Origin of the sequence: Cytobacillus firmus NBRC 15306 (assembly GCF_001591465.1) — a bacterium.
Lineage (GTDB): Bacteria > Bacillota > Bacilli > Bacillales > Cytobacillaceae > Cytobacillus > Cytobacillus firmus.
This window is the reverse complement of record NZ_BCUY01000021.1, coordinates 1-54,164: the sequence shown is the minus strand read 5'-3', so window position 1 is coordinate 54,164 and position 54,164 is coordinate 1. Positions and strand designations below refer to the sequence as shown.

At 42.0% G+C, this 54,164-nt stretch carries 47 protein-coding genes, 4 pseudogenes and 1 other annotated feature; of the genes and pseudogenes, 43 read left to right on the top strand and 8 right to left on the bottom strand.

Annotated elements, in window-relative coordinates; translation table 11 throughout:
• Positions 1-52 precede the first annotated feature (52 nt).
• From BFI01S_RS08560 to BFI01S_RS08540, 5 genes are all read left to right on the top strand, one after another.
• Entirely contained in the window at positions 53-640 is a 588-nt protein-coding gene (locus BFI01S_RS08560; RefSeq protein WP_061792244.1) for a TetR/AcrR family transcriptional regulator, read from the top strand.
• Positions 641-794: 154 nt separating this feature from the next.
• A complete protein-coding gene (fdhF, locus tag BFI01S_RS08555; RefSeq protein ID WP_061792243.1) occupies positions 795-3,761 on the top strand; it encodes a formate dehydrogenase subunit alpha in 2,967 nt (988 codons plus the stop codon).
• Positions 3,754-4,320: a helical membrane plugin domain-containing protein gene (locus BFI01S_RS08550; RefSeq protein ID WP_061792242.1), complete on the top strand. Its 567-nt coding sequence runs from the start codon at positions 3,754-3,756 to the stop codon at positions 4,318-4,320. Before fdhF ends, BFI01S_RS08550 begins: the two co-directional genes overlap by 8 nt.
• A 226-nt stretch (positions 4,321-4,546) precedes the next feature.
• Entirely contained in the window at positions 4,547-5,443 is an 897-nt protein-coding gene (locus tag BFI01S_RS08545; protein WP_061792241.1) for an HD domain-containing phosphohydrolase, read from the top strand.
• A gap of 18 nt (positions 5,444-5,461) precedes the next feature.
• Positions 5,462-5,785 carry a hypothetical protein gene (locus BFI01S_RS08540; RefSeq protein ID WP_061792240.1) on the top strand — a complete coding sequence of 108 codons (324 nt, stop codon included), beginning with the start codon at positions 5,462-5,464 and terminating at the stop codon, positions 5,783-5,785.
• A gap of 55 nt (positions 5,786-5,840) precedes the next feature.
• Here the strand turns inward: BFI01S_RS08540 and fdhD are convergent, their stop codons facing one another.
• Entirely contained in the window at positions 5,841-6,638 is a 798-nt protein-coding gene (fdhD, locus tag BFI01S_RS08535; RefSeq protein ID WP_061792239.1) for a formate dehydrogenase accessory sulfurtransferase FdhD, read from the bottom strand.
• Between the two features lie 177 nt (positions 6,639-6,815).
• On the opposite strand from fdhD, the gene BFI01S_RS08530 reads away from it, so the two are divergent.
• From BFI01S_RS08530 to pssA, 20 genes and pseudogenes are all read left to right on the top strand, one after another.
• Positions 6,816-7,175 (top strand): Na-translocating system protein MpsC family protein, encoded by a 360-nt coding sequence (locus BFI01S_RS08530; protein WP_061792238.1) that lies wholly within the window; start codon positions 6,816-6,818, stop codon positions 7,173-7,175.
• Positions 7,176-7,494: 319 nt separating this feature from the next.
• Positions 7,495-8,829, top strand: a complete 1,335-nt coding sequence (locus BFI01S_RS08525) for a C40 family peptidase (RefSeq protein ID WP_061792237.1) — start codon at positions 7,495-7,497, stop codon at positions 8,827-8,829.
• 479 nt (positions 8,830-9,308) lie between these two features.
• Positions 9,309-10,001 carry a FadR/GntR family transcriptional regulator gene (locus BFI01S_RS08520; protein WP_061792236.1) on the top strand — a complete coding sequence of 231 codons (693 nt, stop codon included), beginning with the start codon at positions 9,309-9,311 and terminating at the stop codon, positions 9,999-10,001.
• A gap of 62 nt (positions 10,002-10,063) precedes the next feature.
• Positions 10,064-11,386 carry an FAD-binding oxidoreductase gene (locus BFI01S_RS08515; protein WP_061792235.1) on the top strand — a complete coding sequence of 441 codons (1,323 nt, stop codon included), beginning with the start codon at positions 10,064-10,066 and terminating at the stop codon, positions 11,384-11,386.
• Positions 11,387-12,745, top strand: a complete 1,359-nt coding sequence (locus BFI01S_RS08510) for a (Fe-S)-binding protein (RefSeq protein WP_061792234.1) — start codon at positions 11,387-11,389, stop codon at positions 12,743-12,745.
• The gene (locus tag BFI01S_RS08505) at positions 12,742-14,202 is read left to right on the top strand and encodes an FAD-linked oxidase C-terminal domain-containing protein (RefSeq protein WP_061792233.1); all 1,461 of its coding nucleotides are present in this window, start codon (positions 12,742-12,744) and stop codon (positions 14,200-14,202) included. Before BFI01S_RS08510 ends, BFI01S_RS08505 begins: the two co-directional genes overlap by 4 nt.
• Positions 14,203-14,385: 183 nt before the next feature.
• Entirely contained in the window at positions 14,386-16,563 is a 2,178-nt protein-coding gene (locus BFI01S_RS08500; protein ID WP_061792232.1) for a malate synthase G, read from the top strand.
• 81 nt (positions 16,564-16,644) lie between these two features.
• Complete coding sequence (locus BFI01S_RS08495; RefSeq protein ID WP_061792231.1) at positions 16,645-17,424, top strand: fumarylacetoacetate hydrolase family protein; 780 nt, start codon at positions 16,645-16,647, stop codon at positions 17,422-17,424.
• A gap of 43 nt (positions 17,425-17,467) precedes the next feature.
• Positions 17,468-18,244 carry an IclR family transcriptional regulator gene (locus BFI01S_RS08490; protein WP_061792230.1) on the top strand — a complete coding sequence of 259 codons (777 nt, stop codon included), beginning with the start codon at positions 17,468-17,470 and terminating at the stop codon, positions 18,242-18,244.
• 253 nt (positions 18,245-18,497) lie between these two features.
• The gene (locus BFI01S_RS08485) at positions 18,498-20,288 is read left to right on the top strand and encodes an L-lactate permease (RefSeq protein ID WP_061792229.1); all 1,791 of its coding nucleotides are present in this window, start codon (positions 18,498-18,500) and stop codon (positions 20,286-20,288) included.
• A 158-nt stretch (positions 20,289-20,446) separates the two neighbouring features.
• The gene (locus BFI01S_RS08480) at positions 20,447-20,845 is read left to right on the top strand and encodes a GntR family transcriptional regulator (protein WP_061792228.1); all 399 of its coding nucleotides are present in this window, start codon (positions 20,447-20,449) and stop codon (positions 20,843-20,845) included.
• Positions 20,829-21,725 (top strand): ABC transporter ATP-binding protein, encoded by an 897-nt coding sequence (locus BFI01S_RS08475; protein WP_061792227.1) that lies wholly within the window; start codon positions 20,829-20,831, stop codon positions 21,723-21,725. The genes BFI01S_RS08480 and BFI01S_RS08475 overlap by 17 nt, the downstream gene beginning before the upstream one ends.
• On the top strand, positions 21,679-23,655 hold the full coding sequence (locus BFI01S_RS08470; RefSeq protein ID WP_061792226.1) for a DUF6449 domain-containing protein: 1,977 nt from the start codon (positions 21,679-21,681) through the stop codon (positions 23,653-23,655). Before BFI01S_RS08475 ends, BFI01S_RS08470 begins: the two co-directional genes overlap by 47 nt.
• Before the next feature lie 33 nt (positions 23,656-23,688).
• On the top strand, positions 23,689-24,210 hold the full coding sequence (locus BFI01S_RS08465; RefSeq protein ID WP_235831138.1) for an RNA polymerase sigma factor: 522 nt from the start codon (positions 23,689-23,691) through the stop codon (positions 24,208-24,210).
• 48 nt (positions 24,211-24,258) lie between these two features.
• Positions 24,259-24,468: pseudogene (locus BFI01S_RS22385) on the top strand (SDR family NAD(P)-dependent oxidoreductase); the annotation flags it as partial.
• Between the two features lie 158 nt (positions 24,469-24,626).
• Positions 24,627-25,772: an acyl-CoA dehydrogenase family protein gene (locus BFI01S_RS08460; protein ID WP_061792225.1), complete on the top strand. Its 1,146-nt coding sequence runs from the start codon at positions 24,627-24,629 to the stop codon at positions 25,770-25,772.
• A 13-nt stretch (positions 25,773-25,785) separates the two neighbouring features.
• On the top strand, positions 25,786-26,937 hold the full coding sequence (locus BFI01S_RS08455; protein ID WP_061792224.1) for a thiolase family protein: 1,152 nt from the start codon (positions 25,786-25,788) through the stop codon (positions 26,935-26,937).
• 19 nt (positions 26,938-26,956) lie between these two features.
• Positions 26,957-28,522, top strand: a complete 1,566-nt coding sequence (locus BFI01S_RS08450; protein WP_061792223.1) for a fatty acid--CoA ligase — start codon at positions 26,957-26,959, stop codon at positions 28,520-28,522.
• 20 nt (positions 28,523-28,542) lie between these two features.
• On the top strand, positions 28,543-29,640 hold the full coding sequence (locus BFI01S_RS08445) for a CaiB/BaiF CoA transferase family protein (RefSeq protein WP_061792222.1): 1,098 nt from the start codon (positions 28,543-28,545) through the stop codon (positions 29,638-29,640).
• Between the two features lie 189 nt (positions 29,641-29,829).
• Positions 29,830-30,525, top strand: coding sequence for a CDP-diacylglycerol--serine O-phosphatidyltransferase (gene pssA / locus BFI01S_RS08440; protein WP_061792221.1), 696 nt, complete (start codon positions 29,830-29,832; stop codon positions 30,523-30,525).
• Between the two features lie 27 nt (positions 30,526-30,552).
• Here the strand turns inward: pssA and BFI01S_RS08435 are convergent, their stop codons facing one another.
• Both BFI01S_RS08435 and BFI01S_RS08430 read right to left on the bottom strand, forming a co-directional pair.
• Entirely contained in the window at positions 30,553-30,927 is a 375-nt protein-coding gene (locus BFI01S_RS08435) for a nucleotide excision repair endonuclease (protein WP_061792220.1), read from the bottom strand.
• 96 nt (positions 30,928-31,023) lie between these two features.
• Positions 31,024-31,488, bottom strand: a complete 465-nt coding sequence (locus BFI01S_RS08430) for a hypothetical protein (RefSeq protein WP_061792219.1) — start codon at positions 31,486-31,488, stop codon at positions 31,024-31,026.
• Positions 31,489-32,021: 533 nt separating this feature from the next.
• Between BFI01S_RS08430 and BFI01S_RS08425 the strand changes: the two genes are divergently transcribed.
• The 7 genes from BFI01S_RS08425 (at position 32,022) to BFI01S_RS08395 (ending at position 40,390) form a co-directional block, all read left to right on the top strand.
• Positions 32,022-32,792: an ABC transporter ATP-binding protein gene (locus BFI01S_RS08425; RefSeq protein ID WP_061792218.1), complete on the top strand. Its 771-nt coding sequence runs from the start codon at positions 32,022-32,024 to the stop codon at positions 32,790-32,792.
• A gap of 55 nt (positions 32,793-32,847) precedes the next feature.
• The gene (locus BFI01S_RS08420; RefSeq protein WP_061792217.1) at positions 32,848-34,755 is read left to right on the top strand and encodes an AMP-binding protein; all 1,908 of its coding nucleotides are present in this window, start codon (positions 32,848-32,850) and stop codon (positions 34,753-34,755) included.
• Positions 34,755-35,639 carry a branched-chain amino acid ABC transporter permease gene (locus BFI01S_RS08415; RefSeq protein WP_061792216.1) on the top strand — a complete coding sequence of 295 codons (885 nt, stop codon included), beginning with the start codon at positions 34,755-34,757 and terminating at the stop codon, positions 35,637-35,639. The genes BFI01S_RS08420 and BFI01S_RS08415 overlap by 1 nt, the downstream gene beginning before the upstream one ends.
• A 3-nt stretch (positions 35,640-35,642) precedes the next feature.
• A complete protein-coding gene (locus tag BFI01S_RS08410; RefSeq protein ID WP_061792215.1) occupies positions 35,643-36,704 on the top strand; it encodes a branched-chain amino acid ABC transporter permease in 1,062 nt (353 codons plus the stop codon).
• A gap of 308 nt (positions 36,705-37,012) precedes the next feature.
• Entirely contained in the window at positions 37,013-38,191 is a 1,179-nt protein-coding gene (locus tag BFI01S_RS08405) for an ABC transporter substrate-binding protein (protein WP_061792214.1), read from the top strand.
• A gap of 238 nt (positions 38,192-38,429) precedes the next feature.
• On the top strand, positions 38,430-39,218 hold the full coding sequence (locus BFI01S_RS08400; protein ID WP_061792213.1) for an ABC transporter ATP-binding protein: 789 nt from the start codon (positions 38,430-38,432) through the stop codon (positions 39,216-39,218).
• Positions 39,218-40,390: a phenylacetate--CoA ligase family protein gene (locus BFI01S_RS08395; protein ID WP_061792212.1), complete on the top strand. Its 1,173-nt coding sequence runs from the start codon at positions 39,218-39,220 to the stop codon at positions 40,388-40,390. The genes BFI01S_RS08400 and BFI01S_RS08395 overlap by 1 nt, the downstream gene beginning before the upstream one ends.
• A gap of 71 nt (positions 40,391-40,461) precedes the next feature.
• On the opposite strand, the gene BFI01S_RS24340 is transcribed toward BFI01S_RS08395, so the two are convergent.
• Together BFI01S_RS24340 and BFI01S_RS08390 are read right to left on the bottom strand one after the other, a co-directional pair.
• The gene (locus BFI01S_RS24340) at positions 40,462-40,584 is read right to left on the bottom strand and encodes a hypothetical protein (RefSeq protein ID WP_268875319.1); all 123 of its coding nucleotides are present in this window, start codon (positions 40,582-40,584) and stop codon (positions 40,462-40,464) included.
• Positions 40,585-40,679: 95 nt separating this feature from the next.
• The gene (locus BFI01S_RS08390; RefSeq protein ID WP_061792211.1) at positions 40,680-41,474 is read right to left on the bottom strand and encodes a DUF169 domain-containing protein; all 795 of its coding nucleotides are present in this window, start codon (positions 41,472-41,474) and stop codon (positions 40,680-40,682) included.
• A gap of 92 nt (positions 41,475-41,566) precedes the next feature.
• Between BFI01S_RS08390 and BFI01S_RS08385 the strand changes: the two are divergent.
• The 5 genes and pseudogenes from BFI01S_RS08385 to BFI01S_RS08365 all read left to right on the top strand — a co-directional run.
• A pseudogene (locus BFI01S_RS08385) lies at positions 41,567-41,776 on the top strand (SRPBCC family protein); the annotation flags it as partial.
• Positions 41,776-42,098 (top strand): annotated as a pseudogene (locus BFI01S_RS08380) (ArsR/SmtB family transcription factor). The pseudogenes BFI01S_RS08385 and BFI01S_RS08380, both read left to right, overlap by 1 nt.
• A 118-nt stretch (positions 42,099-42,216) precedes the next feature.
• Positions 42,217-43,587, top strand: a complete 1,371-nt coding sequence (locus tag BFI01S_RS08375) for an MATE family efflux transporter (protein ID WP_061792210.1) — start codon at positions 42,217-42,219, stop codon at positions 43,585-43,587.
• Between the two features lie 108 nt (positions 43,588-43,695).
• Complete coding sequence (locus tag BFI01S_RS23940) at positions 43,696-44,121, top strand: ATP-binding protein (RefSeq protein WP_061792209.1); 426 nt, start codon at positions 43,696-43,698, stop codon at positions 44,119-44,121.
• 248 nt (positions 44,122-44,369) lie between these two features.
• On the top strand, positions 44,370-45,401 hold the full coding sequence (locus tag BFI01S_RS08365) for an STAS domain-containing protein (protein WP_061792208.1): 1,032 nt from the start codon (positions 44,370-44,372) through the stop codon (positions 45,399-45,401).
• A gap of 56 nt (positions 45,402-45,457) precedes the next feature.
• On the opposite strand, the pseudogene BFI01S_RS08360 reads toward BFI01S_RS08365, so the two are convergent.
• Positions 45,458-45,694, bottom strand: a pseudogene (locus BFI01S_RS08360) (flavodoxin family protein); the annotation flags it as partial.
• A 127-nt stretch (positions 45,695-45,821) separates the two neighbouring features.
• On the opposite strand from BFI01S_RS08360, the gene BFI01S_RS08355 reads away from it, so the two are divergent.
• From BFI01S_RS08355 to BFI01S_RS08335, 4 genes are all read left to right on the top strand, one after another.
• Complete coding sequence (locus BFI01S_RS08355) at positions 45,822-46,223, top strand: VOC family protein (RefSeq protein ID WP_061792207.1); 402 nt, start codon at positions 45,822-45,824, stop codon at positions 46,221-46,223.
• A gap of 69 nt (positions 46,224-46,292) precedes the next feature.
• A complete protein-coding gene (locus BFI01S_RS08350) occupies positions 46,293-46,745 on the top strand; it encodes a GNAT family N-acetyltransferase (RefSeq protein ID WP_061792206.1) in 453 nt (150 codons plus the stop codon).
• Between the two features lie 122 nt (positions 46,746-46,867).
• Positions 46,868-47,545, top strand: coding sequence for an NAD(P)H-dependent oxidoreductase (locus tag BFI01S_RS08345; RefSeq protein WP_061792205.1), 678 nt, complete (start codon positions 46,868-46,870; stop codon positions 47,543-47,545).
• A 249-nt stretch (positions 47,546-47,794) separates the two neighbouring features.
• Complete coding sequence (locus tag BFI01S_RS08335; RefSeq protein ID WP_061792245.1) at positions 47,795-48,607, top strand: GNAT family N-acetyltransferase; 813 nt, start codon at positions 47,795-47,797, stop codon at positions 48,605-48,607.
• Positions 48,608-48,772: 165 nt separating this feature from the next.
• On the opposite strand, the gene brnQ is transcribed toward BFI01S_RS08335, so the two are convergent.
• A complete protein-coding gene (brnQ, locus tag BFI01S_RS08330) occupies positions 48,773-50,113 on the bottom strand; it encodes a branched-chain amino acid transport system II carrier protein (protein ID WP_061792203.1) in 1,341 nt (446 codons plus the stop codon).
• A 46-nt stretch (positions 50,114-50,159) separates the two neighbouring features.
• Positions 50,160-50,402 (bottom strand) — a binding site (T-box leader).
• Positions 50,403-50,655: 253 nt separating this feature from the next.
• Here brnQ and corA point away from each other — a divergent pair.
• Complete coding sequence (corA, locus tag BFI01S_RS08325) at positions 50,656-51,612, top strand: magnesium/cobalt transporter CorA (RefSeq protein ID WP_061792202.1); 957 nt, start codon at positions 50,656-50,658, stop codon at positions 51,610-51,612.
• A 106-nt stretch (positions 51,613-51,718) separates the two neighbouring features.
• On the opposite strand, the gene BFI01S_RS08320 is transcribed toward corA, so the two are convergent.
• Positions 51,719-52,918: an iron-containing alcohol dehydrogenase gene (locus BFI01S_RS08320; protein ID WP_061792201.1), complete on the bottom strand. Its 1,200-nt coding sequence runs from the start codon at positions 52,916-52,918 to the stop codon at positions 51,719-51,721.
• A 312-nt stretch (positions 52,919-53,230) separates the two neighbouring features.
• On the opposite strand from BFI01S_RS08320, the gene BFI01S_RS08315 reads away from it, so the two are divergent.
• Positions 53,231-54,164, top strand: a 934-nt coding sequence (locus tag BFI01S_RS08315) for a ring-cleaving dioxygenase (protein WP_061792200.1), incomplete at its 3' end; no start/stop codon positions are given.

Here is a 54,164-nt window from a genome sequence, read left to right as displayed (position 1 = left end):
CATTAATATAACACAAGTGTATTAAAAAAACAATTGGTGCTATAATATATGTATGCCAAAAAAAGTTGACCATGAAAAACAAAAAAAAGTATTAGCAAAAGCAGCATGGCGGGTGATTAAAAAGGAGGGCATTGAAGGGGCTTCTGTCCGGAAGATAGCAAAAGAAGCTGGTTTATCAGCAGGCTCACTGCGCCACTACTTTTCAAATCAAAGTGAGTTATTGGCTTATTCCATGAATTTAGTTTCAGAAAGGGTGAAAACAAGAATTCAGAATGCAGCATTTACAGAGGATCATTTTGAAAATATGATACTGGTGCTTGGCGAGCTGCTTCCTTTAGATGAAGAACGGAGATTGGAAATGGAAGTCTGGATAGCATTTAATATTAAAGCTCTTGTTGACCCGAATCTTGCTGAACTTAGCAGCCGCGTATATGATGAAATGAAGGAAGGTATCCGTAAAGTCATTGAGGGGCTGAAGTTAAATGGGATATCCAGGTCAGATTTGAATGCAGGAGAAGAGGTGGAACGTCTCTATGCCCTGGTTGACGGTCTCGCCCTCCATGCAGTGATGAATCCCGATCATTTTACTGAAAGTAAAATGAAAGGGATTCTTAGAACTCACTTGTTATCATTATGCTAATAATGAATCCGATAAAACGGCTGAATTTTTCAGCTATTTTTTTTATTTTTGCCTTTTATCGAATGCCGGGACTAATCATCCAATATCATTAACTAAACGTTTAACTTTTTCCTGCAAGGGTACTGAAAACCAAAGAAACTGATTCATTGAAAGGATGATAGATTTGCCGCCATCACTCAATATAAAGATAAATGGTATAGAAATGAAGGCAGAGCAAGGTCAAACCGTTTTGCAGTTATTAAATGACAGCTCGATCGAAATTCCACAGGTCTGCTTCCATCCCAGCCTGGGAGCAATAGAAACCTGCGATACCTGCATTGTTTCCGTTAATGGAGAACTTGTACGGTCATGCTCCACAAAAATTAAAGATGGAGACGTAATTGATACCGTGGAACCTGATGTAAAACAGGCGCAGACCATTGCCATGGATAAGATTCTCTTTAATCATGAGCTGTATTGTACGGTTTGTGATTATAACAACGGGGGATGTGAAGTACATAATACGGTTAAGGCGATGAAAATCAATCATCAAAGCATCCCTTTTGATCACAAGCCATATGAAAAGGATGAATCTCATCCATTTTACAGATATGACCCGGATCAGTGCATTCTTTGCGGCAGATGTGTGGAAGCCTGTCAGGATGTTCAGGTTACTGAAACCCTTACAATTGATTGGGAGAGGGAGAGACCAAGAGTTATCTGGGATAATGATGTGCCCATTAACGAGTCCTCCTGCGTATCCTGTGGACACTGTTCCACTGTTTGTCCGTGTAATGCCATGATGGAAAAGGGAATGGAGGGGGAAGCCGGTTTTCTGACTGGCATTGCCAAAAACACCCTTCGTCCAATGATTGAAATCACTAAAAATGTTGAAACAGGATATGGATCCATCCTTACTATATCCGATATGGAAGCTGCTATGCGGGAAGAGAAAATTAAAAAAACCAAAACGGTCTGCACATATTGTGGTGTCGGCTGCAGCTTTGATGTATGGACAAAAGGCCGGGAAATATTGAAGGTGGAGCCTCAGGCGGAAGCGCCTGCTAATGGTATTTCTACATGTGTCAAAGGGAAATTTGGTTGGGATTTTGTGAATAGTGAGGAACGTTTAACCAAACCGCTAATCAGGGAAGGCGATTCATTCCGTGAAGCGGAATGGGACGAAGCTCTTGATTTGATTTCAAGAAAATTTTCGGAAATTAAAGAACAGCATGGTCCAGATGCATTGAGCTTTATTTCATCATCTAAATGCACCAATGAAGAATCGTATTTAATGCAAAAGCTTGGCAGGGCAGTTATAGGAACGAACAATATTGATAATTGTTCAAGGTATTGCCAGACTCCTGCAACTGTAGGCTTATTCCGAACTGTGGGATATGGAGGGGATGCAGGTTCAATCGAAGATATTAAAAACTCCGAATTAGTGCTTATTATCGGTTCCAATACATCTGAATCCCACCCGGTTCTTTCCACCAGGGTGAAACGATCCCAGAAACTTAACGGCCAGAAAGTAATCGTAGCTGACTTGAGGGAACACGAAATGGCAGAGCGTTCTGATCTGTTTGTGCGCCCTAGAGCCGGTACTGATATGGTATGGCTTTCTGCCATTACGAAATACATTATAGATCAGGGATGGGCGGATGAGAAGTTTCTGCAGGAAAAAGTGAATGGGCTGGAAGTATTTGTATCAAATCTGGAGAAATATACGCTGGAATTTGCAGAAGAAACAACCGGTATATCCAGAGACAATCTAATCAAAATGGCAGAAATGATTCATGAAGCCAATAGTGTTTCTGCATTATGGGCAATGGGTGTCACACAGCATCTTGGAGGCAGTGATACAAGTACAGCCATTTCGAATCTGCTGCTTGTAACCGGCAATTACGCCAAGCCTGGTGCAGGTGCATATCCTTTAAGGGGCCATAACAATGTGCAGGGGGCAGGAGATTTCGGAAGCAGTCCTGATAATTTGCCTGGTTATCAAAAGGTGTCAGATCCTGATGTGAGAAAGAAGTTCGAAAATGCCTGGGGTGTAAAGCTTCCTGAAAAAGCCGGAATGAATAATCACGAGATGGTAGAAGGAGTTCATGAGGGGCAGCTGAAAGCGATGTATCTGAAAGGCGAAGATATGGGCCTTGTGGATTCAAACATTAATTATGTGCAGGCAGCATTTGAGAAGCTTGATTTCTTTGTCGTGCAGGATATCTTCCTATCCCGTACAGCTGAGTTTGCAGATGTTGTTCTTCCTGCAAGCCCAAGCCTGGAAAAGGAAGGAACATTCACGAACACAGAGAGGAGAATTCAGCGTCTTTACCAGGCCTTCGAGCCGCTTGGGGATTCGAAGCCGGATTGGGAGATTATCATTGAAGTTGCCAACCGTTTGGGAGCGGGCTGGACATATACACACCCAAGCGAAATAATGGCCGAAGCAGCTAGACTTATGCCGTTATACGCAGGTGTTACTTATGATAGATTGGAAGGATACAATAGTCTGCAATGGCCAGTCGCTGAGGACGGAACTGACACTCCGCTCCTCTATACGGAAGGCTTCCCGTTCCCGGATGGCAAGGCAAGGCTTTTTCCGGTAGATTGGACTCCTGCTCTTGAATACCCAATGGAATATGATATCCATGTCAATAATGGGCGTCTTCTGGAACACTTCCATGAAGGCAATATGACCTACAAGTCAAAAGGAATCACCTCGAAAACACCGGAGGTTTTCCTGGAGGTATCACCTGAATTAGCCGAAGAAACAGGGTTGAAGGACGGCACGCTTGTCCGCCTGACTTCACCGTACGGCAATGTTAAAGTTAAATGCCATATAACGGATAGGGTTAAAGGAAAGGAAGTTTATCTTCCAATGAATGATAGAGGCGAGGCTGCCATAAATTTATTAACAAGCAGTTATGCCGACAAGGATACTGATACTCCCGCATACAAGGAGATAAAGGTTAAGCTTGAAATTTTGAGTGAAGAAGGGATCAATCCGCTTCCAAGGATCAATCACCGCTATGGCAATCCAAAGCCGCAGATTGGTGTAAACGTGCAAAAGAAATGGGCAAGAAAAGATTATATTTTCCCGGGAGAAATGGTGAAAAAGGAGCGGAAGCAGCATGGCTAAAGCGATTAATAACATCAAGCGTTTTGAATTAACCCCAGAGGATAAACGCAAAAAGGACCTGGAGGAAGTGGAGAATGCCCTGATAGATAATAAGGATTCCATTCTTGAGCTTCTGACAGCAGTAGGCCATATGCATGATCGGGGAGTTCTCTCATTATTGAATGGACTATTTGGACAGGGAGATAAAGTATTGAATGTACTTGTTAAAGCTTTGGATAAACCGGAAGCTACAAACACAATTAAAAACCTGCTGCTGATGGTTGGAACCCTCGGTACCATTAATGTCCGGCAGCTTGAGCCCTTGCTGTTAAAGTTAAATTCCGGTATTGCAAGAGTTGCGGAATATAAAGAAACGGATGAAAAAACAAGCTATTTTGACCTTGTTAAGGCATTGAAAGATCCAGAAGTCAATCGGGCAGTTACGCTTCTGATTACCTTCTTAAAAGGAATGGGCGAAGATACAAGCGAAATGGAAAGGAACACCCAGCTTCCCGAAGATCAGAAAATGCACAAAATGGAAAAAAACGAAAGAGATGTTCCTCCCAATAAAAGAGAATGATAGCAAGCCGGTGACCGATATTCGGGTCACTGGCTTTTATTATGCTATAAAATGCATATAGGTACATAGACTCGATTTTTGCCAATATTATCTTATAAAACAAATAAATAGCAGAATTTTGTGGAAAAATGGAAAATCATGTACTAGAATTGGAATATAAGATAAATAAATAGGTGAAACCCAATACATACATCATTTGAGAAGGTATTAGAAAGAGGGTAATAAAGTGGGCATCATAAATGAAAATAGTTTCATTGAAACAGTCCACATGAAAGGGTTGCAAATCTCCCTGATTGCTTCGGGGGATGGGACAGAGGTTATTTATCATAGGCTTGAACCAGGTATAATGTGGGGGATTGAGCCACAAAAAGGCTGGGAAGCACTAGAGTATTTATGTGTACTTTCAGGAGAATTAATTCTTAGAAGTGGACATGAAACCAAGACCATAAAGACAGGGGATTCATTTTATAGGGCACCAGTAGTGGAACATCATGTATTTGAAGCTGCAGATACCACTGAATTTCTTTATGTCACTTCAAGACCAGTGTTTTTTCATTATAGTAAGGTAACAAAGGAAATGATGGAGTTATCAATCTCGATTGAAGAAAAAGATGGATACACGAGAGATCACTGTCAAAGAATTAATAAACTATCTATGCTAGTTGGAAAAACATTGGAGTTAGATTCTAAGCAACTTGTAAACTTAAATCTAGCTTCCTTTCTCCATGATGTCGGTAAGTTGCGCATACCACTGGAAATATTGCAAAAGCCCAGTAAACTCACTCCAGAGGAATGGGAGATAATGAAGAAACATTCCACTTTCGGAAGGCAAATACTAGAGGAAACCGGTCTCCAGATCTTGATCGATGCAGGCAAAGTAGTCGAGCAGCACCATGAAAGATTTGATGGAAAAGGATATCCTCTTGGGTTGAAAGGCAGCGAGATTTCCATTGAAGCCTCAATAATTTCAATAATTGATTCTTATGATGCTATTACGTCTGATAGAGTATACAAAAAGGGCAGGAGCAAGGAAGAAGCTAAAAAAGAATTATTGAATTACCGAGGAACCATGTATCATCCTGAAATACTTGATGTTTTCCTTGAGCTGATAGATCAAATTTAAAATTAATGGAGGAAAAAAATGAAAAAGTTAGGGTTTATATTAATGGCAATATTTTTGAGTGCCGTTTTAGGGGTTAAAACCTCAGAGGCTGCATATTTACCGGAGTATGATAAATATGTCGAAGTTTCCTATGAAGATGCAAGAAAGATTGCTGATATGCTGGGATTGAAAGATATCCCATTAGGAGAGGAAACAGCAAGGTTATCATTTGAAATGCAAGAAAATTTAATTGCAAAAATTGAAGTGATACTTAAAACTGAAATAGATCATTATTATATATGGTTAACAGTTGATGGGAAGCCTGTTTTAGGAATTGACCCTCCAGTTCCATTGTATAATTAACTAATCTGAAGTGAATAATTTAGAGGGTGTCCATGCTATTGGGACACCCTCTTTTTTAATCTTCCGCCCCTGAAACGATTCTTTCCGAATGAGAATAAACATTAAAAGCCTGGCCGCGAATAAAGCCAACTGCTGTAATATTTAGGTCTTCAGCCAGCTTGATGGCTAAATCAGTCGGTGCTGATTTTGATAGAATGATGCCAACTCCAATCTTGGCGGCTTTTAGCAGGACTTCCGAAGAGATTCTGCCGCTGAATGCAATGACTTTATCCCTTACAGGAATCCTGTTTTCAATGCAATACCCAAGGATTTTATCCAGAGCATTATGACGGCCAATGTCTGTTCTGCTGACAATCATTTCATCAGCAGAAAATAAGGCGGCATTATGTACTCCTCCGGTTTCTTGAAAAGTCTGACTGCCATCCTGAAGCTGTTTCATATAAGAGATGCACTGGCAGGGAGACAAGGTCAGCTTTGATGTAGAAGTTCTGGCTGTCCTGGCATCATTGTGAAAATAAAATTGCCTGCTCTTCCCGCAGCATGAACCAATAAACCGCTTGGAGTGGAACTCATGGCTTGCAGTAGATGTTTGGGTATGCAGCTCCACATATGCAAATCCTTTGCTTTCATCTATTTGAATTTCCTTGATTTCTTCAAATCTCCGGACAAAGCCTTCAGAAGCCAAAAAGCCGATTGTTAATTCCCGAATATTCTCCGGGCTGCAGACCATTGTTGCGAACTCTTCTCCATTTAGATGAATCGTGAGAGGGTGTTCGGAAACAATTGAATCTTCTGCTTCCTGCAGGACTCCATTCTGAAATCTGACAATTTTTCTGCTGCTTTGAATATTCATAATTTTTCCCCCTAAAACCTTTAGACTAACAAAATATTAGCATATAATTTCAGTTAAACAAGATATTTAGATTGTTTAGTTTGACAATAATTGTATTAATTGATTTACTTATTAAAGTGTATACGGACTTGTATAAGTGATATTATACATGAAATAAGGGTATATGAGGGCTGGAATATGAACAAATATGAAGCTGAATTCAGTAACTTAGTGCGTTCCTTCCGAAAAAAACATATGGGCAAAGGACCAAGCAAGGTTAGGACTACTTTCTGCAAAAATTGGGCTATATGTGAAATGGAAGGTAATTTATCTCCTGTGGAAAAGTTTATAGCGAGTGCAGACGAAGGGAAGCAAATGCTTCGCGCTGCCAGAACAGAGATGGTCAAGGAAATGTACAAAAAAAACCGGCCGGCAGAGATGGAAGATTTTTTGCAGGCGCGGCTAATAGACCTTTTTGTGGATATTGACATAGAACGGGATTTTGGAATGTTAGTATTTGTATTCGATCAGGATATTCAAAGCAAGTTTATGGAATAAAAAGACTGAAATCTGGAAGATATATTCTGGATTCCAGTCTTTTTTATTTTTCTGGTATCCTGCACACAACTCACGTTGGATATCTTCACTGTGCAAAATAGGGAATTATGTCATATAAGACTGACGAAAAAAGGGGTTTAATGTCACGTTTGAAATATTTTTGTAATATTACTCTAACAAGTCTGTCAAATAAGGATGGTATAATCCTCCATGGAAAGACACATTTACTAGAGACTTAACCTGAAAAAAAAATATACATAGATAAAAAGTTTTATATACGGTATTTTAATAGACCGAGTACATATTAGAAAGCAGGGTAATGACTTTGAAAAAAAGGCTCCTCGTTTTAAATACGACAATTATTCTTGGGCTTGGAAGTGCTTTTTCAATCCCGGGTGTAAATGCTGAATCAATTAAAAAGCTCGAAAATCAAAAAAGCCAAATCCAGCAGCAGCGTTCCAACTTGCAGGCTACACTGGCCGAAGCTGATAAGGAACTGGTAACTGTACTAAAAGAAATTGCTGAGTTAAATACTAAAATTGCTAAAGTTGAAAAAGCAATTGAAGATAATAATAAATTAATAGCAGAAACGGAAACTAATATTGCCAGCACCAAATCCGAAGTAGATCAATTGAAGGCGGAAATGGCAGTCATCGAGGAAAGAATTGAGAAGAGAAGTGCTATCCTGAAACAGCGTGCACAATCTTTTCAGGAAAGCGGCGGAACAGTTGCTTACCTGGATGTTCTTCTTGGCGCTTCCAGTTTCAGTGATTTCGTTGACCGTGTCGGGGCAGTAACTACATTTGTTCAGGCTGACAAACAATTATTGGAAGAACAGGAACAGGATAAAAAAGCTTTTGAAGAAAAGAAGGCTGCAGTGGAAGAAGAGCTAGCAGGATTAACAAGCATGATGACTGAATTAAAAGGCATGCAGGCTGCTATGGAAGAGCAAAAACAGCAAAATAGCTCATTAATCCAGCAGTTAAAAGAAAAGGAAAATTCTATTGCTGATAAAAAGGCAAAGCTGCAGAGTGAAGATGTTAAATATGCATCATTGATTGCTGATATCGAACAAAGCATTGCTGCGCAAACAGCACCAGTACAGGATGTTGCATATACTTCAGCATCATCAGGCTCTTCATCAGCAGTAGCGGGTTCATCTTCAAAAACAAAAGGCTCAGCTGCTGTCAGCAAGAGTAAACCTGCTGCCCAGAAATCAAAAGGGTCCAGTGCTTCTGCTCCAAAGCCAAGCGTCAATGGCGGAAGCGCAATTAGCATAGTTACAACTGCAGGCAATAAATATATCGGCAATTCAGTTTACGTGTTCGGCGGCGGAAGAAATGCTTATGATATCGCTAATGGAAGGTTCGATTGCTCAGGTTTTGTACATTGGGCATTCTCCCAGGCTGGAATTAGTGTAGGAGCAAGCACAGATTCTCTTAAATTTGCCGGACGCCAGGTGTCAGCAAGCGAGATGAGAGCGGGAGATCTTGTTTTCTTTGATACCTACAAAAGGGACGGCCATGTAGGCATTTACCTCGGCGGCGGTAAATTTATCGGTTCCCAAAGCTCTACCGGTGTCGCTATTGCTAATATGTCAAGCGGCTATTGGAAAACTAAATTTAACGGCCGTGTTGTAAGAATAATAGAATAGTGAAATGAACCTGACTGACATGTGAAAACGTGTCAGTCAGGTTTTTTTGTTATGATCCTATTTGTGTTCGAAGCAGGTCTCTGGTTCGGACTCAAAATATGAGATTTGCTCATTTTGTGTCATAAGTAGATTCAAGTTCGGACACAAGATGCATGATTTGTTCAATTTGTGTCAGAAGTAGGCTCAGGTTCGGACACAAGATGCATGCTTGGCTCAATTTATGTCAGAAGCAGGCTTAGGTTCGGACACAAAATACGGGATTTGCTCCTTCTGTGTCTGAAGTAGACCCCTGGCCCGAAACCAATCTCCAAGATTCCTGCTCCTCACAATTTCTCCATCTCACCCTCCCCCCTCAAAAACAACATAATTTTTAATAAATTCAAAATATTTTATTGATTATTACAATTAAGCATGCTTAAATAGTAAATAACAAATAACTTATCAGATATGTGATGTCTGCAAAGGAAGGGGGAGTGAGTATGAATGTTAAAAAGATCTCAACGCGCAAAATTTCTGAGATTGCTGCTGAGCAAATTGAAGAAATGATTGCCAAAGGATCCTTTAAACCTGGGGATAAGCTCCCTTCAGTAAGAGAGTTGTGTGAATTATTTGGTGTCGGACGGTCAGCTGTCAGAGACGCCCTAACCTCTTTGCAGGGCAAAGGGATTGTGCAAGTTAAGCAGGGGGAAGGCACTTATATAACCCGGTTTGATTCTTCCAAGCTGTTTCACAATCCCCATTTGCATCCCGACATTAAAGACATCCAGGAGTTGTTTCAGGCAAGAAAGATGGTGGAAACAGGGCTTGCTGAAATGGCTGCTGACAATCGTTCGGAAGAGGATTTGGAAATGATGAAGAGGCTTATATCCGATGAAACGATCCATGGCTGGGAGGAGGATTATAAGTTTCATATGGCAATTGCCCGTGCAGCAGGCAATAATATCCTCATTCAATTTGTCCAATTCATTTCTGAAACATTAAAAAAGTCCATGATAGACTTTCACCATTATCTTGAAACAAGGTCTGACATGGCGAGAAAGATTGAGGAGCAGCATCAGGAAATCTATTTGTCTATTAAAAATAAAGAGCCGGATCAGGCACATAAAAACATGTCTGACCATTTGGAATTGGTTGAGAAGCTATTGCAGTTGAGTATCCTTCAGGAGCAATGATGTTTTATTGAATATAATTAGAAACCTTGTTTGTTATTACGAAACAAAAGGCGGTGGATAGGTTGATTGCAGCAGAGTCGATAAGTACTTTAAAAACTTTTTTTAGAGAAAACCAGATAGTTCATAACGAAGCTTCAAGCCTATTTGGCAATTCAGGAGATGTGGTTGTTTCTCCGGAAACTGAAGAAGAAATTGCAGCTTTGCTAAAGCATGCAGATTCGAATGGTTTAACTATCAATATTATGGGCGGCGGCACAAAACGGGGGTTCGGTGGTTTAATTGAAAAAACGGATATTCTTCTGTCGCTTGAAAAATATACAGGGATTGTCGAACACACGCCTGGTGATATGACTTTAACAGTAAAAGCCGGAACTCGCTTTAAAGACCTTCAGGATTACCTGGCACAGCATAATCAAAAAATATCTCTCGATCCCTATTGGCCAGAAAATGCCACAATAGGCGGGATCATTGCAGCAAATGAAAGCGGACCCAAAAGGTTGGGGTATGGTTCAGCCCGTGATGCAGTTATTGGTTTAAGGACTGTATACCCGGATGGAAAAATAATAAGATCCGGTGGAAGAGTCGTAAAAAATGTGGCCGGCTATGATATGAATAAACTATTTATTGGGGCGATGGGCACACTGGGTGTCATTTCTGAAATTACCTTAAAGCTTCGACCTATACCTAAATGCGAGAGCCTGGTTCTTATTTCCTTTCCAAAAGGAAATCTGGCGGGAATTAAAGCTTTTGCAGTGAAGGTTTTGGATTCTATGATTGAACCTGTATCACTTGAACTGCTGAATCCGGCACTTTCTGATAAGCTTGCCGGAATAAATGCTTACACTTTAGCGATGAGTTTTGAAGATGTGGAAAGCTCTGTCCGATATCAGGAAGAATTCGTGAGTAATATGCTGCCTGATGATGCGGAATTGCTTATAAGTCCAAAGGAAAAAGCGGATTTGTTTTGGCACCGGTTTTACAGGCACATCCCAAATGGGTTAGATGGGGAATTGCCAATTCAAACAGAAGCCTCCCTTAAAATCGGAACTGTAAATCTTGAAGCTTTGAGCGTGTTAAATGAAACGGAACTGCTCCAGGATCAATTCAATGTAGAAATTGAATCACATGGAGGTCTTGGCCACGGATTGAGTCAAGTAACCATAAGAGGTGCAGAGTCTGATGTCGCCAATGCCGCTGCACAGGTACGGCAAATTGCTGAAAAAGCCGGCGGCTATGCAATTGTCAAACATCTGCCTTTCGAGCTGCGGAAAAAAGTGGAGGTATGGGGGAATAAACCTTCTTATTTCTTTTTGCTACAAGGCATTAAAACAAAGGTGGATCCAAATAAAACATTAAATCCAAACAGATTTATAGGAGGGATTTAAATGAGTGTGCGGGAACTCGATTTAAAGCAAGAACCGCCATGTACATCAGGATTGGGAAATTATTTATGGAGCGATCCGCCCGATGAAAAGAAATGGGCTGACTGTGTCCATTGCGGCATGTGTCTGGAATCTTGCCCGACATATGAACAGACTGGCCAGGAACAGCATTCCCCAAGGGGGCGTGTTCACTTAATCAAATCTGTGGCTGAAGGGAAGCTCCAAGTAAATGAGCAATTCATGGACCCGGTGTTTCAATGTCTGGATTGCCGCGCCTGCACAACTGCATGCCCGGCTGATGTCGATGTTGGCGGTTTGATTGAAGAAGCACGGGGCCAGATTCGTCAGGCGATGCCATTGACAGGTGTAAAAGGAGCCATCAGCAAGTTTTTTCTTCATGATCTTTTCCCGCACCAGAATCGCTTAAATACGCTCGGAAGCCTTCTGAGATTCTATCAAAAAAGCGGAATGCAAAAAGCCATCCGGAAAACGAAATTAATCAATGTCATGCCGCAGCACCTCGTAGATATGGAATCAATCATGCCTGAAGTGAAAGAGCCTGTTAAAAAGAAATATAAAGACGTAAAAGTAATAAAAGCAACAGGGGAGACAAAGCAGGAAGTTGCCATGCTGACCGGCTGTGTAATGGATGTCATGTTCAGTGATATTAATGAATCCACCATCAATGTACTGACCAGGAATGGAAATGATGTTATCATTCCGCAAAACCAGACTTGCTGCGGAGCCCTGCATGTTCACGCGGGAGACCGTGATATGGGCAGGAAGCTGGCAAAGCAGAATATGGAAGCATTCAAAGACTTTGATAAAGTGATTGTTAATGCTGCCGGCTGCGGGTGCATGATGAAGGAATACGCAGAATTATTTAAGGAAGACCCGGAAATGCATGCAAAAGCGGAAGAGTTTTCTGAAAAGGTAGAGGATATTTCAAAATTTCTTCATGAAACAGGCTATGAAAAGCCAAAGGTTGAGATGAACACTAGAATTACGTACCATGATGCCTGCCATTTAGCGCATGGACAGGGGATCCGCCAGCAGCCGCGCGATATTCTCCTTGATATTCCCGGTGTTGACATGGTTCATATGCCTAATTCAGACCGCTGCTGCGGAAGTGCAGGAATCTATAATATTACAAATCCGGAAATGGCCAATGCGGTCCTTGAAAGCAAAATGGAGAATGTTCCCGATGATGTGGAAATGATCTCGATGGGTAATCCCGGCTGTATGCTGCAGATGGCAATGGGAGTACAAAAATACGGCAGAAACCAGAAAATCGTCCATACAGTCCAGCTACTGGACTGGGCTTATCAAAAGGAAGACCTTATTCGGGAGGGAGAAGAGTGAAAGCAAAAGACCGGGTTAAATCAAAGGACAAACACATCTTAAATTTGGCTGATATTGTTGGCGGTGCCCGTTCCATCCTTTACCTGAAAGAAGATCTTGTTGCCTATGACTGTGATGGCTTTACAATCCATAAGCATTTGCCGAAGGCCGTCGTTTTTCCAAAAAACACCCAAGAAGTGGCGGAGATTATTAAATACTGCTCTGAAAACAATCTTCCCTTCCTGGCAAGGGGAGCAGGAACAGGGCTGAGCGGCGGAGCCATACCGCTTAATGGAGAAATAATCATCAGTATGGTCAGGATGAAAAAGCTTATTAGCGTAGATCTGGAAAATCGCCGTGCCGTTGTAGAGCCTGGATTTGTCAATCTGAAACTCACCAATTCCATATCTGACAAAGGTTATTATTACGCACCAGATCCATCCAGCCAATATTGCTGTACAATTGGGGGCAATGTCGCAGAAAATGCAGGCGGTGCTCATTGTCTGAAATACGGAGTTACGACAAACCATATTCTTGGACTTGAAGTGGTCATGCCTAATGGCGACATAGTGGAAATTGGCAAAGACGGTATTCCGGATGCTCCCGGATATGATTTGCTTGGTCTTATTACAGGCTCTGAAGGGACCCTTGGCATTGTGACAAAAATAACAGTCAGGGTTCTGAAAAACCCTGAAGGAAAACAGACTGTTCTTGCCTACTTTGATCGGGTTGAAGATGGAAGCCAGGCTGTATCGGACATAATATCTGCTGGTATTGTGCCGGCAGCACTTGAAATGATGGATAAAACTGCAATTGAAGGGGTGGAAGCTGCTGCTTTTCCGGTAGGCCACCCAAAAGATATCGAAGCAGTTCTCCTGATTGAAGTGGATGGAATTGCTGCGGGAATTCAGGAACAGATTGACCAGATCCTCGAGGTATGCCGAAAGAGGAATGTCCGTGAAGTGCGGGCGGCCGGAAGTGAAGAGGAAAGAGCCAGATGGTGGGCGAACCGGAAGACAGGCTTTGGTGCTATGGGAGCCATTTCTCCTGATTATCTGGTTCAGGATGGGGTTATCCCCCGAAGCCGGCTGCCGGAGGTTTTAAGCAGAATCAATCAGATTAGCAGTGAATCGGGCTTGAGGATTGCGAATATTTTCCATGCAGGAGACGGTAATCTTCATCCCCTTGTTCTTTTTGATGCACGGAAACCGGGAGAATCAGAGAAAGCGCTTGAAGCTGGAAGCCAATGCCTGAAAGTATGTGCGGATGTTGGAGGGACTATTACTGGTGAACATGGCGTAGGTATTGAGAAACGGGAAGAAATGCGATTTGTGTTCACAGAAGAGGAAATCGCTGCCCAGACAGACATCCGGGAAGTCTTTAATCCTCATAATTTGCTGAATGCAGGAAAGCTGTTCCCATCGCCGGGCAGGTGTGCCGAAGTTAAAAAAGAGATGAAGGCCCAGGCAATTTCATAAGAAGTTCCCAGCCTTTCCAGGTGAAAGGCTGGCATTGAAATTAAAGAAGAAAAAAATTGTGTGAAAATTATTGAAAATCCTTTTGAATACATGCTATTATTTTTTTAAGAGAAAGTCAGAAACGCCGTTTTGTAATAAGAAACAACGGGAATAAAAAGCAGCAATCCAAGGAGGAAATGAATAATGGAGAATTATGTGAAAACAGGAAGCCTGCAGGTTGCAAAGGAGCTCTATGAATTTATCAATTCTGAGGCTCTGCCGGGAAGCTTCGTTGATCAGGAGCAATTCTGGTCAGGTTTGGAAGCGCTTATAAATGATCTGACGCCTAAAAATAAAGCATTGCTTGCGAAGCGTGACGAAATTCAGCATAAGCTGAACACTTGGCACAGGGAAAACCAGAATTTTGATTTTAATAGCTATAAGTCATTTTTAGAAGAGATCGGCTATCTAGAGCCAAAAGCCGAGGATTTTAAAATTACTACAGAAAACGTGGATGAAGAAGTAGCTGTGAAGGCCGGGCCGCAATTGGTCGTTCCAGTTAATAACGGGAGATATGCGATCAATGCTGCAAATGCCCGGTGGGGAAGCTTGTATGATGCACTTTACGGCACAGATGCAATCAGTGAAGAAAACGGTGCAAATAGGGACGGCGGATATAATCCTGTAAGGGGAGAAAAGGTTATTGCGTTTGCCAGGGATTTCCTTGACCAAACCGTTCCTCTTTCAAGCGGTTCTCATAAAGACGCTGTACAGTACAAAGTTGATGAGGGGAAGCTGGCAGTTGTTCTGAGCAATGGCGAAACAGCAAATCTAAAAGAAGAAGCAAAGTTTGCCGGATACCAGGGAGAGCTGGATCAGCCTTCTGCGGTACTCTTAAAGAATAATGGCCTTTATTTTGAAATTCAAATTGACAGAAGCCACCCAATTGGAAAAATGGATGATGCCGGAGTGAAGGATGTTTTACTTGAAGCTGCAGTTACCACAATTATGGACTGTGAGGATTCAGTAACAGCAGTTGATGCTGAAGACAAGGTCCTTGTATACCGCAACTGGCTCGGTTTAATGAAGGGTGATCTTTCCGCAGCCTTCACAAAGGGCTCTAAATCAATGACACGTACATTAAATCCCGACCGTTCATATGTGTCTGCTGAAGGGAAGGAGTTTTCATTACCTGGACGCTCGTTGATGTTTGTAAGGAATGTCGGACATTTAATGTCCATTAACGCTATTTTGGATGCAGACGGAAATGAAGTGCAGGAAGGGATCCTCGATACGGTAATTACCTCCCTGATTGGCAAGCATACATTGCTTGGAAACGGCCCATACCAAAACTCATCAGAAGGATCCATTTATATCGTTAAGCCAAAAATGCACGGTTCCAAGGAGGTTGCTTTTGCAAACGAGCTGTTTGACCGGACGGAAGATCTGCTTGGGCTGGAGCGGAACACACTGAAAATTGGTGTAATGGATGAGGAGCGCCGTACATCCTTGAATCTTGCAGCCTGCATCCGTGAAGTAAAGGAGCGCATTGTTTTCATAAACACTGGATTCCTTGACCGTACCGGGGATGAGATGCACACTTCCATGGAAGCTGGCCCGATGATCCGCAAGAATGATATGAAGGCAACAGCCTGGCTAAAAGGCTATGAAAAATCAAATGTCAATACAGGCCTTGAAACAGGCTTTCAGGGCCGTGCCCAAATTGGAAAAGGCATGTGGGCTATGCCTGATATGATGGCAGATATGATGGAGCAGAAGATCGGCCATCTTAACGCTGGAGCCAATACTGCCTGGGTACCGTCCCCAACTGCTGCTGCCCTTCATGCATTGCATTACCATCAGGTAGAAGTTCAAAAGGTGCAAAACAAGCTGCTGGAGGAAGTTTCAGACCTTCGTGATGAAATTCTGCAGATACCAGTTGCAGAAAATCCGCAATGGACTCAAGAGGAGATTCAAGAAGAACTGGAAAACAACGCACAGGGAATTCTCGGATATGTGGTCCGCTGGGTTGAACAGGGCATCGGCTGTTCCAAAGTTCCTGATATCAATAATATTGGTTTAATGGAGGACCGTGCGACATTAAGGATTTCCAGCCAGCATGTTGCAAATTGGCTTCACCATGGCATCTGCACGAAGGAGCAAGTGCTTGAGACACTTAAGAAAATGGCTAAGGTTGTAGATGAACAAAACAGTGGGGATACGGCATACCGCCCAATGGCAGCTGATTTCGATCAATCGGTTGCATTCCAGGCAGCATGTGACCTTGTTTTCGAAGGCTATGATCAGCCAAACGGCTATACAGAACCAATTTTGCACCGCCGCCGTCTTGAAGCGAAGTCCAAATATGCTGTTAAACAGTAATAATTTTAGAACAGGGCATGCAGGTGCCCTGTTTTTCTAAAGAGCTTCAGACTAATCATACGTGAGGGGAGAGGAATAAAAATGAAATTTACAAGATTTGAAGTTAATGGAGCAGTACATGCAGGAGTATTAGAAGGTGGTATTTATAAAGAAATTAAAGGTGATATTTTCGGAGATTGGGAGTATACCGGCCAGAGCTTTTCCCAGAATGAAGCAAAACAGCTTGCACCGCTGGTTCCAAATCAGATCATTGGAATTGGAGCCAACTATGTGTCCGAAAAAGCGAATTTGCCTGAGACACTCCCTGAAATTCCTGTATTCTTCTTCAAGCCTGTATCTTCTGTTATTGGACCAGATGAGGATATTATCATTCCTGAAGGCATTGAAGAGGTGAAATTCGAATCAGAATTGGCTGTCGTCATTGGCAGAGAAGCAAAAAATGTAGCAGAGTCAGATGTGCTCGATTATGTTTTCGGCTACACAGTAGGGAATGATGTTACTGCTCCGCAATTTTTCCATAATGATGGACATTGGACAATTGGCAAATCCTTTGACAGTTTTACTCCGCTGGGGCCTGTAATCGAGACTGAACTGGATCCGTTTCAGGTAAAAGTTGAAGCAAAATTAAACGGCTCAGAAAAGCAAAACAGCAGCACAGATCTCATGATTATCCCAATCCGAAAAATGATTTCATACCTGTCTAATGTCATGACCCTGAAGCCGGGTGACGTAATCCTTACAGGAAGTCCGGTTGGAGCTGAGATGGTCAAATCAGGGGATATTATCGAGTGTGAAATCAAAGAGATTGGAACACTGCGAAATACATTTGCAGTGGCACGTGAAAGCGCAAAAACGGTATAATTCCAGTAGATTGAATTATGTTTTTGCACCTGAGGTGAGTATTGTGGAAAGAGAAAATATGGTCAAGTCCGTCAGCAGGGCGCTGGATATAATTACATTGATCAGCCTGAAAAAAACCGGCCTTGGCGTAACGGAAATTGCCAATCAGATAGACATCAACAAAAGCTCTGTTTACCGTATTCTATCTACTCTGGTTCAGTACGGATATATAGAGCAGGACACCGAAACCGGCAAGTACAAATTAGGGTATAAATTCCTCGAGATCAGTTCAAAGCTGCTTGAATCAATCGACTTGCGTGCAGAAGCAAGGCCTTTTCTGCAGGAGCTTGAAAATGAAACAAATGAAGTCATTCATTTAGTCGTTTATGATCAGGGAGAGGTTGTGTACATCGAGAAGCTTGAGGGCAATGAAACATTAAGAATGCATTCGAAAGTCGGGAAACGCGCTCCCATGCATTGCACATCTGTCGGCAAGGCCATTCTGGCACACCTGCCTTCAAACATTGTGTCCGATATTCTTGAAAGAAAAGGGATGCCGGTCCATACAGATAAAACCATAACAGATAAAGAAGAATTCATGAAAGAATTGGGGCAGGTAAGGCAAAAAGGATATGCTCTTGATCTGGAAGAAAATGAATACGGAATTACTTGTGTTGCCGTTCCTATTTTTGACCACCTTGGCAAGGTTATTGCTGCAGTCAGTATTTCAGGACCGACCATGAGGATGACAGATGATCGGCTTGATGCATTAAAATCCATAATGGTAAAGACAGGACAAGGAATTTCCGCACGTCTTGGTCATGTTAGCCGAATCAATTAGTAATTAGCTCGATATATCTCGATAAAAAGATATATTGAGCTAATTTTTTTGTATATACATACAAATATTTTTGTGTAAATATATAGATTAAGTTTTCCAAATATTATTGAAATTATGAAAAATGTTTGTATAATGTAAATAAGCCTAGTGCCTTGTTGTATAACAAAAGCATTATAGTTATATAACATGTTTTGCTATCCGCAACAAAGTGCAATCATTGTTCGCTATTACAAAACAAAGGGGGAAACGTAATTTGAGTACTGGAATGTTAGCTTTACTATCTTTAATGCCAATTATTGCAGTTGCAGTATTTCTTGTCGGATTGAGATGGCCGGCAAGTAAGGCGATGCCAATCTCATACCTTGTAGCAGTAGTTCTTGCTCTATTTGTATGGAAAGTTTCAGGGGCAAAAGTTGCCGCTGCATCCATCAATGGCCTGGTTGTTGCCGGAACACTTCTTTATATTATTTTCGGCGCTATTCTGCTTCTAAATACCCTTCAGGAAAGCGGCGGTTTAAAAACCATTCGTCAGGGATTCACAGATATATCGCCTGACCGCCGAATACAAGTAATTATCATAGCCTGGCTGTTTGGTTCTTTCATTGAAGGAGCGTCCGGGTTTGGTACTCCAGCCGCTGTAGCAGTCCCGCTATTAGTGGGCCTTGGCTTTCCGGCTATGGCCGCAGTTATTGCCGGGATGGTCATTCAAAGTACACCGGTGTCATTCGGTGCTGTAGGGACACCGATGCTTGTCGGCGTTCAGACCGGTTTATCGGGCAATGCGAGCCTTACCGATAACCTGCTTGGATTGGTAACTCAAATCGCAGGACAAGTAGCTATTCTCCACATGATTGCGGGCACATTGATTCCTTTATTTGTAGTAGCTTTAATGACAAGATTTTTCGGCAAGAATAAGTCATTTACGGAAGGGATAAAAATCTGGAAGTTTGCACTATTTGCTGCTTTTGCCATGACGATCCCTTATGTAATTGTAGCGAATGTCCTTGGACCTGAATTCCCATCAATGATCGGGGGATTAGCTGGTTTAGCAATTGTTGTTTTTGCAGCTAAAAAAGGCTTTCTTATGCCGCCAAAGGATCAGGTTTGGGATTTTGAAGAGAAATCCAAGTGGGATCCTGAATGGACTGGCAAGCTGGAAATCAAAGCTGTTGCCCATAAGAGCGGAAGCATGAGCATGTTGCGTGCCTGGACTCCCTATGTTTTAGTTGGCCTATTCTTAGTTTTGTCAAGGTTGAAATCGCTTCCATTTTTAGAGTTGCTTCAGGCGTGGACGGTCAAATTTGAAAACATTTTTGATTCCGGCATCACTTCAAGCTTCCAGCCGCTGTATTTGCCGGGAACGATTTTTATTCTTGTATCTGTTATCACTTATTTTATCCATGGAATGAATTCCAGTTCATACAAAAAAGCCTGGGCAGATTCGGGAAAGACAACTGTAGCTGCTTCAACAGCTTTAATTTTCACAGTTCCGATGGTACAGGTATTTATCAACACCGGCGGGGGAGAAGCGGGCTATAATCAGATGCCGATCGAGCTGGCAAACGGTGCTGCAGCTCTTGCTGGAGAATTCTGGCCGTTCTTTGCCACCTTCATCGGGGGTCTAGGAGCCTTTATTGCAGGAAGTAATACCGTCAGTAATATGATGTTTGCATTATTCCAATATGACGTCGGCTCACAGATCGGGGTGGATGCAACCTGGATTGTAGCCCTTCAGGCAGTCGGAGGAGCAGCTGGGAACATGATTTGTGTGCATAACGTCGTTGCTGCATCAGCTGTTGTGGGTCTTGTTGGAAAAGAAGGCGCTGTCATCCGCAAAACGTTATTCCCATTCTTCTACTATGCCCTGCTGGCAGGATCTGTAGGTTACTCGATTGTCTGGTATTCGCAAAAAGGGATTTTCAATATCGGTTCCTTCATTGCAGTTGCCATCGCAGTCGCAGCTGTTTATATAATTGCAACAAATAACAGGCGTTCCAACATGATTTTGCCTCCGCCTCCGGTGAATGTGAAATCTGCTAAATAAGGATTCTTTTAACTGGTTTGGCCCTTTGGCTAAACCAGTTTTTCTTTTTATAAAAATTTTAATTTTCCCCTTCTCTTTTCCAATTACTTGTAATATAATTTAACTGTGTTAACTGTACTAGGAATCATAGTACACTGCATACAGGCGGGAGGGTAAGCATGTTTGAATTGGATGTAAGGAGCCGAAAACCTATATATGAACAGCTGGTTGAGCGGCTTAAAGAGCTGATCATCACAGAGGTCTTAACAGCAGATGAACAGCTGCCTTCCGTTCGAACGCTGGCCCATCAGCTGACGATCAATCCTAATACCATTCAGAAGGCATATAGAGAACTTGAATCCCAAGGCTATATTTATTCCATAAAGGGGAAGGGCAGTTTTGTCAGTGCAGCGACACCCAATCTGAACAGCGAAAAAATAGAAAAAGTGAAGAATGAGCTTTCAAAGCTTTTATCAGAGGCTTTATACCTTGGAATCACAAAAAATGAATTATACAAGCTCATACAGGAAATAGAAGCAGCTATAGGGGGAGGGATAGAAGATGATCAAAATCCGTAATGTGCGAAAATCTTTCGAGGAGATGGATGCTGTCGAAAATGTCTGCATTGAAGTGAATAAAGGGTCCATATACGGCTTGCTTGGTTCCAATGGAGCCGGAAAAACAACACTTTTAAAGCTGTTGGCAGGCATCTATGCAGAGGATGAAGGAAGCATTGCCATTGACGGCCAGCCGGTGTTCGAGAACCCGCAAATGAAAGATAAGATCTTTTTTATTCAGGATCATCCCTATTTTCTGCCTCAATATACAGTTAAGCAGATGGCGCAATTTTATAAAAATATTTACAGCATGTGGGATGAAGGACGATTTGAAGAACTGGCTGCTATTTTTGAAATGGATTTACATAAAAAGATTCATAGATTTTCCAAAGGTATTCAGAGGCAGGCTGCTTTTATCCTTGCTTTGTCTGCCAGGCCGGAAGTGTTAATTTTGGATGAGCCTATGGACGGGCTTGATCCCGTAATGAGGAAGAAAGTGAAAAGCCTGCTGATCGATGAGGTTGCTGAAAGAGAAATGACCATTCTTATTTCCTCTCATAATCTGCGCGAAGTTGAGGATTTATGTGATTTTATAGGCATTATGCATAATGGGCGTATGATTCTTGAAAAAGATCTTGATGACCTTAAAACAGATACACATAAAATTCAGGTTGCCTTTAAAGGATCTGTACCAGCCATTTTCGATTCGCTGAAGATCCTTCATAAAGAAAAAAGAGGCAGCATTGTGATCTGCATTGTAAAGGGAGATGCAAAGGAAATATCGTCATATGTAGAACAATTTAAACCAGTGATTTTCGATATGCTTCCCCTGACATTAGAGGAGATTTTCATTTATGAAATGGGGGACATTGGATATGCAGTCCAAAACATCCTTGATTAAAAGCGAAATTTTAAAAACGATTTTCAGAAGTGTCGGCTGGGTTTCCATTGTGTATTTTCTCGGCCTGTTCTTTGCCATTCCTCTTGATATCATAATGAATTCTTCAGGGGAACAGCGGAAATTCCTGGACATTGACAATCTGTTTCAATACAACTTCCAGCTCCAATTTATTTTTAGTATATCAGTACCGGTGGCCTTGTCTGTGTTCTTATTCAGGTTTACACAGGTAAAGCAATATAGCGATTTAATGCACAGCCTCCCGGTTAAAAGGGAATCCATTTTCCATCAATATGCTTTAACAGGAATCATGCTATTAATTTTGCCGGTTTTACTCATTGCTTTGATTATCCTGGTTCTTTACCAGCCCATGAATTTGCAGGATTTTTATTCAATGGGGGAAATCCTCAATTGGGTGGGCATCACGCTTTTATTTAATATTGTAATTTACCTGACAGGTGTTTCTGTAGGAATGCTGTCGGGATTATCGGCGGTACAGGGTGTGTTAACGTATATTTTTCTCCTGCTCCCTGTAGGTCTGATCATTTTAGTTTCTATTAATTTGCCTTTCTATTTATTCGGTTTTCCAGGCCAATACTATATGACAAGCAAATTCGAAAAGTTCTCTCCCTTGATTGCATTTACTCAGATGAATATGCGCACACCGTCAAATGTGGAGACTGCTGTTTATCTCATACTTATTGTGTCCCTGTATTTTCTTGGCTTGCAGATCTATAAAAGGAGAAGAATGGAGGCAGTCTCCCACGCGCTTGTTTTTCCGATAACAAAGCCCATTTTTAAATTTGGTGTGACGTTTTGCACGATGCTTCTTGGAGGCGGTTATTTCGGTGAGATGCAGGGCGGCACGAGCTGGATTATCGCGGGATATGTTTTTGGAGCACTGATTGGATATGCTGCGGCCGAAATGGTTCTCCAGAAATCATGGCGAGTGACTATTCATGTAAAAGGATTGATGGTCTATACAGCCATAATGGCGGCTTTATTCCTCTTATTCCAATTTGACTTGACTCAGTATGAAAAAAGCATACCGCAGAGCAATGAAATTGAGCGGGTCCATTTCAGCGAGAGTTTTCACCTTTATAATGATATTGATCATGAGGAACCGCTATATTTAAAAGAATACGAGAATATTGACTTGGTCAGAAGGTTTCATGAAAAGATTGTAAAGGATGAAAACAGACAGGCTCAGGATTCAGGCCGAGGGTCCGTTTTTATTGTGTATGAACTGAAGAATGGCGAAAAGCTGGTCCGCGATTACAGCATTAACAAAAGGGAATATAAGCCATATCTTAAGCTGATTTATGAATCGGATGAATATAAAATGGCAACAAATGAAATCTATCAGGTACCGGAAGATGAAACTACGAAAATCACGATTACCCCATCAGGGCCAGTTACAAAGCGGGCGGTCATTACAGACAAAGAAGAACTTAAAGAAGTTGTTCAGATATTGACTGAGGAAGTGGATACTGCTTCCTATGAGGAGCTTCAGGGAATTGATGAGCCATATGCTCATATAGAGATTTATTATAATGACAGCAAAAAAGCCTATATGACCTGGAATCCTTCTTATACGAGGTTTGAGGAATGGCTGAAAGAAAAGTCATTGCTGAATGATGCAAAAGTGAATAGCAATGATATTTCTTATGCACTGGCTGCAAAAGCGGAGGATATCGATATTAACTTTGCTGCAGGGTACTCTTATGAGGAAGTTTTTGAAAAGATGACTGAAAGCAAATCTTCCATCAAAATTACAGATAAAGAACAAATAGAAAGCAGTTTGGGTAATTCAAATGGGTATATTGAAGGAGATTATATAATTGCATTCTATTTTGATGAACAAAGGACAATGGATATTAAGAGCTTTACTGAAAAAACAGTGCCTGAATTTATAAAGGAACGGCTTCAATAATACCGGAGAAATTTACAGGAGAGGGGGATTACAGTGATAAAACCTTCAATGGATATGAGAGAAATCTGCAGACTATACAATAAGCGGCTCTATCATATTGCTTACAGCATTACCCGGGATCATTATCTTGCGCAGGATGTTGTTCAGGAAACACTGATCAAGGCGTATAAAAAAATGGACAGCATAGATGATCAGGATAAGCTGGGAGCATGGTTATCATCAATTGCGACCAGAACTGCAATTGATTTTGTGCGAAAAGAAAGAAGGACTAATGAGAGGATACAGGATTCCGTTGATTTTGAAAACTGCATGGAAAGCAGGTACAGCGATACCGGGCAGGAAGCAGAGATTAATATGCTTCAGGAGCAGATATACGCATATGTGGATTCCCTCTCCTATGAACAGAAAAGGGTGTTCCTGCTTAAAACAAAGCATGGACTGAAGGAAAGAGAAATAGCGGACATTCTTCATCTCAACCCAAACACTGTCAAAACAAAATTATATCGGGTCAGACAGCAACTGAGAGAAATCCTTGCTGACCGGAATTTGGCATAGAAAAACAGCTTCTGAAAAGGAGCTGTTTTTTTGTGCAATTACAAGTAATTGATAATTGCCCCTGGGCTGTTTAACACTCCAATGTTTGAATCACTTCCTCAGGAGGCAAGGGATTCTTTGGGGAAAATGGTGCCTTTTCCTTCAAGACTGGGATATCCTGAGGAGTATGCCAGGCTGGCTGAAAGTATATTAGTAAATCCGATGCTGAATGGAGAAACGATCAGGCTGGATGGCGGCATCCGCATGCAGCCGAAATAACTAATTGGACCTTAAAAGAAAGGTTTTTTAAGAAAATGAATTTTAAATGTTCTAAAAATATAGATAATTATTGTACAATATAATTGTAAGCCTTTACATAGGCGGTGGTTATCACTTTGTGTTATGCCAAAAAAATTTTAGTTTCGGAGGTTCATAATATGGCAGCGTCATATCTGCAGGAAGAGCATGAAATTTTTAGAGAATCTCTGCGTAAGTTCTTAGAGAAGGAAGCCTATCCGAACTATGAAAAATGGGAAGAGGACAGAATCATTCCCCGTGAATTTTGGCGCAAGATGGGGGAGCAGGGTTTTTTATGCCCTGATATAGACGAAAAGTATGGCGGAAGCAATGTCGATTGGGGCTTCTCAGTCATAATTAATGAAGAACTTGAACGGGTTGGGTCCGGAATGGTGGGAATTGGGCTCCACAATGATATCGTCGTCCCATACATTACTGCTTATGGAACCGATGAACAAAAGGAAAAGTGGCTGCCAAAGTGTGCAGCGGGTGAAATCATTACGGCAATAGCCATGACTGAACCTGGAGCCGGCTCTGACTTAGCAGGCATCAGAACGACAGCAAGGCTTGATGGGGACCATTACATAGTGAATGGCGAAAAGACCTTTATTACCAACGGAATTCATTCAGATTTAATCATCATAGCCTGTAAAACAGATCCCCATGCCGTCCCACGGCATAAAGGCGTAAGCCTGCTTGCGGTCGAGAGGGGAACAGAGGGGTTTTCAAGAGGGAGGAAATTAAACAAGGTCGGTCTTCATTGTCAGGATACGGCAGAGTTAATTTTTGAAGATTGCAGAGTTCCGAAAGAAAACCTGATCGGCGAAGAAGGAAAAGGTTTTCTATATTTAATGGAAAAGCTGCAGCAGGAAAGGCTTGTCGTGGCAATTGCTGCCCAGGTGGCTGCAGAGGAAATGCTTAAATTAACAATAAATTATGTAAAGAATCGCGAGGCATTCGGGAAACCGATCAGCCAGTTTCAGAACACTCAATTTAAAATAGCAGAAATGGCAACAGATATTGAGATGGGAAGGGTGTTCCTTGATCAATTGATCACAGAGCATATGGCAGGAAAAGATGTAGTTACAAAGGTCTCCATGGCGAAATGGAAGCTGACAGAAAATGCCAGTAAAATTGCAGCTGAATGCATGCAGCTTCATGGCGGCTATGGCTATATGGAAGAATACGAGATTGCAAGGAGGTTCAGAGATATACCAGTCGCCAGCATATATGCAGGCACAAATGAAATCATGAAAACGATTATTGCTAAAAACATGGGTTTATAGGGGAGGAGTATATATGCGTGAAGCTGTTATTGTCGAAGGGGTCAGAACACCAGTAGGAAGAAAAAACGGTTTACTAAAGGACATCAGGGCGGATGATTTGGCTGCAGAAGCGTTAAAGGCACTTGTGAAACGTGCAGGTCTGAAGCCGGAAATGATTGATGATGTCATTCTTGGCTGTGTCTCGCAAATAGGCGAGCAAACAGGGGATATTGCAAGGGTAGCTGCATTGATCGCAGGGTTTCCAATCGAAGTGCCGGGTACAACCATTGACCGCCAATGCGGATCCAGCCAGCAGGCTGTTCACTTTGCAGCTCAGGCTATTTTAGCAGGGGATATGGATATTGTGATCGCAGGAGGGGTCGAAAGCATGTCCCGTGTTCCTATCGGCTCCAGCTATCAGGGGGTCGGTTTCAGTGAAAAACTGACAGACAGACATGAAATCATCCACCAGGGCTTATCTGCTGAACGAATTGCTGAAAAATATGGATTTACAAGAGAAGAGCTTGACCGCTATTCATTTGAGAGTCATCAGAAGGCTTTAAATGCCCAGGCTGAAGGCCGGTTTGAGAGAGAGATTGAACCATTGGATGTGACAATGTCTGATGGACAGCTTTTAACGGTAACAGAAGACGCTGGACCGAGAAAGGAAACCTCTCTGGAAGCACTGGCAAGCTTAAAAACTGTTTTTAAAGAGAATGGAGTGATTCATGCAGGAAATTCCAGCCAAATCAGCGATGGAGCAGCAGCACTATTAATTATGTCACGTGAAAAGGCAGAGGAGCTTGGAATGAAACCGAAATTCAGAATACTTGCGCGTACAGCAGTGGGCTCGGATCCTGCTTTAATGCTGACTGGACCAATACCGGCAACAGAGAACGTGTTAAAGAAAGCTGGACTGGCTATAGAGGACATTGATGTGTTCGAAGTGAACGAAGCATTCGCTCCTGTACCGCTTGCCTGGCTGAAAGAAACAGGAGCGGATCCGGCAAAGCTTAACCCAAATGGGGGTGCCATTGCACTCGGCCATCCTTTAGGCGGAAGCGGTGCAAGGCTGATGGTCACCATGATGCATGAACTCGAAAGAACAGGGGGGCGCTATGGCCTGCAGACCATGTGTGAAGGTCTTGGTATGGCGAATGCGACTATTATTGAACGATTAGATTGAAAAATGGGGAGGAATGAAAATGACTACTATTGGAAGAATTTTTGATCTCACGGCCGGAAAGTTTCCGGATAAGGAAGCTCTGTATGATGTCAGAAAAAATCTGCGTTTTACCTATAAAGAATGGAGTTTTGAAATCAATAAACTGGCCAATGCCTTAATAAGTGCAGGCGTCAGGAAGGGTGACAGGGTTTCAACCTGCCTTTTTAACACCGAGGAACTTGCTACAGCATTCTTTGCCTGTGCAAAAATCGGCGCCGTATTTAATCCGATCAACTTTAGGCTCATGTCAGAAGAAATTGCTTATATTCTCCAGGATGCAGAGCCAAAAGTAGTGTTATTTGAACAAATGCTGGAATCCGGCATTACCCCCATCGCTAAGCGTTTTCCGCATACAGAGTTCTGGTACATTGATGACAATGCTCCTCCATACGCTTCATCCTATCGCGAAAAGGTGGATGCAGCATCGAATGATGAAATTGAAATTGAGATAAATGAAAATGATTTGTACGCAATAATGTACACAAGCGGCACCACGGGAAGGCCAAAGGGTGTAGTCCACAGACACAGGGATATGGCTGAACAAAGTCTGATTGTTATAGGAGCGACAAAGCTTGAAAGCAATGACAACGGACTCGTGACTGCACCTATGTTCCACTGCGCAGAGCTTCACTGTGCCTTTTTGCCAAGGGTGCATGTGGGTGCTGCCAATACCATCCTGCATCACTTTGATGCAAAGGAAGTATTGCGGTTAATATCTGAAGAGAAAATTACAAAGTTTTTTGCAGCTCCGACCATGTGGAATATGCTTCTTCAGGAAAACTTAAGCCATTATAGTCTGGAAAGCCTTAAGCTGGGATTGTATGGAGCGGCACCGATGGCTCCTGCTCTTGTTTATGCGTGCCGTGAAAAATTAGGCATCTCCCTGGTACAGGCATATGGAATGACCGAGATGGGTCCTGCGATTACGTTTTTATCGGAAGATGACCAAATCAGGAAGGCTGGGTCTGCAGGACAGGCCTGTTTAAACCATGAAATCAGGATTGTAAGCCCGAATGAGAATGGTCCATCAGATCCTGATGATGTGATGCCCCCGGGCGAAACGGGTGAAATCATCGTAAAAGGTCCGTGCATGATGAGTGGTTATTTTAATCGGGACGCGGCAACCGATCATGCCATGCATGGAGGCTGGTACCACTCTGGTGACATCGGATATCTGGATGACGAAGGCTATTTGTACGTCAAAGACAGAGTCGATGATATGATCATTAGCGGCGGTGAAAATATTTATCCGCGTGAAGTGGAGGATCTTTTATATACTCATAACGGTGTCCTGGATGTGGCAGTAATCGGGCAGCCTGATGACCGCTGGGGTGAAACCGTCACAGCATTTGTTGTCAAAAAAGAACCCGCACTGACTGAAGAAGAACTCGATGAATTGTGCAGGAATAGTGATGAACTCGCCAATTATAAGCGGCCGAGAAAATATGTATTCTGTGAAGCTCTGCCAAGAAATGCGAGCGGCAAGATTCAAAAGTTCATGCTCAGAAAGCAGCTGGAGGATCTGTTCGCTGAAGGGAAAATCTAGCCGGAAGAAGGGAATGCAAGATGTTAAAAGGCATAAGAGTAATTGATTTTTCCAACTATCTCCCTGGTCCGTTTGCTTCCCAGAGGCTTGCAGAGCTAGGTGCAGAAGTGATAAAAGTGGAACCGGAATCCGGTGACCCCGGAAGGCATCTCGATATCAAAATAGAGGGTACAGGTGCAGTGTTTGCCGCCAACAACCGCGGCAAAAAAAGCATTACACTTAACCTGAAGAGCGAAGAAGGAAGAAATGCGGCCCTTATGCTGATTTCAGAAAGTGATGCGGTGCTTGAAAGTTTTCGGCCGGGTGTGATGAAAAAGCTGGGCTTGGATTATGAGGCTGTGAAAAAACATAAACAAAATATCGTTTATTGCTCTCTTACAGGCTACGGTGAGAATGAAGACTATCAATATTTAGGAAGCCATGATTTAAATTATATGGCCGTAAGCGGAGTCCTTGCCCAGCTGAAGGACCGCAGCGGGCGACCTGTTCACCCGTCCAATACAATAGCGGACTTTATGGGAGGAATGGCAGCCAGTGAAAGAATACTGGCTGCCCTGCTTTCCAGCAGAATGTCCGGCAAAGGCGGGCATCACTGCATCTCCATTGCGGAGGTGATGGCTTCCACTATGGGGAACCATTTGCTGATTGAGAATAAGACAGGATACCCTAAAGGACTTTCGGTATTAAACGGGGAAATCGTTGCTTATTCTATTTATGAAACAAAAGATGCCCGGTTTGCTGCACTTGCAGCTCTGGAGCCAAAGTTCTGGATAAATTTCTGTAAGAGTGCAGGTAGGGAGGATTGGACTGATTATCATCTTTCAAGTGCCTCTGCTGATAATCCTGTCTTTTTGGAGATAACCGAATTTTTTAAAAGCAGGACATTAAAAGAGTGGACTGAATTTGGTCAAAGAGCAGATTGCTGTCTGACTCCTGTATTGGAGGCAGGCGAATTGGCAGACTTTCCGCTATTTAAAAGTATCTTAGATACTAACCAAAATCACCCTTTGGTTAAAATGCATGGCGGAATTGAATCAGCAATGGATGGGCCTCCAAAATTGGGAGAACATAATGAGGAAGTTCTAAGCAATATTGCAAAGAGAAATATAAAAATATGACCGATACGAATAAAGAGTCCCTAATCATAAGGATGATCAGGGACTCTTCTATTATGCCTTAAATTGTGACATTGGGATTTTTGCCTTCGATTCATCGAAAGGGAGGGATGCAGCTGAGATTAAATGGTATAATGAAAGGGAATATATATTAAAATAATCTTTTCAATTTTTGGAGTGTGATGGTCACTAGTGCGTTTTATTAAAACAATCCCCAATATGGTCACTTTAGGTAATTTATATTGCGGCTTTCTTTCAATCGGCATGGCTGCCAATGGAGAATTTAAAAATGCAGCCATATTAATTTTAATTGGCATGATGCTTGATAGCATGGACGGCAGGCTGGCCAGAATGCTGAAGGCGGATAGTACACTTGGAAAAGAACTTGATTCTCTGGCAGATATTGTTACGTTTGGGGTAGCACCTTCATTTTTGGTCTTTTATACATACTTTTTTCAATTTGGAATCCTTGGATTAGCTGTTTCAGGTCTTTTTCCTTTATTTGGGGCATATCGGCTTGCCAGATTCAATATCAGTCCGCCAAAATCCTCTTTAAACTATTTTATTGGAGTACCAATAACAGCAGCAGGCGGGATCATGGCCATACTGACCCTTTTTGGTGACCATATTCCTAATATCATTACCACAGTTGTGTTTACCGCACTCTGCTTTCTTATGGTAAGCAGAATCCGGATTCCCAGCTTTAAAGAAGTTCCTCTTCCTAAATACGGAACGATTGTTACCGTTTTTCTGGGAAGTGTCCTATACGTCATTTATAAGGGCTCATACGGGCCATTTCCCGATTTGATTTATATTGCGATACCGCTTTACATTGCGTATTTGACATACCGATTCATAAAAGGCAAAAACAAAAAAGAAATTGACTAAACAAAAAAAGGCCGGGATGGCCTTTTTTTATTTGTAAAATACTTTGTCGATATTATATTTTGCCTGAAGGGCATTGATGATATAAGTCTCATAAATTTCGCGCTCCATGCTGTCTTCCACGTAAATGACCGCAATTTTATAGACATCATCTCGATGATTTTTTATAGGAGAAACATTGTCTTCAAAGTGCTTTTTAACTCGCTGCCTTAATTTTCGGGCCTTTCCTACAAATAGCAGATCTTCTTTCGCATCAAAAAACAGAATCATGCCGCCCTTGTCTCTTGGTATCTTATGGTAATCTGTGAAACCATAGACACTGCTGAGGTCACTTTCTCCCGCCTGTCCCGTTTGCCTGCTTCTTGTAATGACGAGATTAGGCTCTGGTATTTCAATTTTTATCAATATCATCACTTCCTATTCTAAGATTAAAGAGTACCATAAATTTCATATGTAATCCACATTAAAAGTATCATTGGATCCTGCCTGGCCATCTGCTCCTTATATGAAGTGTAATTGTTTTTGTCTTTCTTTTGTCATATTCAGCAGTACTTCATTGTTGAGCGAGTGTGCCATTTTAAGGGTGAGATCCAAAATTTTTTTGATTCCTTCCTCCTGGGCGTAATCAATAGCTATCCGATCACATTGAACTTCAGTATCTGTACAGATTATATTCTTTCCAGCCGGAAAGGTAATATGTCCAATTTCATGCCAAATTATGGCTTCTTTTATTTCTATGTCTGAACAGAACTTTTCATAGTCATAGACGATAATAAACCAGTCGTATTTCGCATCCAGGGATTGATAAAGCATAGTCAGGAGTCTGCAGTCAATATTCCAAAAGCTCAGCCAATTTCCATCGTTTAGACCAAAGTTTTTTAAAACTGTAGGTTTATCTTCTAAAATGGCAATTTTTCCGTCTAGGCCGCACCGGGATAAGGAAAGCTCTTCACACAAGCAGATCAAGTCAGATTCTCCTTTTATTTAATTTTGTTTTACTAGCATTATTATGTAAGTGGCATTTTTTTAATCACCATCCAATAAGAAAATAAAGATATTAATGGTTTTGATTGCAAACCTGCCATGTGGCAGTCCAAATGCAAAAACGTGGGAGCAGATACATTTAAGGAGAAAGCTGAGCTGGAAAGGGATTTAGGTGTGGATTTAACTAGTAATCCAAAAGCGGGGCTTCAGCAGCCTTCTTGCAGGGTGAAGTTGGACCGGGACCAAACAAGCTGGGCACATATGTGTTCAGCTTTTTTTCTTTCTATTTACATAAAGAGTTTGCGTTATATTTATCACTTAGCTTATAGTGAAAAATACTTACACATAAGGAATTTGTCATAGCAATATTCCCAATCACATAAAAATAAAAAATAGCTCAGGACACAAAAATATTTTAAATATTAAAAGGAGAAAACAAACAAGTAAAGAATATTTAAACTATTCATAATTTTGTAAAAAATATTTTGCTAATCGAAATAAAGGGGGTTGGAAGATTGGGGATTTTAGAGATAAAAGATGCTACTTTAAGGTTTGGGGGTGTAGTAGCTCTCGACCATGTCTCATATGAAGTGCAGGAAGGAGAGATTTTTTCGCTTATTGGGCCAAATGGCGCAGGGAAGACAAGTATGCTGAATTGCATTAGCGGACTATACAAGCCTTCATCTGGATCCATCCATTTCAAAGGGGAAGATATTACCCGGTATAAACCTCACAAAAGAGCCAGTATGGGTATTGCCCGGGCATTCCAGAACATCGAACTTTTTCCGCATTTATCTGTTTTGGACAATCTGATGCTTGGCAGGCATGTCAGAATGAAAACCGGACTTCTTGCAGGAGGATTTTATTGGGGAAAGGCGCAAAGAGAGGAAATTGAACATCGGAAAAAAGTTGAGCAGGTAATCGATTTTCTTGAAATTGAGGATATCCGCAATACTCCCGTAGGAACTCTTTCGTATGGATTGCAGAAAAGGGTCGAAACCGGCAGGGCTCTAGCACTGGAACCTGACATCCTTCTTCTGGATGAGCCGATGGCAGGCATGAATAGTGAGGAAAAAGAGGACATGGCCAGATACATTATTGATATTCACGAAGAAATGAACACAACCATTATATTAATTGAACACGATATGGGGGTTGTAATGGACTTATCCGATCACATTGCAGTTCTTGATTTCGGGAAGCTGATTGGCCATGGGACGCCCGAAGAGATTCAGAATAATCCTAGAGTCATAGAAGCTTATCTGGGAGAAGAGAATGCCGTATAAAAGATAATTCGGCTATAAAGTTAGTTTTATTTTTTTAGGAGGGGGGAGCGATTCTATGAGCATGACATTTCCGCAGTTGCTGATTGAAAGGGCTTACAGGAATGGGTCACAAGTTGCTTTAAGAGAAAAGGAATTTGGAATTTGGAATGAAATCACTTATGAAGCGTTCTTGGACAATGTAAAGAACTTCAGCTTGGGTTTGGCATCGCTGGGTCTGAAAAGAGAAGATAAGCTTGCTATTATTGGCGATAACAGGCCCGAATGGGTAATCAGTGAGCTTGCTGCGCAAAGCTTGGGCGGCATTTCAGTAGGAATTTATCAGGAATCCCTGTCTGCTGAACTAAGTTATATTATCGATAATTGTGACGCAACCATAATTGTTGCGGAGGACCAGGAGCAAGTCGATAAACTGCTGGAAATTAAAGAATCCATTCCGAAAGTCAGAACAATTATTTATTATGATTCACGCGGCATGAGGGGTTACCGGGAGGACTTTCTGCTGGAATTTAACGAAGTTCTGGAAATGGGACGAAGTTTTCACTCAGGGCAGCCTGGCTTATTCTCAGAGGAAGTTGATAAGGGGTCTGCAGATGACGTGGCGATTTTATCCTATACTTCAGGAACGACAGGCAATCCGAAAGGAACGATGCTTACTTACCGAAATCTGATTGATATGGCTAAAAATCTGTCAGACATTGATCCGCTGACAGATAAGGATGAATATGTTTCATTCCTTCCGCTTGCCTGGATTGGGGAACAGATGATGACCCTTGCCATGGGCTTATATAATGGAATGACGATAAATTTCCCTGAAGAGCCGGCAACCGTTTTGGAAGACCTGCGTGAAATTGGACCACAGGTTATGTTTTCGCCGCCAAGAATCTATGAAGATATGGTATCGCGTTTTCAGGTCAGAATTCAGGACAGCGGCTGGCTGAAACGAAAGATTTATAACTGGTGCAAGCCAATCGGCGAGAAGGTAGCAAAGGCCCATTTTGAAAATAAACCAGTCAGTACGGGTACGAAGGTTCTTTATAAAATGGCCGATTACCTGATGTTCAGTGCCATCCGCGATCACTTTGGGCTCTTGAAGATTAAGCGTGCCTATACGGGCGGTGCCCCTTTAGGCCCAGATGTATTTGAGTTTTTCCACAGCATAGGAGTCAATGTGAAAAGCATTTATGGGCAGACAGAAGTTTCCGGCATATCTATTGTGCACAGGGATGGCGACATTAAGCTCGATAGTGTTGGAATTCCAATTCCTGGAACAGAAGTGAAAATTTCTGATGAAGGAGAAATTCTGATCAAAAGCTCAAGCGTCTGCAAGGGGTATTACAAAAACGAGAAAAGTACAATCGAAACCATTCAGGATGGCTGGCTCCATACAGGGGATGCAGGGAGACTGGATGAAGATGGGCATTTGTATATAATTGACCGGATTAAAGATGTCATCCGTCTTGATACAGGTGAGATGTTCTCTCCGCAATTTATCGAAAACAAGCTCAAATTCAGTTCGTTCATACAGGAAGCGGTAGCAATCGGGAAGGATCGCCCATATGTGGTTGCCATGATCAATATTGATATGAAAAATGTAGGGCGCTGGGCTGAGAAAAATCAAATCAGCTATACCACTTATACCGATTTATCTTCCAAGCCGCAAGTGCTGGAGTTGATCGAAAAACAGGTGCAGGAAATCAATCAGACTTTGCCTGAAAAAGCCCGGGTGAAAAAATTCGTTCTTCTTTATAAAGAACTGGATGCAGATGATGAAGAGCTTACAAGAACAAAGAAAGTCCGCAGGCAGTTTGTTGCTAAAAAATATCAGGCCTTAATCGATGGACTTTATACAGAAGACAAAAAAATACGTGTCAATGGCACGATCAAGTATCGTGATGGCATGGAACAAACCATCCAGACAACGCTTCAGGTGATTTTTATGGATGAAGGAGAGGGGGCAGCTTAATGACATTTTTCTTGCAAATGCTCGTAACAGGCATCGTGGTAGGAAGCGTATATGCTCTTGTCGCACTGGGATTTGTGCTCATTTATAAATCCAGTGATGCTATCAACTTTGCACAGGGTGAGTTCCTTCTAATTGGAACATATGTCTGTTTAACGCTTATCACAGCCTACAACATTCCGTTTATAGCAGCCCTGTTAATTGCACTGATGTTCAGTGCTGTTTTAGGATTTGTCATTGAACGGATCGTTCTAAGACCGTTTATTGGAGAGCCCGTCATATCCATGATTATGGCGACGATCGGATTATCGAGCGTTCTTGCCGGGATTGTCCATATTATTTGGGGCCATGAAACACGTGTATTTCCAAAGATTTTCTCTGAACAGCCTGTTAACCTTGGTGAAATCGTCATTGCACCGGTCTATTTATGGTCACTGTTAATCGTTGTAATGATGCTTGTCATTTTCACCCTCTTTTTCAAATATTCCAAGCTCGGAATTGCGATGAGAGCAACCGCAGATGATCAGCAGGCGGCAATGTCAATGGGAATCAGCGTAAAAATGATTTTCGCAGTTGCCTGGGCGATTGCAGCCATTGTTTCAGCGGTTGGGGGAATCCTTCTCGGAAACATCAACGGTGTGAATGCATCCCTTTCAGCGATCGGCTTAAAGGTGCTTCCGGTTGCCATTCTTGGAGGACTCGACAGTATTCCCGGTGCCATCATCGGCGGGCTGATCATCGGTATTCTTGAGAGCCTGACCGGCGGGTATCTGGATCCTTTGGTTGGCGGGGGTCTGAAAGAGGTTATGCCGTTTGTCATCCTCGTATTTATCCTAATGTTCAAGCCATATGGCTTGTTCGGAAAAAAAGAAATCGAGAGGGTGTAACCGATGAGAAATCCTTTTGTAATGGATTGTGGAGAGTTCCATGTGAATTATAAACAAGATATGGCGATCTGGAAGATCACCAGAGTAAGGATGCGGGTGTTCATTCTTCTGGCTGTATTTGCAGTCTTCCCAATGTTTGCATCCGATTATATCATTGGACTGGCTACACTTTGCGGAATTGCCGCTATTGGTGCGATCGGTCTGAACATCCTGACTGGCTTTACTGGACAGATTTCCATAGGGGTAGGCGCGTTTCTCGGGGTAGGCGGATATACATCGGCTATTCTGACCGCAAAGCTTGGATTGAGCTTCTGGATTGCCATGCCGACAGCCGGTATAGTAACGGCGATAGTCGGCGGACTATTCGGACTGCCATCCTTAAGGCTAAAAGGATTATATTTGGCGATTGCCACCCTTGCAGCACAGGTAATCATTTTATTTGTTATTTCCCGCTGGGATGCGCTGACTGGCGGAACAGCCGGAATGGTCCTATCCAGGCCTGAACTTGGCAGTTTTGTCTTTTACAGTGAACGGAGCTATTACTACCTTATGTTTGTTGTGCTGGTTATTACGGCCCTCTTCACCCTGAACCTTTTCAGGTCGCGGGTCGGCAGGGCATTCATAGCAGTCCGTGACCGTGATGTGGCAGCAGAGGTTATGGGGATCGATTTGTTTAAATATAAAGTATTGGCATTTATTGTAAGTTCCTTCTTTGTTGGCATTGCCGGTGCTTTACTGGGCCATTATACAATGGTTGTCAGTCCTGAGCTTTACAGCATTACAGTGTCGATCGAATACTTAGCAATCATACTGGTCGGTGGTCTGGGAAGCGTATTCGGGTCTATTTATGGAGCTGTATTTATTACGTTGCTTCCAGTTGTACTAAGATCAGGGGTTGAAATGATGAGCGGGGTATTCCCTGACTTATCAGCTGTCTTAATCGGGATGAAAGAGGTAGTATTCGGCCTTGTGATTATCTTATTCCTGATCTATGAACCGCAGGGTCTAGCGAAAATATGGAAAAACATCAAAGACTATTTTAAGCTCTGGCCATTTTCCTATTAATTCCCGGGTAATAATATCTGAAAATTTTGAAAGTAAATCTTTCAAATTTTTATAGAAAGGCTGTTTTCGCAAAGTTTGTTGCTATTTGTATTATGTTTACTGAGTTGATTGTAGCGGAAGGTGCGAGACTCCTACGGGAGTAGCGGGACAGGTGAGACCCCGCAGACGCATAGCGTCGAGGAGGCTCACCGCCCGCCCCGTGGAAAGCGAGCATCCTGGAGCGGAAATCAACGGACAACATTGATAAGCGAAAAACAAATTAATACGAAAAGAGCCAATAAAAAAGAGGAAAAATGAGGGGGAACATTATGAAGAAGGTTTGGAAGGGTTTATTGGCAGCAACATTAATGGCTGGAATGCTGGCAGGCTGTTCTGGAGGCAGCGAGGAAGCATCAGGTGACAAGAAAGGCACTGTCAAAATCGGCGGTATCTTTGACCTTACGGGCGGTACCGGTGATGTTGGAACACCATATGCAGAAGGTGAAAAAGCATTTTTTGAATCCATTGCAGGAGAGGAGATCAACGGCTATAAGCTCGAATTAATCGGTGATGACTATGCTTATAAAATCCCGGAAGCCCAAAAGCTTTATCAGAAATTAAAATCAAAAGATAAAGTATCGGCCATTTTGGGATGGGGAACAGGGGACACTGAAGCTCTTCGCCAGCAGGTGGCAGCCGACAAGCTTCCATTCATCTCGGCTTCATACTCAGAGAACCTGAAAAATATTGACGAAAGCCCATATAACTTCCTGGCTGCGGCTTCTTACTCCGACCAGGCAAGATCCGTACTGAAATGGATAAAAGACAATCACACTGGCGGCACACCGACAGTAGCATTAATTTACAATGATACGGCCTTTGGAAAATCGCCAATTGAAGATGCCAAAAAATTTGCCAAGGAAAATGGCATTGAAATTGTTGATGAGCAAATAGTTGACCTGAAAACACTTGATGCAACCTCACAATTGCTGAACATGGAAAAGAAAAATCCCGATTATGCGATTATTAACCAAACTTGGGGGGCAACCGCAACGATTCTAAAAGATGCTAAAAAACTTGGCCTTGATACACAATTCATCGGTTTAAACTGGGCTGCAGGCGAAGGCTTGCTTCCAATTGCGGGCGATGCGGCTGAAGGATTTATCGGGGTTGTCACACATGCATTCCCTTATGAAGATCTTCCTGGAATGGAAGAAATCAAGAAGTTCGTAGAAAGCAAGGGTGAAAAGCTGGAAGACAAGAACCAGAAATTTATCCAGGGATGGGTTTCCGCCAAAATTATGGTTGAAGGCCTAAAACTTGCTGAAGACCCGACTTCAGGCGAAGGGATCCGATCTGGCCTTGAGAAAATCTCAAATCTTGATCTTGGCGGTCTAGCTGCCCCAGTTACATTTTCACCTGACAATCATGCTGGTACAAACCAAATTCGATTGGCAGAAGTCAAAAACGGCCAGTTTGAAGTGTTCACTGATTATATCGGCTACTAACATGATGGGGGCGAGGTTTTATACCCGCCTCCTGTTTACTTTTAAGGTCTGGACCTTGTGAACTTTGCAAATAAACTCGGAAATTTGGCAAACAAACTTGAAACTTTGCAAACAAACCTTCGGAATCAGCAAACAAATCTTTGATTATGCAAATAAACGAAGAAAACCAGCAAATAACAAATAATTCAGAACTTGACCTGGGAACGAAAAATAGAGAAATAGCCGGGAGGACAGATGCATGCTGACAATAAACAATGTCGAAGTGATGTACGATAAGGTCATCCTTGTATTAAAAGGGATGTCGATGGTGGTGCCAAAAGGAAAAATTGTTGCTTTGCTCGGCAGCAATGGCGCCGGGAAAACAACCACTCTTAAGGCGATTTCCGGCCTGTTGAAAAGCGAAAACGGTGAAGTGACGGATGGATTTATTGAGCTTTATGGCGAGCGCATTGATGTAAACGATGCTGAAACCATCGTAAAGAAAGGCATTTTTCAGTGCATGGAAGGAAGACGCGTGTTCAAGCACCTTTCCGTAGAAGATAACCTAATCGCAGGTGCACATACCAGGAAAGACAGGAAGAATATTAAAAGTGATATCCAAAAAGTCTATCATTACTTTCCAAAGCTTGAAATGCTGAAGCACAGGCAGGCCGGATATCTGTCAGGCGGAGAACAGCAGATGCTTGCCATTGGAAGAGGAATCATGGCAAAGCCAAAGGTGCTGCTTCTCGATGAACCTTCATTAGGACTGGCTCCTCTTTTAGTCAAAGAAATCTTCGGGATTATTAAAAAAATCAATGAAGAAGAGGGAACCACTATACTGGTAGTAGAGCAAAATGCCAATGTAGCCTTATCGATTGCCGATTATGGATACATCATGGAAAACGGCCGAATTGTGATGGATGGAACGGTGGACCGGCTTCTTTCCAATCAGGATGTGCGTGAATTTTATCTTGGAATGGGAGATAAGGGCCGGAAAAGCTATAAAGATATTAAATCTTATAAAAGAAGAAAGAGGTGGCTATAGTGGAAAAGCTGAAGGAAGTAATTTACCATGCATATAAAAATGCCAGCGGATTTAAAAATCGCCTTGAGGATGCCGGTATTTCTCCAGGTGACATACAAACTTTAAAAGACCTGGAGAAAATCCCAGTGCTTAAAAAAGATCGATTGCCGGAATTGCAATCTGCAGATCAGCCTTTTGGAGGCTTTGCAGCTGTAAAGCCTAATGAGATGGAACGAATTTTTATGTCGCCAGGCCCGATTTACGATCCGCAAGCGACAGGCAAAGATTTCTGGCGATTCTCAGAAGCTCTCAAAAAGGCAGGCTTTGGTGAAGGGGATATCGTACAAAATACATTTTCCTATCATCTCTCACCGGCAGGCTTTATGTTTGACTCCGCACTTCGTGAATTAGGAGCAACTGTCATCCCTGCCGGAACCGGGAATCGGGAGCTGCAGATTCAGATTATGAAGGATGTCAAGGTAAACGGGTACGTGGGAACCCCGAGCTTCTTTAACCTATTGCTTGATTCCCTTGAAGAAAAGGGATGGAAGGTGGGAAAAGACGTTGTCATCAATAAAGCTTTCTTTACTGCTGAAATGCTGACGGACCAAATGCGGAAAAAGTGTGAAGACAATGGGATTTCCGTATATGAAGGATATGGGACTGCAGATTGCGGATGTCTTGCTTATGAGGACAAATCAGGGCCTGGACTGAGAATCACAGATTCTGCCATTGTTCAAATCTGTGACCCGCAGACTGGATCGGAAGTTACAGATGGAGAAGGAGAAGTGGTTGTCACTTTATTTGATAAAAGCTACCCGCTTATCCGCTTTGGCACAGGCGACCTTTCCCGCTGGGTTAAAGGGTATGAGGGGAAAAGGATTGCAGGAGTGCTGGCTCGTGTCAGTGATGGGGTAAAGGTTAAAGGAATGTTTGTAAGAGAAAAACAGCTGGCGCAGGTATTGAATGAAGCAGGGCATCAGGTATTCCAGGCTATGGTAACAAATGAGCAGGGGCAGGACCAGTTGAAGATTTTTATAGAATCAGAAGAAGAATTAAACCCTGAGCTTGCTTCAAAAATCCAGAATGTGATCAGGGTTAAGCCGATTCTTGAATTAACAGCGTCAGGCTCTATTAAAAAGGATGATAAGAAGCTGTTGGATAAGCGGAATTACGAATTAAAGAGGGTGTAGTCAAGGGAGGCTGATTGAATCGGCCTTCTTTTTTTGTGGATTTGAAATGGATTTTACTTCCTAAATCGGAGTCAATCAGCGACAGCCCAAAATCCCAGGCAAACATCCTCAATTAAATCACTGATTTTCTGGAAGTTTCTTTTCTCAAGAGGCTGCATGGCTATATCATAGAGGGATGGGAATAAGCTGCTCAATTATTTCACTCATTTCTTAATAGCTGTCTTTTCTATTCCGCTCTTTTCCCAAAATGAAACAAGCCGGCACCTCTATCGGAGGCGCCGGCTTTCAATCAAGGCATGCTGTCGAACATCTCGTTCAGCTTTTCATAAGTGTCCGGATATTTTGCCTCATATTGAAGGTAAGATGGGACCGGGTAGCGTACACCGCCTTTGTGGGTCTGCTTTAATCCATCTGCAAATTCATCCGCCATGGAAAAAGGAATGGTGAAAGCCATTTCGTGATCATGCGTCTGACCGAAAACCCGGTCCCCATAGCATGGCAGGATTACCTGTGGCTTACCGGTTTTTATTGTCTTAATAACAATATCGGCGCAATCTGCCCGGGCTGTAAATGTGGAAGTAATTTCGCCGCCCGTATGATAGAGTGCGCCAGCCACCATTCTCATGACTTGGGCTGAATTTCCATAAACTGTGATAACATCCGGTGCAAATGCTGCTCTCCCCAGAGGAGCCATTAAAATAGTTCCTGCTTCCTCTTTTGAAAATTTAGGAACTGCCGCTTCGGTTAAGGCACCAAGATCACAGGTTTTTGTATACATGCCATCTGTTAAGCTTCCTTTTGAGTAATAGTCCAGTTCCTCTTCAAATCCAAAAGCGATTTTGGCAATTGGACATGATAAGTCTTCTTTGCCCATGGCAATGGACCAGCCATATCTTCTTGACATCGTTACCCCCTGGCAGATACTGAATGTTTTGCCGAAGTCTTTTGCCGGACGTTTGACCCTGTCAGGCAATGCCTCCTCCTTTTTCATAACTCTAATGGCAAGCGGAAAGGTGTCGGGACGCACATATGTATGAATAGCAGTTTCCAGATCAGATAGCTTTTGTGCATGTATGGCCTGCATTAAAATCCCTCCTTTAGATATAATAAGTATTCTGTAGATTATATGGATTAACCTGCATAGTTAGGCTCTATTTTTGCGGCAGTTGACATGATTCTTATGAATGGGATACGGATGGTTGGTTTGTATCTTTCATTTTAAAAGATTTGGAAGGCAAAACTGAATTCACTCTTATACATGGCGGATGGAAACAGCCTGATGAATTGGTTGAGAAAGCTGGACAGGAGAGTGCAGTAATCCGTGAAAGAATGTCTCAGGGATGGACTGGTATTCTCGCGAAGCTTGGCAAGGCTGTTGAGGAATAATGGGTGCTTCTGCCAGGAAACATGATGTGTTTCAGGCAATCGCCGACCCTACGAGAAGAGAGGTTTTAAGGCTGCTGGCTGAAAAAGAACGCCCGATCTCAGAGATTAGCGCGCATTTCCCCATAAGCCGTACCGCCATATCAAAACATCTTCATATTCTCTCAGAAGCCCAATTAGTAAAAGGGGAAAAGGCGGGGAGAGAAAGAATTTACTATCTCCAGCCTCAGCCGCTGACTGAATTGAAGCAATGGCTGTCCTTTATGAGCAATTCTGGAACAATAAGCTGCAAAAACTTAAATATCTAGTTGAAGAAGATGAATGATTTTCTGAAAAAGGAGCTTCCCCAGCTCTTTTTTCTTTTGAACGAAAATGAGGTCTTTCTTATAAAAGATATAATATAATTATATTTGTGTTTACTGTTATGTGAAGGAGTTTCAAGGATGTATCAGACGTTTACTCTACAGGAGAAGATCAGGCAAATCACAATCATGTTAATTCCTATATTAATCACGCAGTTTGGCATGTTTGCGATGGTCTTTTTTAATACAATTATGTCAGGGAGATATAATGCTTCCGATCTTGCTGGCGTAGCGATTGGCTCCTCCATTTGGAATCCTGTTTTTACCGGGCTTAGCGGAATATTAATGGCTGTATCCCCAATTGCGGCTCAAGCGATTGGAGAAAAAAAGAACAAAGAAGTTTCATCTATTGTAAAGAATGGAATCTTATTGGGTTTTATCATTGCCTTGGCAGTCATTCTATTGGGTTCAGTTTTGCTTGAACCTCTGCTTAATAGCATGAATCTGCCTGATGATGTGGAAGCAACAGCCCGTGGCTATCTTGTAGGCCTCAGCTTTGGAATCATCCCTTTGTTCATATTTAATGTTTTAAGATCTTTCATATATGCACTCGGCAAAACAAGAGTTGTGATGGTGATTTTATTTTGTTCGCTTCCCATCAATTTCTTCCTGAATTATGTACTTATTTTTGGCTATTTGGGATTTCCTGAATTGGGAGGTGCAGGAGGAGGGTATGCAACTTCTTTTACTTATTGGTTCATCCTTGTCATGACTGCACTTATAATCAAAACGAAGGATCCTTTTTCAAGCTATGCCATTTTCAGCGGTCTTAAGGGATTTTCATGGGATAAATGCAAAGAAATCTTAAAGATAGGCGTACCCATGGGACTATCCATCTTTTTTGAAACGAGTATGTTTGCCGCGGTGACCATCTTAATCAGTAAGTTTAATGTAACAACTATTGCTGCCTATCAGTCTGCATTAAACATTGTTTCCTTCCTGTATATGATCCCAATCAGCATTTCCATGGCGCAGACCGTGTTAGTCGGATTTGAAGTGGGCGCAGGCAGGTATAAGGATGCAAAATCATACAGCTGGCTGGGCATCTATCTGTCTATTTTAATTGCGCTGTTCACAGGCCTCCTGGTTGTATTTTTCCGCTATGAGGTTGCAAGCTTTTACTCTACTGATCAAGCGGTAATTGCCCTGACTGCCCATTTCCTGATTTATGCGCTGTTTTTCCAGATTTCCGATGCCATCCAGGCTACTGCACAAGCGGCTTTAAGAGGATATAAAGATGTGAATATATCTTTTGTTATCACACTGGTTTCTTATTGGCTGATCTGTCTGCCTGCTGGTTATATTCTTGCACACTATACAGACCTGGGAGCAACTGGTTACTGGCTTGGCCTTACGTTTGGGCTTCTTGCTGCAGGTGTTTGTCTTTCGATGAGGCTCATCTTTATCCAGAAGAGAAAATTTACCAATGAAGAAATCAGGGTAGCAGGCTAAAAACCGTCTGTCCGCTTATTGCGGAATTGGCGGTTTTTTTATTATTGAGTTTTTTTGACATCTTCCTGACATATAGCACCGATATAGTAAAGTCGAGGTTAAGAATGCTTGGCCTTTAAAATGATCAGGATCATTCAGCAAATCGCCCAAGAGGTTAGGAAGAAAAAAGTGGCAGATCTCGCTAAGGACTTGGGTATTCCCGCCAATAATAAATCAACAGCAGACCTTATCAAGGAAATAGAAAAGAAGGACAGTGCTAAATTACAGGACGTTCTTGGAGAAACGTTTATGGGCATCAAAGGATTTGGCAAAAAGGGAATGAGAGGCAGTCATGGGCATGGAAAAGATGGAAGCATGAAGAAGCGGGCATCTAAAGAAAATCTAACTGATACAAGTACAGATTCAGTAAAAGGGCTCGGCTTGGGGCTTCCATTCAGCAAACTGCTGGCTGATGCTCTGAACGCAAATTTATTTTTAAAAGAAAGTTCGACAAAAGGCACTGCATTTACGATTAAGTGGGATAAAGAAGGGTAGGTATAAGCGGGGAGGACTTGCATGCCTATTCTTTTTTTTGGGGTGAATAAAAACTCTGCATGCGAAAAATTAGTTAGGTTTTGACTATTTCCGGCAATTCTCAGCAGTTATATTATATGGATATTTTTCATTTCTAATTAGGTTTTACCAGCAGCATAATCATTTTCGACTCCGAAATAACCTTGAGGTTAGAATAATAATGTTCTTTAAATAGATGAATTGACAACAAAAGAGAGGGAGGACATTCGATGGAGACTAACTCTTCCAAGTATGAAATAAATGTGAATGGATCTCTGTTTGATTGGGATCTGGCTGATGCAACGTTTAGATTTGAGAATGACGATGTGGTGGTATTTTGGGTAAACACAGCTTTCAAAACACTGCTGGACTCCATTGAAGAAATTTCTGGTGAAAAGTCGGCCAAGCTTGTCCTGGAAACAGCCGGGTACCGTACCGGGAAAATTGTCAGCAAATTTTATTTGGAATCGAATAAAGAAAAAGAAGACATCATCAATCATCTGCCCAATATTTATCTAACTGCCGGATGGGGAAAAACAGACATTGTTTCCTTCTGTCTTGAAGAAAAGAAAGCCATTGTACGTGTTAACAGCGGCTGGGAATATAAGATTAATATTGCTCAAAAGAAAAAAACAGAAGGCAGTTTTTTGCCTGGACATTGGGCAGGTGTGCTCAGCGGCCTGTTTGAAACAAATATATGGTATAAAGTAAGGCAAAGTCAGGTCCAGGGGGATCAGTATTCCGAATACGAATTTTTTGAATCCGAAATTACACCTTCCCAGAATATTAACGCAATGATAAAAGAGCGGACACAAAGCGCCCAGAAAGAGCTGGAAAAGGAAATAGCCGAGCAGACCAGAGTATTATCTGAAATCATTAAAGAGATTTCTTCTCCTATTATACCCGTAATCGACTCCATTTTGGTCATCCCTTTGGTTGGAAGATATGAAGAACTGCGGGCAGAGGAATTGCTGAACAGAACATTAATGAATCTTCCCCGATATAAAGCTGAATATTTAATACTGGACTTAACCGCATTAAAAGGTGTAAATCAATATACTCTGGATTTCCTGAAGAAATTTGTCAGAGCCGCTTCCTTATTAGGCAGCAACTGCATATTTGTCGGGATTTCACCTGATCTTAGTCTCCAAATAATAGAAAGCGGTAATAAAGAAACACAAATTCCATGTTTTTCTATTCTGCAGAAGGGAATCACCCACGCACTAGATCAATTGGGATTGGATATTTCTCCTAAAAAATAAAGAGTAAAAACCAGCATTAAGGGACAATGCTGGTTTTTTACTGCATATTAATGTAACTAGCCTTTGATAATATTACCTTCTGCAGGTATCGGATGATTTTTTAACATTCTGGCAAAATGGATTAAATTATATGCATTTATTTTGGCATGCTGTCTTGTAAAGTCATTCTCATAGCCATTTGCTTCAATGAAGGACGGTCCGGGGCCAGCCTCACCAACCCAATAGGTGTCAACATTTGGCGGTATGGTGAATCCCATATGGGAGAGTGAATATAGCACGGAACGGGAAATGTTTGTTCAACTTCCTTTCTATTATCCAATACTCTTAATTCCCTTTACTTTCGTTCAAAAACAATAAAATAAAGGAAATATGATGATTTTAGCGAATTACATAATTTGGTATGAGGTTGGAGGGGCTGATATGATCTATGAAATGACAGTTCAATTCCGGGTGCTGGATATGAAAAAGGGACTGTGGTGGTATGAAACATTGCTTAATAAAAAACCTGATTTTATTCCGCATGAAGGATTTGCAGAGTGGGAACTCATCACAGGTTGCAGGCTTCAGTTAGCTAAGGGATCCCCCAGTATAGGAAGCGGTCCAATTAGGCTTGGGGTGCCTGATCTTGAGCAGGAACGTGAAAGACTATTCACAGAATTAAAAATAACACCATTTGAAATCCATACGAGAGAAGAAGTCCCTGTTAAGTGGGCAACATTTGCTGATCCATGGGGAAATAGAATTGGTTATTTTGAATATATCGATAAGCATGAGAAAGAAATCCAAATAAAAAAAGTAAACAAAGAAGACTGGGGGAGATGACTGCTATGGATCATCGTTATACAGAAAGAGAAGGTTATTTTGGGAGCTTGACATAAAAAGGAGGATATAATGAAGATACGAAAAATTGACCATTCAGAGCCCCCTCCAATGAATCTGCTATTATTGGCTGATCCTTCAATTGAATTTATTGAGGATTATCTAAATCGAGGGGAAACCTATATTGCTGAAATTAACGGAGCAGCAGTCGGTGTTTATATCCTTCTTGCCACAAGGCCAGGAACCTGTGAGATTGTTAATATCGCCGTTAGTGAAAAATATCAGGGAGAGCGCATTGGCAGAAAGCTTCTTCAGCATGCAATAGAGCTTGCGTTTCAAGGTGGAAATAAGACCCTTGAAATTGGTACGGGGAATTCCAGTATTGGACAGCTGGCTCTTTATCAAAAATGCGGTTTTAGAATCACTGGGGTCGATAAAGATTTTTTTGCGAGGCATTACAAAGAAGATATCCTTGAAAATGGAATCCATTGCCGGGATATGATCAGGCTGTCTATGGATTTATAATGAAATTGCCCCAAATGAGTAGGAACAGCAGTGAAAAGGGCAGACTAAAAGCTGATTTCATGAATGTTATGCAGTAATATGTTACGTTAAAGTTAGAACAGCCAGAAAAGGAGTGTTTGGGTTTGCGTGAAAAGGAAGTTTTAAAGGACGAAATACTGAATGCCTATCAATTCAGGCATGCGACAAAGGAGTTTGATCCAAATAAAGAAATCCCCGAGGAAGATTTCCGGTTTATATTGGAGACAGGCCGTCTGTCACCAAGTTCATTTGGTTTTGAACCATGGCGTTTTGTGATTGTTCAGAACCAGGAGCTCCGTGAGAAAATTAAGAATGCCTCCTGGGGGGCATACGGGAAACTGCCTGAAGCAAGCCACTTTGTTTTAATCCTGGCAAGAACGAAAAAAGATACAAAGTACGATTCCCGCTATCTGCAGGATCATTTTAGAAATACCCTGGGAATGCCGGAAGAAATGATGGAAAAATATCTGCAGCGGATTGAGGAATTCCAGAAGTCCGATTTTGATCTGCTGGATGGAGATCGCCCTCTTTTTGATTGGGCCTGCAAGCAAAGCTACATTGCACTTGGGAATATGATGACCGCCGCTGCACAAATTGGTATAGATTCCTGTCCCATTGAGGGGTTTGACATTGAAAAAATGAATAAGCTCCTGAATGAGGAAGGCTTGCTTGAAGAAGGAAGCTTCGGACTTTCGGTAATGTGTGCCTTTGGATACAGAGTGAAAGACCCAAGACCGAAAGCACGCAGACCATTCGATGATATTGTAAAGTGGATTGATTAGGAAAAGAGCTTTGACTCTTTTCCTTTTTTATTGTTTTTGGCAGTTTGGCAAGGTTTGTTGCTTTTTGTATCTTATTTACTGAGTTGATTGTAGCGGAAAGCGAGCATCCTGGAGCGGAAATCAACGGATCATTGATAGGCGAAAACAAAAATTTATACGAAAAGTGCCTTGTTTTTAAAGGAGAATTCATTTCAAAGGGAGAACAATACATTATATTTGAATGAGGCTTGCTTAAATGAGGTGGAAATTATGAATCTAGTGATGAAAAGTGACTTAGCTGAGAGGCTGGACCAGGCAGAGACAGATGTGCTGTACTCCAGATTGACAGCTATTCAACATCGGTATGGAAACCCAATGGGTGTGGAGATTAAAAGAATTGGCCAGACAACCGCTTTTTTTGCCAGGAATATTCCGGGTCCATCCTTCAATCTCGTAAAGGGGTTTAAGGAAGCCGATGCCGAAGTACTGGATCAAATAGTTGAATTCTACCAGGGAAAAGGAATCCCAATTCGATTGGAGATCACACCGTCAAACGGATCATCAGATTTACTGAAGATGCTTCATCAAAAAGGATTTTATCAATGTAATTTCCATACCACTTTGTTTGCAGAGCCTTCAGATCTTAAGGATCTTCCCATTCATGCTGGTATTGATATACGCAGGATGCAAAGAAAGGAATTTGATCTTTTCGGCGAGGTGTATACAAAGGGATTTGGCATGCCAGGGTTTCTTAGCCAGGGGATAGCCGAAAATAATGAGGTGCTTTATGACAATAATGAAAAATGGGTCTTTTACCTCGCATTTGTAAACACCGAACCAGCTGGAATAGGTGTCATTTTCATGGAAAAAGGGGTGGCAAATCTTGCGGCTGCGGCTGTTGTGCCTTCTTTCAGAAACAGGGGAGTCCACAGCGCGCTTATTCAAGCCCGAATCTCCCAGGCGATTACAAATAATGCCGAGCTGGTGACAGGCCAGGCAAGGTTTGGTTCCGCAAGCCAGAATAATATGGAAAAAGCAGGTTTGAAAATTGGATATACAAAAGCAATTTGGATAAGGGAATAAAACCGCTTGAAGGCAGGAAGATGCAAAATGGAGCATAAAATACATATCCGGAAAACGGTTATTGCGGATATTCCCAGGCTTGCCCGTTTAATGGGAGACTTGGGTTAGTATGGATGATGAGGTGAAGACATAGGAAAACCAGGCTGTTTAAGCAGCCTGGTTTTTTTATAAAGAAGCTTTTACATCCATCTGTTTTGCTGAATCCTGCTGCTGCCTGTCAGTTTTGCTTAGAAGGATGCCCAGTGCAGTACCTGCTGCAGCTGGTACAACCCATTCCATTCCAACAGATGCGAAAGGCAATACTTCCCTAAGGGTTTGAAGGGCTCCGAGATCAAAGCCAAAGGTGCTTAAACCTCCCAGCGCTGCAAATACTCCTGTGAATAATAGCGCACTCCCGTAAACTTTTCGCGGGTTTCGGAAAAAGCCATTAAAGAAGCTCAGGGTAATCAGCACAATGGTTAAAGGATAAGCTGTTACCAGGAAAGGAACAGATACTTTGAGAATTTGATTTAACCCAAGATTTGATAAAGTGAAACCAACTAGGGTTACGGCAGTAATGACTAAATTATAGCTTACCTTTGGCAGCAGCTTTGAGAAATATTGTCCGCAGGCGGAAGTTAAGCCAACTACAGTCGTAAAACAGGCAAGGGTGAAAATTGCACCGATGAATGCCGTTCCAGCTTTTCCGAATAACAGGGTGGAGGCAGATGATAAAATCGCTGTCCCGTTTTCAAAAGTGCCATTAGCAGCTATTTTAACTCCCAATAAACCAAGGGAAATATAAACGGCTGCCAGAAGCCCGCCAGCGATTATGGCGGCTCTTAGTGTATAGCGGGATAATTGCTTTTCGTCATGTACACCTTTTTTCTGGATGGCAGTAAGAATTACGATTCCAAAGGCAAGAGCGGCAAGGGCGTCCATTGTGTTATAGCCTTCCAGGAAACCCTTAAAGAATGCACCGCTGTCATAACCGCCAGATGGAGCCAGCTGCTTTGTGTCGAAATTCATGATTGCAGCTGTACAAAGGATAACAACCGACAGCAGCAGAACGGGAGTAATCCAGCGTCCCATAAATCTTTCCATTTTGGCCGGATTTAAACTGACAACATATACAAGCAAGAAAAAGACTGCGGAATACGTAAACAAAACTAGTGATAGGTTCCATGAATCATTAATAAATGGCATGACACCCATCTCGAAAGCAACACCTGCATTTCTGGGAATAGCCAGGAAAGGACCAATGGATAGGTAGATGATAACCATAAATAAGGTGCCGAAAAGTGGATGAACCCTGCTGGCAATCGCATCAATTCCACCCTTTGCCAATGAGATGGCAAGCAGTACAATAAATGGCAAGCCTACAGCAGTCAGAATAAAACCTGCAATCGCAAGCCAAAAGGAGGTACCTGATAAAGCACCAAGGTAGGGAGGGAATATTAAATTACCTGCTCCAAAAAACATTGAGAATAACATGAGACCGATAAAAAAGCTGTCAAATTTCTTCATAAGCTGCTCAAACTCCTTTTTTTAAAAATAAAAAGACCCGTCCCCAGAAAGGGACGAGTCTATACTCGCGATACCACCCTAATTCCGCAGTTCAAAAAACTGCAGCACTCAGCTGCGTACAATCATACGCGTTCCATTGTAACGGCGGAAAACCCGTCAAAGCTTACTGTATTTCAGCTTTGCATCTCAGAGATGATCTTCGGATCAGGTACTGGACACCGGCTTTCACCATATGCCGGCTCTCTTTGGAACAGCATTCCTGTCTTACTCTTCTCGTCAGCGACTTATTATTTGAAAATAATTTATCAGATAAGTTTAGATAAGTCAATATTTTTTGTTAATTAAAATTACTTTTTGCGGTAAAAGCGTTAAAGCAACCGGAATTTTAGTGTATATTTTCTTTTATTACCAAGAAAAGTATATTCTTGTTTAACAGAGCAAGGAAAAGAGGTAAATAATAAATATACCAATGGAAGAGGTAGGATATCATTATCAAAAATGGAAAAAATACGTTTACAGATTGGAAAGACTAGGAGACAATCATGATTAGAATACAAGCTGTTAATAAGAAAAATGAACTGAAGAAGGATATTACTTTAGAGAGGCTGAAAGCTGAGTGGGAAAGTTATAAGTGGTTTTGGGTTGATTTTGATCAGCCAACCGAAGGGGAGACAGCTGAACTTGATAAAACTTTTCACTTTCATCCCCTGGCCATTGAGGATTGTGTTGTCAAACTCCAGCGCCCTAAAATGGACTATTATGAAGACTATAGCTTTTTTGTTACCCATAGCTTAAATCATATTAACGAAGATAAACAGGAAATTAACTTTTTTATTGGTCCCAATTACATAGTATCCTACCACCATGAGCTCTCCAGGGAAATGGATGATGTTTGGGAAAGGCTGAGCTTAAGTAAGAAGATTAGTAAATGGGACCCTTATCTGGTCATGTACCATATCATAGATAAAATAGTGGATAATTACTTTCCTATCGTTTATCAGCTGGAAGATCGTCTGAGTCTCATTGAAGATAACCCAAATGATGAAACGATGGAAGAATTATTGGAGAAATTATTTGATATACGCCATCATTTATTGCAGATTCGGTATACTGTGATTCCAATGAGGGATTTAATATACCGTGTCATTAATTCCCATAGGCTTAAAGGTGTAAAGGAAAGGTACGAATACTTTGCTGATATTCATGACCACTTATTGAAATTGACTGAAATGATTGACGGAAACAGGGAATTGACGACCGATATCCGTGACAGTTATTTATCGATCAATTCCCATCAGACAAACAGGGTGATGAGAGTCCTTACCGTGATAACCACCATTTTTATGCCCTTAACCTTCATAGCGGGCATTTATGGAATGAATTTTGAAAACATGCCGGAATTATCATGGAAATATGGATATTTTGAAACGCTGTTATTAATGTTTATTATTGCCTTAGGCATGTTTTGGTGGTTTAAGAAGAAGGGCTGGTTCAGATAAAACGGCTTTAAGGCAGAATGCATTTTATTGTGCATCTGCCTTTTTGTGTGAGCAGCTCGTATTTTTAACGCCGGGAAACCATGCGTGCGGAAGCTGTGCCTGAAAATTATTCCTTTATCATCTGATACAGTTTTAACATATCATTTCTGCCAAAGATTTTCGGCACAGGATACAAGGGATTGGCTTCCTTTAAGGCACGTTCTGCCATTACCGGAATGTCACTTTCTCTAATTCCGCTCACCTTTTGGGGAATCCCCATTTTTTGGTTAAGGGATTTTATGCTGCCTATAAAGCTCTTTGCATTTTCTTCAGCTGAAGCTCCCGGATCACCAATGTTTGCGGCCAATGCCAGTTCAGCTAGAGATCCCCAGACTGCCTCACCATAATGCTCCAGTACATATGGAAGAATGACGGCATTAGCCAGACCATGAGGAACCGAATAAAATCCTCCGAGCGTATGGGCGATAGCATGAACATTGCCTACATAGGACCTGGTGAAAGCCAGCCCGGCCAGATAAGCAGCTTTTTGCATATGGGCTCTTGCCTCCAGATTTTCGCCATTGATATAGGTTTCATAGAGATTGTCATAGATAAGCCGGACTGCATCAGTGCTGAATTTTCTCGTCTCTGCTGTATTGCTTCTTCCAATGTACGCTTCGATGGCATGGGTTAGTGCATCCATACCGGTTGCAGCTGTTATATGAGGAGGCAGTTTTATAGTAATCATGTGGTCTAAAACCGCATAATACGGGATTAGACACAGGTCAATAATGGCATATTTCTCATGTGATTGGCTGTCAGTAATGACCGCTGCAACAGTGGCTTCACTTCCAGTACCTGCTGTGGTTGGGACTGCAAAAAGGGGAGGGAGCTCTTTTCTAACCTTAAATTGGCCCTTTAATTGTGAAATGCTTTTCTCTGGCCTAACAGCTCTTGCACCAGCTCCTTTAGCGCAATCCATTGGCGAACCCCCGCCAAAGGCAAGAATACCTTGGCAATTATTCTTGATGTATACTTCCAGTGCTTCTTCAATATTGGTAATGGTCGGATTGGGAACGGTCTTATCATAAATATAAAATTCAATATTCCTTTTCTGTAAATTTAATAGCAAACCATCCATCAGCCCAAGAGCCGTGATGCCGCTGTCAGTTACAATCAAAATTCTGCTGATGTCATTCTGTTTAATAATATCAGGCAGTTTGTCCAGGCTATTGGCGCCTTCTATCAGCTCCGGTTCGCGCCAGGGCAGAAAAGGCGATACCAGCTTAAAGGTTTTCTGGTACATTCGGCAGTATGCATTGTACATTTCATTACCTCCGTGAATTTATCGGAAAATTCTAATATTATAATTCATATATACCTTTAGGTTTAAGAAGATGTCAATATGCTGTATCAAATAAACTTGGCACGATTATGTGGAGATTCAATTTCTTTTCCGCTCGATTTTTCCAATCCGAAAGATTGACACCAGCATAAATGTATTTTATAATTATCTTGAATTCGAGATAAATAAATTCGAGGTAATAATTTTCGGTAGTATCTTGAAATGAAAATATATGATTTAGATGAGTTTCATAGATTGAATTTTGGTTACATTAATGAGAAAGAGGTGTGAATAGTGGACAAAGCCACAAGTGGAATTCATCATATCAGTGCGATCGTCGGCCACCCTCAGGAGAATGTCGATTTTTATGCTGGTGTTTTAGGATTGAGGATGGTCAAGCAGACTGTGAATTTTGATGACCCCGGCACTTACCACCTTTATTTTGGAAATAATGAAGGGAAGCCGGGAACAATCATTACATTTTTTCCATGGGCAAAGGCCTCCCAGGGAGTCATAGGGGATGGTCAGGTTGGGGTAACCTCATATGCCATTCCAAAGGGTGCCCTTGGATTCTGGAAAGACAGATTTGAAAAATTTAAAATTTCTTACACAACGGAAAAAAGATTCAGTGAAGAATCAATAAGATTCCGGGATCCTCATGGTCTGGTATTGGAAATGGTGGAAAGAGATGAGGGTGAGACGAATACTTGGACATTTGGAGCCATTACTCCTGATGTTGCAGTAAAGGGCTTTGCAGGGGCGACTCTTTATTCATCCCAGCCAGACCAAACAGCATTACTGCTTGAAAGGGTAATGGGCCTTGAACGCATTGGGGAAGAAGGAGAAATGATCCGGTTCCAATCCTCAGCCCAAATCGGCAATGTCATAGACCTGAAAAAGATTCCCGGCAAGCGCGGACAAATGGGTGTCGGCACTGTCCATCATATCGCCTGGCGGGCAGAAGATGACCAGGATCAATTGGAGTGGCTGGAATATGTGAGGTCCAATGGCTATGGAGTAACGCCAGTCAGGGACCGGAATTATTTTAATGCCATTTATTTTCGGGAGCACGGGGAAATTCTTTTTGAAATTGCAACTGACCCGCCAGGATTTGCTCATGATGAATCACCCGGGAAAATGGGGGAGATGCTGATGCTTCCTGAACAATATGAGAATATGAGAAATGGCATCGAGCGAAAATTAATCCCTATTGAAGTCAGGGAACTGG

Coding starts and splice junctions, on each gene's coding strand:
- BFI01S_RS08550 (WP_061792242.1), top strand. CDS start 3,754: ATGGCTAAAGCGATTAATAACATCAAGCGTTTTGAATTAACCCCAGAG.
- BFI01S_RS08520 (WP_061792236.1), top strand. CDS start 9,309: ATGAATGTTAAAAAGATCTCAACGCGCAAAATTTCTGAGATTGCTGCT.
- BFI01S_RS08530 (WP_061792238.1), top strand. CDS start 6,816: ATGAACAAATATGAAGCTGAATTCAGTAACTTAGTGCGTTCCTTCCGA.
- BFI01S_RS08335 (WP_061792245.1), top strand. CDS start 47,795: ATGAATCTAGTGATGAAAAGTGACTTAGCTGAGAGGCTGGACCAGGCA.
- BFI01S_RS08560 (WP_061792244.1), top strand. CDS start 53: ATGCCAAAAAAAGTTGACCATGAAAAACAAAAAAAAGTATTAGCAAAA.
- BFI01S_RS08455 (WP_061792224.1), top strand. CDS start 25,786: ATGCGTGAAGCTGTTATTGTCGAAGGGGTCAGAACACCAGTAGGAAGA.
- BFI01S_RS08470 (WP_061792226.1), top strand. CDS start 21,679: ATGAAATGGGGGACATTGGATATGCAGTCCAAAACATCCTTGATTAAA.
- BFI01S_RS08390 (WP_061792211.1), bottom strand. CDS start 41,474: ATGCAGGCCATACATGCACAAAAGCTATCTGATCTGGAAACTGCTATT.
- BFI01S_RS08355 (WP_061792207.1), top strand. CDS start 45,822: ATGATCTATGAAATGACAGTTCAATTCCGGGTGCTGGATATGAAAAAG.
- BFI01S_RS08375 (WP_061792210.1), top strand. CDS start 42,217: ATGTATCAGACGTTTACTCTACAGGAGAAGATCAGGCAAATCACAATC.
- BFI01S_RS08480 (WP_061792228.1), top strand. CDS start 20,447: ATGTTTGAATTGGATGTAAGGAGCCGAAAACCTATATATGAACAGCTG.
- BFI01S_RS08400 (WP_061792213.1), top strand. CDS start 38,430: ATGCTGACAATAAACAATGTCGAAGTGATGTACGATAAGGTCATCCTT.
- BFI01S_RS08405 (WP_061792214.1), top strand. CDS start 37,013: ATGAAGAAGGTTTGGAAGGGTTTATTGGCAGCAACATTAATGGCTGGA.
- BFI01S_RS08510 (WP_061792234.1), top strand. CDS start 11,387: ATGAGTGTGCGGGAACTCGATTTAAAGCAAGAACCGCCATGTACATCA.
- BFI01S_RS08500 (WP_061792232.1), top strand. CDS start 14,386: ATGGAGAATTATGTGAAAACAGGAAGCCTGCAGGTTGCAAAGGAGCTC.
- BFI01S_RS08320 (WP_061792201.1), bottom strand. CDS start 52,918: ATGTACAATGCATACTGCCGAATGTACCAGAAAACCTTTAAGCTGGTA.
- brnQ (WP_061792203.1), bottom strand. CDS start 50,113: ATGAAGAAATTTGACAGCTTTTTTATCGGTCTCATGTTATTCTCAATG.
- fdhD (WP_061792239.1), bottom strand. CDS start 6,638: ATGAATATTCAAAGCAGCAGAAAAATTGTCAGATTTCAGAATGGAGTC.
- BFI01S_RS08420 (WP_061792217.1), top strand. CDS start 32,848: ATGAGCATGACATTTCCGCAGTTGCTGATTGAAAGGGCTTACAGGAAT.
- BFI01S_RS08460 (WP_061792225.1), top strand. CDS start 24,627: ATGGCAGCGTCATATCTGCAGGAAGAGCATGAAATTTTTAGAGAATCT.
- BFI01S_RS08445 (WP_061792222.1), top strand. CDS start 28,543: ATGTTAAAAGGCATAAGAGTAATTGATTTTTCCAACTATCTCCCTGGT.
- BFI01S_RS08415 (WP_061792216.1), top strand. CDS start 34,755: ATGACATTTTTCTTGCAAATGCTCGTAACAGGCATCGTGGTAGGAAGC.
- BFI01S_RS08350 (WP_061792206.1), top strand. CDS start 46,293: ATGAAGATACGAAAAATTGACCATTCAGAGCCCCCTCCAATGAATCTG.
- fdhF (WP_061792243.1), top strand. CDS start 795: ATGATAGATTTGCCGCCATCACTCAATATAAAGATAAATGGTATAGAA.
- BFI01S_RS08540 (WP_061792240.1), top strand. CDS start 5,462: ATGAAAAAGTTAGGGTTTATATTAATGGCAATATTTTTGAGTGCCGTT.
- BFI01S_RS08525 (WP_061792237.1), top strand. CDS start 7,495: ATGACTTTGAAAAAAAGGCTCCTCGTTTTAAATACGACAATTATTCTT.
- BFI01S_RS08495 (WP_061792231.1), top strand. CDS start 16,645: ATGAAATTTACAAGATTTGAAGTTAATGGAGCAGTACATGCAGGAGTA.
- corA (WP_061792202.1), top strand. CDS start 50,656: ATGATTAGAATACAAGCTGTTAATAAGAAAAATGAACTGAAGAAGGAT.
- BFI01S_RS08450 (WP_061792223.1), top strand. CDS start 26,957: ATGACTACTATTGGAAGAATTTTTGATCTCACGGCCGGAAAGTTTCCG.
- BFI01S_RS08365 (WP_061792208.1), top strand. CDS start 44,370: ATGGAGACTAACTCTTCCAAGTATGAAATAAATGTGAATGGATCTCTG.
- BFI01S_RS08475 (WP_061792227.1), top strand. CDS start 20,829: ATGATCAAAATCCGTAATGTGCGAAAATCTTTCGAGGAGATGGATGCT.
- BFI01S_RS08410 (WP_061792215.1), top strand. CDS start 35,643: ATGAGAAATCCTTTTGTAATGGATTGTGGAGAGTTCCATGTGAATTAT.